Here is a 55,609-nt window from a genome sequence, read left to right on the forward strand (position 1 = left end):
AATCCCATATGCCTTTCAAGACCTCGGCATAGGAACTGGTCTCCATGGAATTGTCCAGATAGCGGAAGGGCGCGAAATCATTGTCGACCAGCCAGTAAACGTGCGGCGAGATCACCACGGCGAACACCGCCAGCGCCTGCAGCACTCCGCGCCGCACGCCCGGGTCGCGCCAATGGCCAAGCGCCACGATGAAGATGAAGAACACGCCGAACTGTATGACGGCACTGTATTTGGTCAGGACGGACGCCCCGGCCACCGCCCCCAGCCAGAGCCACGAGCTGGCGCGCCCGTGCCGCAAAGCGCGGTAGAAGAGCCATGTGCAGGCCGCGATGGACCACAGCTGCGCGGTATTGTGGTTGTAGATGGTGCCCCGCAGCGAGAAGTACAGCGTCGTGGACACCATCAGCGTCGCAATCAACGCCCGGCGCGGGGAGGTGAACTCGCAGCCGAGCCGCCACACGAACCACAGGCCCAGGGCGGACACCAGCTGGCCGGCGAAGAAGGCCAGCCAGACAGGCTTGCCGAACAGGCCGCTCAACGCATACATGAACCACGACGGCAGAGGCGGGTGCTTGGTATAGCCGAACTCGAAGCTCGAGGCCCACACCAGTTCCTCCATGCCGTCCAGGTCGGGCGCACGATGGCTGACCGCGCACAAGAGGGTCCACAAGGCCACCATGCCCGCCAGGAACGCAAGGACCACCAGATTTTGCGCCGGCGACGGTCCGGCGCCGCGCGTGCCCGCCCTGTTCTCGTCCGCCCTGTTATTGATATTGTCGTCCCGCATGCCTTGTCGCCCTCGAGTGGATTCGGTCCGCGCAACGCCGCGCCGGATGTCCGGGGTGGCCGCGCAGCGTGATTGTAGCCCCGGTATACTAGGGCGCTTGCGTCGCGCGAGCACGACGCAAGCGTCGCCATACAGACAGCGCCCGGAGCCCTCATGACCGATAGCAAATTGCACTATCGCACCTTCATCATCCTGCTACTGATCGTCACGCTCGCGTTCGGCCGGCTGCTGCTGCCCTATTATGGCGCGGTCTTCTGGGGCGCCATCCTGGCCATCAGCTTCATGCCCCTGCATCGCCGGCTCTTGTCGCGCCTGCCGGGCCGGCCCAATCTTTCGGCCTTGCTGACCGTGCTGCTCGTCCTGCTGCTGGTCATACTGCCTCTTACCCTGCTCACCGGCTCGCTGCTGCAGGAAGGCTCCAACCTGTACCGGCGCGTCGAAAGCGGCGAACTCAACCTGGGCTCGTACTTCGAGCAGATCGTCGGCGCCCTGCCTCCTTCCATTCACGGGGCGCTGGAGCAATTCGGCCTGACCGATCTGTTCAGCATCCAGGAGAAGCTGTCGGCCGGCGCGCTGCAAGGCAGCAAGTTCCTGGCCTCGCAAGCCGTCAACATCGGACAAAACACCTTCCAGTTCCTGATCGGGCTGGGCATCATGCTGTACCTGCTGTTCTTCCTGCTGCGCGACGGCGCAAAGCTGGCCCGCAAGATCATGGCGGTCATTCCCCTCAGCGCCGAGCACAAGCAACTGCTCATTCACAAGTTCATCACCGTGGTGCGCGCCACCCTCAAAGGAAACATCGTGGTGGCCGCCACTCAGGGCGCCCTGGGCGGGCTCATCTTCTGGATACTGGGCATCGAAGGCCCGCTGCTGTGGGGCGTGATCATGGCGCTGCTGTCGCTGCTGCCGGCCGTAGGAGCCGCCATCATCTGGCTGCCGGTGGCCATCTACTTCCTGGTCACGGGCGAATACTGGGTGGGCAGCATCCTCATACTCTATGGCGTCCTGGTCATCGGCCTTGTGGACAACATCCTGCGCCCGCTGCTGGTGGGGAAGGACACCAAGATGCCCGACTACGTGGTGCTCATTTCCACCATCGGCGGCCTCACCACCTTCGGGCTCAACGGCTTCGTCATCGGCCCCCTCATCGCCGCGCTCTTTATGGCGGTATGGGACCTCTTCCCTTCCGCGGCGCAGCAGCAGGGCGACGCCTGACATCCGCCGATATGGCCGCCCGGTCTTCGCAAACGATGAATTTTCAAGGACACTTCATCCACGCTATGGCCTGGCCGGCGCGACTTTGTTGTAATAACGCTTTTGCCGACCAGCCGCTTTGCTCATTACCGTGACATCAAACGCTTCGCCCTCTTCCAGCGCCTACGCCCTGACCACCGAATTCGAGATTCTGGGAGTGTTGCGCTCTCTGGCCGCCGACCAGCGCCTGATCCACCTGCGCGCGCCCGCCGGCAACGCGTCCGTGGTGACCACCCTTCTCCATATCGATCCGGAAAAGTCCGCGCTGACCTTCGACGGCACCGCCGACCCCGGCGTGCTGAGGCCCATCCTCGCCGCAGAGCGGCTGCACTTTGAAGCTTCGCAAAACGGCGTGCATGTCAGCTTCAAGTGCGGGCCGGCCGAATCGTTGCTGTTCGAAGAGCGCCCCGCCCTGCGCCTGCCGTTTCCGGCCGAGCTGATCCGCGTGCAGCGCAGGGATGCGTTCCGCGTCGCGACTCCCGTCAACAGCCCCGTGCTCTGCACCATTCCCCTCGAGGACGGCCCGGTGACGCTGCCCCTGGAAGACCTCAGCACCGGCGGGCTCGGCGCCTCCGATGCCGCGCACGCGGTGCCGGAGACCATCGGACAGGTCTTCAACGGCTGCCGGCTCGACCTGCCCGACACGGATCCGCTCGAAGTCACCCTCAGGCTGGTGCATATCCGCGAATTCGAACGCGCCGGCAAGCAGCTGCGCAGCCTCGGCTTTGCTTTCGAAGGCCTGCGCGGCGCCGCCTCGGCGCGCGTACAGCGCTACATCACCGCGCTGGAGCGCGAAGCGCTGGCCCGCAACCGCGGCTTCAGGTAAAGAAAGCGAGCAGGCGGCTTGGAAAAAGTGGTACAATTTTGGGCTTAGCCGATGTAGCTCAGTTGGTAGAGCAGCTCATTCGTAATGAGAAGGTCGAGGGTTCGACTCCTTTCATCGGCACCAGTATTCATGCGGCTTTGCAAGAACCTTGCAAAGCCGCATTTTGTTTGCCCGGCGCCAGGCGGTTTTTTGCCGCCGGGCGGCCGCAAGGCCAGGCACTCCAAGCAGCCAGGCATGAGCCCGCACGGCGCGTAGGCACTTTTTTCGGACTCTAGCCGCGCCGCTGCCTCAAGGCCAGGCCCAGCAACAGCGTCGACCAGCCCTGGAACAGCAGGTCGATGGACAGGATCAGGCCCAGCAGCCACAGGCTGTTGCCCGGCCACAAGGCGGCGATGAGGATGCCGGTCGCCAGGGTGATGGCTCCTGAAAGCGCCAGCCACAGCCAACCCCGCTGGCCCCGGTTGTTGAACCAGATCCATAGGCGCAGGGCGCCCACGGCGATCAAGGTGGCGCCCAGCAGCAGGGTCAGGACCGATGCCCCCGCCACGGGGTTGACCAGCGCCAGGACGCCGGCGCCCGCATAGAGCAGGCCGCTGGCGGTCCAGAACAGGAAGCCCGCCAGATGCTTGACGCGCCAGGCATGGATCAGCTGGCCCACGCCGCCGATCAGCATCAGGGTGCCGATGAAAATGACGCTGACCAGCGTGGCCGCGAAAACGTAGGCGAAGCCGATGAAGCCCAGGGCGAGCAGCACCGCTCCCAGGGCGATGAACCACCCCCAGTGCGCGCCCAGTTCATTCAGCGCCTGCGCAAGCCCGTCGGAAGCCGGACCGGTGTTGGAATCGCTATTTCTCATGATTAGCCCCTCATGGTGAGTCGACATTCTCAATGTATCAGCCAGGACATGCTTCGCCCTTGACTTTGATCATGCTCAATCAAGACTGGCCTTGATGCGCTCGGCCATGGCCTTCAGGCCTTCTTCGTCGGCCCGCTGGGCGGCATGCACACGCAGCACACCGCCGGCCGCATGCGGGATCACGTGAAAGTGGATGTGGGGCACCGTCTGGCCCGCCGCCGCGCCGTTCAGCTGCATCACGTGCAGGCCCTCTACGCCCAGGGCCTTCTTGACCGCGATGGCGATGCGCCGCGTGGTGCGCATGGCCGCCATGGCGCCCGCTTCGGACAGTTCCAGCAAGGTCTCTGCCGGCTCCTTCGGCACGATGAGCACATGGCCGTCGGCCTGGGGCATGAGGTCCATGAAGGCCAGAGTCTGGTCGTCTTCGTAGACCTTGATGCAGGGCGCCTCGCCGCGCAGGATCTTGGCAAAAATATTGTTGCTGTCGTAAGCCATGAATATCTCCTGAGATCAGTTTGCTGCCGGCGACGATAGCAGCCGCCAATTCCGGCAATAGTAAAGCATCCGGAAAGCGGGCGCTGCGCCGCCGCGCGCACTGCCGCTGCGGCCACGCCGGGTATGTGGCTTGCTGCGACATCGGCGGCCCGGCATTTCGCCCGCCGATCCCGTTTTCTTGAGAGAGGCTTATGGACACCGCTTCGTTCGAGCCGGCGCGCGCATTGCGCATTCTGACCTGGCACGTTCATGGCAATTACCTGTACGCGCTGACGCAGGTGCCGCACGAATTCTTCATCCCGGTGCAGGCCGACGGCCGCGCGGGCTATGCGCCGCTCGGCACCAAGATACCGTGGGGCGCCAATGTGCATGAAATCAGCGTCGAGGACATCGCGCGCGAGCAATTCGATTGCATCGTCTACCAGTCGCAAGCCGCCTACGAACAGGATGCGCCCGAGCTGCTGACGGCGGCGCAGCGCGCGTTGCCAAGCATCTACATCGAACATGACCCTCCGCGGCCCTATCCCGTGGACACCCCCCACCCCTTCAAGCACGATCACGGCATCCTGGTGCACGTCACTCACTACAATGCGCTCAATTGGGATGCGGGCGACCAGCCCGCGCAGGTGATAGAGCACGGCGTGCCCTTCAACCCTTCGCTGCGCCATACGGGCGAGAAAGCCGCCGGCATCACCGCCATCAACGGCCTGAAGAAGCGCGGCCGCCGCATGGGGGCCGATCTCTTCGAATGGAGCCGCGAGCAGGTGCCGCTCGATCTCATCGGCATGCAAAGCGAGGAAATGGGCGGTCTGGGCGAAGTCCCCAACCTCGATGTGGCAGCCGCCATGGCCCCTTACCGGTTTTTCTATACGCCCATCCGCTATACCAGCCTGGGCCTGGCGTTGATCGAGGCCATGCTGCTGGGCATGCCGGTGGTGGGCGTGGCGGCCACGGAACTTCCCACCGTCATCGAGAACGGCAAGAACGGCTTCGTGCATACGGACAAGCACAGAATCATCGACGTCATGCGCCAGCTCATCGATGAGCCCGAACTGGCCCGCCGATGGGGCGAGCAGGCGCGCCGGACGGCAATGGCCCGCTTCAACATGGAGCGCTTCGTGAACGACTGGCTGGAAGTACTGGCCCGCGTCACGGAGACCCGGGCACCGCATGCCCGGTCCGGCGTCCAGCCGGCCCGTGCATCGGGCTAGGGCCTGCGCGGGCTAAGCCGATGCCGCGCGCAAGGGAGGCTCGTCGTTGCTCAGCCAATCGATGCCTCCCACGCCCTCGGCTTCCAGCCACCGATTGGCCATGGCGAAATGCCCGCAGCCGATGAAGGGCCGAGGCGGCCGAAGCGCCGACAAGGGCGAGGGATGGTTGGCCTTCAACACATGGACCGGCCCCTGCGGCGGGTGCTCTTTCAGCAGCGCTTCGCGCGCCTGGGCGTGCGAGCCCCACAACATGAGGACCTTGGGCTGCGCCTCTTGCAGCACCCTCGTCAGAATGGCGTCGGTCACGGTCGTCCAGCCGCAACGGGCATGTGAACCGGCCTGGTGCGCTTCGACAGTAAGAGCGGTGTTGAGCAGCAGCACTCCCTGCGTGGCCCAGCGCACCAGGCTGTTGCGCTGGGCCTGATACTGATCGGCGTACTCGCGCTTCAGTTCGGTGAACATATTGCGCAGGCTCGGGGGCGCGCGGCAATCGTCCGGCACGGAGAACGCCAGGCCCTGCGCCTGCCCGGGCCCATGGTAAGGATCCTGGCCGAGAAGAACCACTTTCACGTCCCGCGGGGCGACCTCGTGCAAGGCGCGAAAGGGCCTGGCCGGGAAAATCACCGTCCCGGCATCGAGCCTGTCCTGCAGAAAACGGTCGAGTTCGTGCAGGGTCTGACGCACAGGCTCCGCTTCGAAGGCCGAGCGCCATGCGGGATCCAGTGCTTTGACGTGGGCCATCAGCTTGCCCTGAAAGAGATTGTCCGCCATTAGTGCGTCTCCTTGCTGGTCGGCGCTTGTTCTCGGCTCCAGGCAAGCAATTGAGCCGTCAGTTCGTCGACGGCGAAGCCGAAGGCCTGGACGACTTCGGGCACTTCCTTGCCCTGCACGGCCCGCTCGGCATGAAAGCGCCGCGACGCCAGGATGCGTGACGAGGCCGGCTCGACGAGTGTGGCGTCCAGCGCCACCACCGCCACCGGCGAACCGGAGCGATAGATCACATGGAACTGGGACAGGTCGCTCGACAGTTCGAGATCGGCGCCCAGGTTGCCGCTGTCGGCCACGACCGAGCGAAAGACCCCGGCGTCGCGGAACGACTGGATCAGACGATCGCGCAGCAGCACCGGCGCGGTGTCGCTCCATCTGGCCCCCTTGTAGGCGCTGACTCGATCGGCTTCGGGAACGACCAGGATGCGGGTGCTGTCGACCGCGCGATTGCCATAGGGGGTGGCCACCCGCAGCACCGCCGGCAGGCGGGGGCGCGGCGCAGCGGCGTCCGCCGCCTCGACCGCATCGGGCAAGCGATAGAAAGTCAGGGTTTCAGACGCGGGCAGCATCGCGCAGCCGGACAATGCCAGCAGGACGGCGGGCACGCATGCCTTGAGCATCTTTGCAATGTGGCGCGCAAGCGCGGGGGAATGCCTCATGGTTCGAACTCCTCGATCTTCGTGCGTCCAAGCAGGAAATTGGTCGGGCTGTCGCCGAGCTTGCGCACGACCTCCTGCAAGCTGGCCAGGGTGCCGCGCAGCTCGTGCAGGGCCGGTCCCAACTGACGCAATCCGTCGACGCCGGAATTCAAGCCCGAGCGGTTCTCGCCGATCAACTGGTCGAGGCTGTTGCCGGTGCTTTCGAGCGACGCCATGGCGCGCTGAACGCTTTGCAGGGTGGCCGTACCCTGCTTGTCGAGCAGAGTGTCCGCATGGTCCATCAACACCGTCGCCTGCGCCAGCGCATCATTCGCCTGCCGGCTTGCCTGGGTCACCGCCTCGACCAGCTGGTTCATATTGCCGGACTGCCCCGATAGCGCGGCGGTGAGCTGCTCCAGGTTGTCCAGCGAGCGGCTGATCCGCTCGGCATTTTCGGGCGACAGGACTTGCTGGGCGCTCATGATCAGCGAAGTCAGATTGGTCATGAGGTTGTCGCTGTTGGCCAGCAGTTGCGTAATCGGCGAAGGCGTAGCGATGATAACGGGATCGCCGGATTCGGGTTCGGGCAGTTCAGCGCTGTCGGGCGACCCGCCGCTCAGGCCGATGACCGAAGCGCCTGTGATGCCGGTCAGCACCAGTCTTGCGCGGGTGTCCTGCTTGATGGGGATGTCGTCCTGCACCTCGATGCGCGCCCTCACCACCGCGGGATCGTTCGGATCCAGCGAAAGGCCCTGCACTTCGCCCACCTTGATCCCGTTGTACTGGACCGCGCTGCCCACGGTCAGGCCGCGCACGGCTTCGTTGAAAATCACGACGTAATGCCTGTCGCCCGCGTTCTGTCCCGCCTTGCCGAGCCATAGCGAGAACAGCACGGCCAAGACGGCGACCACCACGGTGAAGGCTCCGATCATTACATGATGCGCCCTGGGTTCCATTATTTCGCACTCCGCGATTCTGCCGCGCGGTAAGCCGCGCGGCCTCTGGGTCCATGAAAATATTCGCGTATCCATGGGTCGTCGATGGCTTCGACACGCTCGAGCGTATCGGCCGCCAACACCTTTTTTCGGGACAGCACCGCCACCCTGTCGCAGCTGGCGTACAAGGTGTCCAGGTCGTGTGTGACCAGGAACACCGTCAGGCCCAGGGCATCGCGCAAGGTCATGATCAGGCGATCGAAGGCTCCTGCGCCGATGGGGTCCAGGCCTGCGGTGGGCTCGTCCAGAAACAGGATGTCCGGATCCAGGGCCAGCGCCCGCGCCAGCGCGGCGCGCTTGACCATGCCGCCCGAAAGTGAACTGGGATACTGGCTGCCGGCTTCGGCGGGCAGGCCCGCCAGGCCTATCTTGCTGCGGGCCAGCGCTTCGGCCTGGGGTCGCGCCAGGCCTGCCTGCTCCATCAGCGGCACCGCTACATTCTCGATCACGGTCAGGGACGAGAACAAGGCGCCGCTCTGAAACATCACGCCGAAGCGGCGCTCGATATGGGTACGCCGCTCTGGCGGCAGCGCGAGCAGGTCCTGCCCGAATATGAATATGCTGCCGGCCGCCGGAGGCTGCAGGCCGACGATGGAACGCAACAGCACCGACTTGCCCGTGCCCGAGCCGCCGACCACGCCCAGGATCTCGCCTTTGCGGATGTCAAGATCCAGGCCGTCATGCACGACATGGCTGCCGAAGCGATTGACCAGGCCCCGCACCTGGACGATGGGAGTCTGCGTGCCGGCCTCTACCATCCCATCTCCATGTAGAAAAGCGCGGCCAGCGCATCGATGAGAATCACCACGAATATGGACTGCACGACCGCCGAGGTGGTGTGCTCGCCGACCGACTGCGCGCTGCCGCGCACCTTGAAGCCCTCGAGGCAGCCGATGATGGCGATGAGGTAGGCGAAGATGGGCGCCTTGGCCATGCCCAGGAAGAAATGCCGCAGGGCGATGTCGCGCTGGAAGATCGTCAGGAACATGCTGGGCGAAATGTCGAGCGCCACCGCGCAGACCAGCATGCCGCCGACGATTCCGGACACCATGCCCACGAAAGTAAGGGCCGGCATGGCGATCAGCAGCGCGATGATGCGCGGCACCACCAGCAGGTCGATCGGACTCAGGCCCATCATGCGGATGGCGTCGATCTCCTGGTTGGCTTTCATGGAGCCCAGTTGCGCGGTATAGGCGCTGGCGGTGCGGCCGGCAATGAGGATGGCGGTGAGCAGCACGGCGAACTCGCGCAGAAACGAAAAGCCCACCAGCGTGACGGTGTAGATGGTGGCGCCGAAGTCGGCCAGCACCGTGGCGCCCAAGAAGGCAATGACCGCGCCCACCATGAACGTGAGCAGGGCCACGATGGGCACCGCATTGAGTCCGGACTGCTCGACCTGGGCCACTACCGCGGTGATGCGCCAGCGGTCCGGCCGGAACAGGTTGCGGCCCAAGGCTTCGAGGGTCAGTCCCATGAAGCCCAGCAGCGCGACGATCAGTTGCCAGATGTGTTCCACCGACATGCCGATGCGGCCCAGCAACTCGCGCCAGGCCGGGATGGGCGCCCCGGGCGGTTCCGCCTCGGGCTCGGCGGCCGCCACCGCGGCAAGCAGGGCCAGGCGCTCTGCCGGAAGCCCGTCTTGCTGCGAAAGCAGTTCGCTGAGGTGCGCGGGGCCGATCAGCCGCGCCAATTGAGCCGCGCCCGCGGTGTCCACCGCGGCCAGGCCGCTCAGGTCGATTCCGCTGACCTGCAGCGCGGAAGGCAAGCGGCGCTGCTTCGCGCTCGATGCATGGCCGGCCTGCGCCAGGAACGCGTGGATGGCGCGCTCGATCGCCTGATAATTGGCCAGGACCCATTCGCCCCGCACGATAAGCCGTGCCGAACCGTCAATGGAATCCAGGCTCAGGTATTGCGCGCCGTCCCGCATCGGCGCGTCAATCCAGCCAGACCGTGAAGTCTTCCGGCGGCACGCGGGGAGTGCGGAAGGTGTTGACCAGTTCGTCGGGGGCGGCATGGCCCAGCGCCATGCCGCATACGAGCATTTCGTCATCGCCGGCGCCGATGTGAGGCAGGATGATGCTGGCGTATGAGTTCCAGGCGGCCTGCGGGCAGGTGTCGAGCCCGCGCGCCCTGGCCGCGATCATGATGTTCTGCATGAAGGCGCCGCAGTCGAGCAGCGCGCCCTGTCCCATGATGGTATTGACGGTAAAGAACAGCCCCACCGGCGCATCGAAAAAGCGGAAATTGCGCTGATGCTGGGCGTGCATGCGGTCCTTCTCGCCCTTGGCGATGCCGAGCAGGCCGTACAAGCCCCAGCCGTTCTCGCGCCGGCGCTCGAGATAGGGACTGATCCATTTCTGGGGGTAATAGGCGTAGGCCTCTTTATAGCGGGCGGCCTCTTCGGGGTTGGCATACACCGCATCGTGGGCAGCGCATACTTTTTCGACCAGCGTATCGCGGGCCCGGCCTTGCAGCACGTAGGTTTTCCAGGGTTGAGCGTTGGCGCCCGAGGGCGCCCGGCTGGCCACGGCCAGTATGCCGTTCAGGACTTCCCTTTCGACAGGCCGGCTCGTAAAGGCACGGATCGATTGGCGCGACTCGATCGCCGCATCGACGTATTCGGCGCTTTCAGGGCAAAGAGATGGATCCAGTACAGAAGAGGACATGCGCGGCAAAGCTCCTGCAGGCAAACGAAAGATAGGAAAGTTTAAAGGGGGGCGGACAAAACGGCCAGGGCTGCGGCCAAGAGTCGTTTCGATTCTACCGGCCTGCGGAGCCGGATTTGCGGTTTCATCCAGTTGCATTTACAAATAGCTCGCCATATTATCCTTATATTATGAATGAAAAAGCAGTCATTACAGGCCCTTATGCGTCGCAGCCACAGAGGCTCATGAGGTAGCGGCACTTAAAACATACCCTTACTACCATCATGAATCTGCCGGACGACCCTTCCTCTCCTCCCAGCGGCCCGCCGTCCAAAGAATGCTGCGCCGTGGCCAAAACCAGCCGCCGCGGCGATTCCGGAGCCGGCCGCAGCGCATTGCGCCGTCGGCGCCTGCAAATGGTCCGCTACCTGCAGATCATCGCCTGCCTACGCGACGAGACCAGCGAACTGCGCTCCGAGATCGCCAGCCTGGAGTCCATCATCGGCGCTCAGGCCGACGCCATCGATGCGCTGCGCCGTCACCGGGACGAGCCGGAAGAATGACGCGAAAGACGCTGCCCTTGCCGCGCGCGCTCTCGACCTCCACGCGTCCGCCATGGCGCTGCACGACGGCGCGCACCAATGCCAGTCCCAGGCCGCTGCCCTCGGGATTGCCCGGCGAGTCCACGTCGAAACGCCGAAAAGGCTCGAAAAGCTGCGCCTGCTGATCGGCCGTCATGCCGCGGCCCTTGTCCTTGATCGACACGGCCCAATTGCTTCCTTGAGCGTATAGGCGGCACATCACGTGCGCCCCGTCGGGGCTGTAGTGGATGGCATTGTCCACCAGATTGCCGAACGCCCGACCCAGCATCTCGCCATCGGCCGCCACGATGGCCTGCCCCATGGACGCATCCACGGCGACGACGATCCGGCGCCGGCGCGCCATGGGCCAGCGCTCGTCGCACACCGAATGCAGCAGCTCGCCCAGATCGATGTCCTGGAAGTCCAGGGCCGTCGACTCGGCGCGGGCCAATCGCACAAAACCATCCACCAGGCCCAGAGTACGGGAAGCGCACCGGTCGACGCGCTCGAGCAGTTCAGGTTGGGCCAGGGGGTTTTTGCCGTAACGCTGCAATTGGGTCAGCGCCAATATGGCGTTCTGGGGCGAACGCATGTCATGGGAAAGAAAACGCAAGGCCTCTTCGCGCTGGCCGATCGCCTGGCGCAACAGGCCCATGGCGCGGTGCAATCTGACCATGCGGGCCGGCAGCGATGCGCCCCCAGGCGTATCTTCGGAATCGGGAAGCGCCTGGGTATGCATCAGGTTCTGTTCATAGAGCTGATCGAGCTCGGCGTCCACCTGCCGCAAGGTCGCCTCCTGGATGCGCCAGTTCCATACCGGATAAGCCAGCACGATGCCGATCAATGCCGCGGAAGGCCCCACCCAGACATCGGCGTGGCGCATCATCAGCCAGACGGCGGTGAAGATCAGGGCGACGATGATCAATATGACGAAGAACGATTTGCGGGGCGACAGCCTGCGCAAGGCCACGCATACCAGCAGCACGGGCAGCATGCACAGCAGGGCCGACTGCAAGCGGTCCGGGGTATGGATCCAGTAGTTTCCCAGCGCGTTCTGCAGGCCGTTGGCCAGTATTTCCACCCCGGCCATCGGCTCGCCCGCCTTGGACAAGGGCACGGACATGGTGTCGCCCAAGGCCGCCGCCCAGGCCCCGACCAGCACGTACTTGCCTTCGAGCGCGGCGGGCGGGACCGACCCGTCGAGCACGCGGGCATAGGGATACATCGCGAAGCTGCCCGGATCGCCGGCGTACGAGATCAGCCGGGCGCTGCCGTCGGAACCGCGCAAAGGCGCAAGCCGCTCTCTTTCTCCCCCCGCCTCCAGCATGGCCAGCACGAAGTGCTCGACGTTGATGTCGTCCACCTGCTCATGCAGCCGCATGGACCTCACCACGCTGTCCGGATCGAGGAGGACGTTGATGTAGCCCATGGCGGCGGCCGCATCGGCCAGCACCGGCAGCGGCTCTTGAACCCGATTCTGGTCGATAACCAACGGCAGCGCCACCCGGCCGTGCTCGCGCATGGCGCCGGCCAGGGTTTCATCGTCGTCCGGGTAGGCGGGATTGGGATCGCTCAAGACCAGGTCGAGGCCCACCGCCCTTGCTCCCCGCAGGCGCTCCAGCAGTTGCGCATGGACGGCCCTGCGCCAGGGCCAATAGCCCATTTCCCGGATGCTGGCGTCGTCCAGCGCCACGATGACGATCTCGTCCGACGGTTCGTGCGTCGTCAGCGCCATCGTTCGTCCGTACAGGACATGGTCCAGCCGATGCATGCCCAGATGCTGGCCAAAGTAGCTCAGCAGAAAGGTCAACGCCATCAGAGCCGGCACGGTGCATAGCCATTCGATGCGAAGCCGCCGCTCGAGCCCGTCCCGCTTCCCGCGCGCCGACCTGCGTGATTTCAGCATGGCTGCCCTTTTCAGTGTCAACAGGCCTTGGTGCCGCGCCCTCTAGTAGTCAGCGACGATGATCAGGCTGCCGTCGCCCGCGAGAACGGGGGTTCCGGATTGGTCCGACAACACGAAGGCGCCCTCGAATGCTTCATGGGCGTCCAGTCCGCCTATGCCCGCTGCGTCCAAAGCACGCACGAATACATAATGAGTGCCGGGCCCCGAGGCCGCGAAGCGGGCCGGCGGCGCATCGATGCGCTGGCGCGACACCAACCGGCCGCCTTGCGGGTCTCGGGCCACGCTTACCAGGTAGGATGCGGCCCCGTCGACGGGTTCGAATTGCGCCGACCACCCGCCGGGCCCGCGAACCGGAGGCGAAAGCCGTGGAGCGGCCAACAGCTTGCGGACTCCCAGGCTCTTGCCCAGGGAGTCCACCGCCACGCCCTGCTGCTGGCGCAGGACCACCTCGGATGCAGCCGAGCCATCGACGCCCGCCATGCCGGTGACCACTTCGCTGCGCGACCCTTCGGGCGTCGCATGCACGCGCAGGCGCGTGCCGCGCACACCGGTGACGCTCACGGGCGTGCGCACTTCGAAGCGGCCCACCCCGGTGTCGTTCGGCGCGACCTGCGTCTCGATCGTGCCCGCCTTCATGTCGAACACCGAATCCGTGAGCCCGACGCTCGTGAATTCGCGCAAGCGCCTCACCACCAGGGAAGTAGACGGCGGGATGCTGACGATGCTCTCGTCGGACAGTTGCAAGGTGACGAACCCGTTCGGCCCGGTCTCGACCGTCTGGCCCTCTTGGACGCTGGAGCCGGAGGATAGGGCCCGGCCGTCCGCCGACGCCTGTCCCGTCAGATGAAGCACGCGGGCCGCCGACTCGCGCAGTGGAATCATCGAGAACGGGATGCGGAGCAGCTTGGCGATAGGCAGGCGATAGGGATCGTCGATGCCATTGATCCGCTGCAGCGCCGACCAGTTGGAAAAGCTCATGGTGTAGCGCTGCGCCAGGTCGCCCAGCGTGTCGCCCTGGACCACCCGGTAGAGGAAATCGTCTCCTTTGGCGCCGGCAGGCTGGGCGTTTGCCGACATGGGCAGCAACAGGCCGCAAAGAAAAGTCACGGTGCAGAGTATGCGAAACGGATGCATGGGAGCTCTTTGATTTTTGGTTGTAGCCGAATGTGGAACGAATGAGTGCGAACAGGGCCCGCGTCAAGCGTTGCCGTCGTCCGCCTCGCTGATGATTTCGAGCCGGTAGCCCAGGGCATATGACGATGCCAGTCGAACCCCGTTTTCCGGCCGCAGGCGCAGCTTCTGCCGTATGTTGGACAAATGCGTGTCCAGGGTGCGAGAGGTGGCGGGAATCTCGCGGTTCCAGACCGCCGCGCTGAGCACGTCGCGCGAAAACAGGCGGCCCGGGTTGCGGAAGAACAGCATCGCCAGCTCGAACTCTTTGGGGGCCAGCACGATGTTCTCGTCGTCCAGGCGGGCCGTATAGTTGGTCTCGTCGAACGTGTAGCGGCCGACCTGGATCGCCGACTGCTCTTTGATGGCCTCGACCGCGCGCCGCCGCAGCAAGGCATCGACGCGCGCGATGAGCTCGCCGATGCGAATGGGCTTGGTGACGTAGTCGTCGGCGCCGGCCTGCAGACCGGCGACCAGATCCTTTTCGAGCGTGCGGCTGGTCACGAACATGAGGGGCAGGTCATAGCCAACGTGCGTCCTGACCCACCGCACGACCTCGATGCCCGTGATGTCCGGGATCTCCCAGTCGATCAGCATCAGGTCAAAAGGCTGGCGTTTCCGCAATACATCGAGCAGCGCCTTGCCCGTGGCGAACGAAGTGCAGTCGTGCCCTGCCTCGGCCAGTATGTGGCGGATCAGCTCTGCCTGATCCACGTCATCTTCTAGGGAAGCGATGTTCATGGAAATAACCGGGAAATAATTGGGTGTCGCGGCGCGGCCGCGATGGGCGCGCAATACTCGTAGATTCGTCTATGGTACCCGATTCAGGCATGAAACTTGCACCGAGCCCGCCACCGATGCATGTCCGCCGGCCTTCGGCGCCCAACAGGAGAACCCAACATGCTCCTATACGATCCACGCTCGATACGATTCGCCCACGTGCCGGAAGTGCCTCCGGACCAGCCCCCGCGCACCCCGCCGCAGCGCCCGCCCGAGACCGAACCGCCCGGACCCGACGAGATCCCGCCGGACGATCCGAATGAAATCCCGCCTCCGCCGGACGAGCCCGAGCCGGACATCGACCTGCCGCCCCGCGAAGCGCCCCCCGGCGTGCGCGAACCGCCTCAAGTACCGCCCGGAAACCCGCCCGAGCGCGTATGAAGGACCACTCCATGCGGCCAAGGGACTATTACGACCTGACGCGCAACTCCATCCGGGCCTGGCAGGACGATTACGCCTCCAGCCTCGGGGCCGCCATTGCCTTCTACACCGCGTTTTCCATCGCCCCGCTGATGATCATCATCATTGCCGTCGCCGGCTTCGTCTGGGGCGAGGAAGCCGTGCGCGGCCAACTCATCCATCAGCTTGGCGACATTGTCGGCAACGACGCCGCCGCCGGCATCCAGGCCCTCATACGCGACGCCGACCGGCCCAGCCAGGGGCTGACCGCCACTTTGATCAGCGCCGGCGTGCTGATCTGGGGCTCGACCCGCGTCTTTGCCGAGCTGCAAACCGCGCTGGACCGGATATGGGAAGTCCCCAAGACCCAGCGCGTCCAGGGCATCTGGCGCACCATACGGGCACGGCTGCTGTCGTTCGGGCTGGTCCTGGGGCTGGCATTCCTGCTGCTCGTGTCGCTGGTGGTCACTACCGGGCTGGCCGCCCTGGGCGCTTGGGCGGGCAGTTTCTTTCCGGGCATGGAGACTGTGCTGCAACTGGCCAATACCGTCATCACCTTCGCCATCACCACCGTGCTGTTCGCCATGATCTTCAAATTCATGCCCCAGGCCAGGATCGCCTGGCGCGACGTCTGGATCGGCGCTTTGGTGACCGCGGTGCTCTTCGAGATCGGCAAGCTGCTGATCGGAATGTACGTCGGCAAAAGCACCTCGATCTCGGTGCTGGCCGCGGCGGGCTCGCTCATCATCCTGCTGATCTGGGTCTATTACGCCGCGCAGGTGTTCCTGCTGGGCGCGGAATTCACATGGATCTATGCGCGCCACTACGGCTCGCATCGCGGGCGCCTTTCCGACGAATCCAGCGCCGCGCCCCCCGCCGAAAACGCGGTTGCCGGCACGTCCGCCGCCATGGGCATGAAACGCGACATACCTTATGGAAATGATTCCATCCGGTAACAAGCCTGTCCAGTTCTGCCCCATATCACAAGGCCGCAAGGGAACCGTAACCTAAGGTTTCCCCTCGACAATGCCCCTCACAGCGAAAACCTTGTGCTGGCCGCCAGAGTTGGCACCATAGAGATGTACTCACCCGCAACTGAATAGGAGTCTGCATGAATAAATGGATCACTACCGCATGCTCGGCCGCGCTGCTCGCCATGGGCGCCGCCGCTGCCCCCTCGATGGCGCAACAAGCACAGGCGCCCGCCGCGCAGCAGGCCCCTGTGAACTACTCTGATGCGCAACTCGAGAAGTTCGTCAGTGCATCCAAGAAGGTCGCCGTCATTTCGCAGGAATACACGCCCAAGCTGCAATCGTCCACCGACGAAGCCACGCGCCAGGAGGTGTACCGCGAGGCTGACGAGAAAATGGTCGACGTGGTTCGCAAGGAAGGCATGACCGTGGAGGAGTTCAACGGCATCAACCAGGCCATCCAGCAAGACCCGGCCCTGATGGAGCGCGTACAGAATATCGCCAGGTAAAGGCCGCGCCGCAACCGGCCTATTGGGCGAAGGCGCAAATCCCTACTGACGGGGATTTGCGCCTTTTTTTACACTGGCGTTCTACATCAGCAGCGCCAGCAGCGCGCGCTGCATGAACTCGGCCACCGGCATCTGCCTGCCGTTGGCGTCGATCCGGCCATCGCGATACACGATTTTCGCGGTGGCGGCTTGCTCGGCGAAAGCGACCAGTCCGGCGGCCTGCAAACGGTTTGCATACTCGTCATACAAAGATCCTGCCAAGGCGGTGATCTCGGGATCGTCGGCCGCGCCCTGCAACTGGGCCATTGCCCGGACGAACATGGCTTTCTCGATGCGCAGGTTCAGCTCGAGCCCGCGCACGGCCTGTTGCAGCAGCGCGTCGATCGACGCCGCCTCAGCGGACCCGGCCGGCCGGGTCAGTTCCACCGTAAGGCCGGCGCTGCTCTCGCCCTGATCGTTCTTCCAGACGAGCGGATCGAAGATCAGTACCGGATTGCTGGCCAGCAGCGCAAGGAATTTTTCCTGCAGCAGCGCCGCCTCGTCCGGCGAAAGCTGCCACTCCTCTTCGCGCGGACCGTGACGAGCGCTCAGCTCGTCGTAGACCTGCGCCAGCTCCGACAGGGCGGGCATGCTCAGGTCCCGGCCCCGCGCGCCCATCGACATCTGGCCCAGGTTCCTGGTGCCCAATTGGACTTGGCCAAAATCGTAGCGTATGGCGCCGCTGGCCAGATCGCCGCTTTGTTCGCTGGAAACGTCCATCACCGCGTCGCGCAGCGAGACCGTGTCTTCGTCGGGCACTTCCAGATCGAGTCGCGCCGCCCGGGTGGTCGAATGCATGCGCGTCCCTTCGCCGCCGGAGGCTTCATACTCGAAGCGCACGCCGTCGATGGCGATGCGCTCGGCTTCGGCTCCCATCGAGTAATCGAGCAGATCGAATTCCCCCGATACCCGGCTGTCGGAAAAGTCGTTGTCGAACGACGCCTGCATGGTCCCGCCCGAGAACTTCAGCACCTCGCCGCCCTGGGCGACATTCAAGGGCTTGAACGTCCATTCGGACACAGCCTTGCCGCCGAACCTCACTTCGGTGCGTCCGGTGACCGGCGTGTCGCCATCCAGGCTGTCGAACCACGCCTGGGTCGCAGCCGACGGCAGCAGCCGCGCCTGGCTCAGCGCCAGCATGGGGGCCAAGCGCCCCGTCCGGATCGCGTCCAGCGGAAACGGCCCGTGCTGAAGATGGTCGCTCAGCAGGAATTCCTGCTTCTGGCCAGATTCGTCCTGCAACTGCAGCGAATAGACGACGTCGGATGAAAAGACGCGGCGGCGGTACTCGGCCACGGCCAGCTTTGCCTTGCCCGCGCCCGGCTGGGCGACCATGGCCTGCGCCATGCGCTCGTTCGCCTGGGCCACGGCCTGCTCGATGGTCGCATGGGCCTGCTTGCCCACATACCATGTCGTCGCTACATACGCGACCGCCACCACCGCGAGGGCGGCCAGAATACCTGCAGTTTTTCTCATTGTGGATCCCGTGGTTGATCGAGTCCGTCAACGCCGGCGCACCCCTGCTTCGCCGGCGCCGTGCGGACCTATGGCCTGTTGATACTACACGGCGCGTTTGCGGGAAAGCTCGCGCGGCAGTGGAAAAGCGATGTTTTCTTCGGTTCCGGGCAGCGTGCGCACCGACACCGCCCCCAGCTGCTTGAGCCGCTCGATGACCTGCTCGACCAGTATCTCGGGCGCCGACGCCCCCGCGGTGACGCCGACCCGGCGCGTTTCGTCGAGCCATGCGGGATCGATCATGTCGGGATCGTCGATGAGATGGGCGCGGGCGCCGCGGCGCTCGGCCACTTCGCGCAGGCGGTTTGAGTTCGAGCTGTTGACGCTGCCCACCACCAGCACCAGATCGCAATCGGGCGCCATGATCTTGACCGCGTCCTGGCGGTTCTGCGTGGCATAGCAGATATCGCTCTTTTTGGGTTCGACGATGTTGGGAAAGCGCTTGCGCAGCGCGTCGGCCACCTGCGCCGCGTCGTCCACCGACAGCGTGGTCTGGGTGACGAACGCCAGGTTGTCCGGCGAGGCGACCTCGAGCTCGGCGACGTCCTGCGGCGTTTCGACCAGATACATGCCTTCGCGGGCCTGGCCGAGGGTGCCTTCCACCTCGGGGTGGCCGCGGTGCCCGATCATGACGATTTCCTTGCCCGCCGCGCGCATCCGCGCCACCTCGACGTGCACTTTGGTGACCAGCGGGCACGTGGCGTCGAACACCCGCAAGCCCATGCTCTCGGCCTGCGCCCGCACGTCCTTGGAAACTCCGTGGGCCGAAAACACCACGATGGCGCCGCTGGGCGCCTGATCCAGCTCGTCGATGAAAATCGCGCCCTTGGCGCGAAGATCCTGCACCACGTAACGGTTGTGCACGATTTCGTGCCGCACGTAGATCGGCGCGCCATGCAGCTCGATCGCCCGCTCGACGATGTCGATCGCGCGATCGACCCCCGCACAAAAGCCGCGCGGCTGCGCCAGCACGACCTCGGGCCCCATGCCGCTCGCCGCGGCCGTGTTGTCAGTCATTACAGTACTCCAAGCAGCGACACGTCGATGCGCAGGTCCGCGCCGGCCAGCGGATGATTGAAATCGAACAGCGCCCAGCCATCGCCTTGCTCTTTGAAGACCCCCGAGTACCGTCCCCCATTGGGCGCCGCGAACTCGACGATGTCGCCCGGCTGAAACACCGTGCCGGGTTCGGTGTTGGCATCGAGCATGGCCTGCGTCACGCACTGCAGGAGGTCCGGATTGCGGTCGCCGTAGGCCTGCGAGGCCGGCAGGTCGACGGAAAAGCGGCTGCCCTCCTCGCGCCCGATCAGCGCCTCTTCCATGCCGGGCGCCCATTGGCCGACGCCCATCTGCAGCGTGGCCGGCCGATCGCTGAACGTGTCCGCGAAGACCGAGCCCGCGGCCGGGCCGCTGGTGATCTCGATGCGGTAGTGCAAAGTAAGGTAGGAATCCGGGCGGACAAAAACGTTCACCGGATGGGCTTGCGAGGTCAAAATCTGTCACCGTACGAAAGTCTGATATTTCTCTATTTTAGAGCCTTTATGCCTTTCGATCGCCCTCCACTCCAAGCCGAGCGCCCCCGCGAACGCCTGCTCGCCCACGGCGCCCGGGTGCTCACCACGCCCGAACTGCTGGCCATCGTCCTGCGCACCGGCCCGCGCGGCAGCGACGCGGTCGATCTTGCCCGCGGTCTCATCAGCCGTTTCAAGGGCTTGCGCGGGCTGCTCTCGGCCGATGCCCAGGCGCTGCTCAAGGTGCCGGGCCTGGGCCCAGCCAAAACCTGCGAACTGCTCGCCATCAACGAACTGAACCGGCGCGCCCTGGCCGAAACCCTGCAAGCCGGCATCGACCTCGACCAGCCCCAGCGGGTCAAGCACTATTGCATCGCCATGCTGGGCCACCTGCGCGTCGAGCACTGCATGGCGCTGTACCTCGACAGCCAGTACCGCCTCGTCGCCGCCGAAGAGCTGGCCCGCGGCACGCTTAGCCAGGCATCGATATATCCGCGCGAAGTCGTGCGCGCCGGCCTGCGCCACCACGCCGCCGCCCTCATCCTGGCCCACAATCACCCATCCGGCGTCTCGGAACCCAGCCAGGCCGACCTCGCCCTCACCCGCCACCTCAAGCACGCCCTGGCCCTGGTCGACATCCGCCTGCTGGACCACCTCATCGTCACCGCGCAGGGCGCGGTATCGCTGGCCGAGCGAGGACAGGTCTAGGTTTCCTGGCCTGGGCTTCACTTCACTGTAGGCGGCGGGTTATTCAATGCAGTCGGAGCTGCATCCCGTATCCGTTCAAGGCCCGTTTTTGGTCCTTTAGCGCTGTCGGGGGCGATGCGGTTCGCCATGCGAGATACCGACACTGCGCGCCTATGCTTCGAGAAGCCGGCCTGCCGGCTTGCATGGCTTGCCTCAAATGTGAGCCGCTGGAGGAGGGTCTATCTGAACCGGGCGTTGGAGGGCGCTGCCTCGGACCGCCCGACCGCCCGGTTCAGATAGACCCTCCTCCGGCGGCGCTCAAGAACCCAAAAACAGCAACACTTCAAGTCACAGCATCACCGCCAGAACGCCGGCAGTTGCTAGCCCGCATAGAGCACTTGAGCAAACCCAGCGACACATGATAAACTTACGAGTTACTTTGGATACGTGGCTGAGCTGCCTAGTGACTTTAAAGCTTAAAGAGAAGCAAAAGCACATAGAAAAAGCGCAAGCTTACAGACCGGCGACCCCCAACAAGCATAGGCGAAAGCCCACAGGAAATTACCATGAAAGAAGGCATCCACCCCGAATACCGCGAAGTCGCATTTCTCGACCAGCAAACCGGCAACACGTTCATCTCGCGTTCCACCCTGAACAGCCGCGAAACCACCGAGATCGACGGCAAGACCTATCCGCTCTTCAAGTGCGAAGTCACCTCGGAGTCGCATCCCTTCTACACCGGCGCGCAAACGCGCATCGTCGAGACGGGCCGCGTCGAGAAGTTCCGCGCCCGTTTTGCCCGCACCGCCGGCACCGTCAAAAAAGCTTCCTGATTCCAGCGGCGCCTCGCCTTCGCGCAAGGCGCCCTCCCATGGATGCTTGCCGCCGCAACGGCCGTCCGTCGCGGCAACATCGGCCTCATTGAACGGTCTCGAAAAGGCAGCCTCAGGGCTGCCTTTTTACTTTAAGATGGCCCTGTCCCGTCACTTTCGTCCCTAATTGCTCTGTGGCTCTGCAAGACTCTCGTTCCACGCCGGCGCGGCTGACCGCAACGGCCACCACCAAGCTTCCCCGGCTGCTTCTATTGGCCCTGGGGCTGGTGTACATACTGGCGGGGCTGTTCTTCCGGGACCCCTGGAAAACCGACGACGTAGCTGGCCTGGCCACCATGATGACCGCGCTCGAAGGCTCATGGCAAACCTGGCTGCTGCCCCAGATCGGCAATATGGCCTATGCCCAGAACGGCCCTCTCATCACCTGGGTGGGCGCCTTCAGCATATGGCTCTTCGGGCCGCTGTTCGAACTCTTCACCTCGCCGCTCGATGCGGCCCTCATCGCCTCGCGCCTGCCCAACCTGCTCTGGTTCGGCCTGATCACCGGCTCCGTCTGGTACGGCACTTATCTGCTGGGGCGCCGGCCCGAACCTCAGCCCCTCGCTCTGCCCTTCGGCGGCGAGCCCACCGTGCGCGACTACGGCCGCATGATCGCCGACGCCGCCCTGCTGCTCATTCTCGCCACGGTCGGCATCATGTGGCGCCTGCACGAAACCTCCGAAGTGCCGGCCCTGATCGCCTTCCAGGCCCTCGCCTTCTACGCCGTCGCGCGCATGCTCGACCATCCGCTCTCCGGCGCCATCACGCTGGGCGTCGCGCTGGCCGCCGCCTTCCTGACCCGCGGCTGGATCGGCTCCCTGCCCATCATTCTGGCCGTGCCCTGCGCCTTCATTCCGCGCAGCGCGCTCTGGCCCATGAAGCACTGGCTGATCATCAGCGCCGTGCTGGCGGTATTCCTGTGCCTGCTCTGGTGGATACCCGCCAACCATTTCAGCACCTACTGGATCCATAACTGGTGGCTCTGGAACGTCACCTCCTTCGGCCCGCCCCGCTACCAGGAGATCCTCAGCGTCCTGCGCGACCTGCCCTGGTTCCTGTGGCCCACCTGGCCCTTCGCCCTGCTCGCCCTGTGGCGCTGGCGCGCCTGGCTGTTCGCCCCGCACATCTGGATACCCCTGATGTTCGTGCTGTGGCCTTTCGTCATCATGCTGTTCCTGGCCGATCCGTTCGAACCCGAATACAGCCTCATGGCCGTGCCGGCGGCGGTGCTGGCCGCCTTCGCCCTGCCCACGCTGCGCCGCGGCGTGGTCAATTCGCTGGACTGGTTCGCCGTCATGTGCTTTTCGCTCACCTGCGCGACCGTCTGGCTGGGCTGGATCGCCCTGCAGGCCGGCTGGCCCGAGCAGATCTCGCACAACATCGCGCGCCAGACCCGCGGCTACGAAGCCTTCGTCTACTGGCCGGCCGTCGTGATCGCCCTGCTGGGCACCCTGGCCTGGATCGCCATAGTCTATTGGCGGCTGCACACCAAGCCCTCCGCCTTGTGGCGCGGAACCGTGCTGTCGGCCTGCGGCATCGTGCTCACCTGGCTGCTGCTGGTCACGCTCTGGCTGCCGGCCCTCGACTACGTGCGCAGCTACCGCGAAGTATCCGGACAACTAGCCCAGGCCTTGCAGACCCACCAGCGCCCGGGAGAATGCGTACGCGGTCTGGCCCTGGGAACCGGTCAGCGGGCCTCCTTCCTCGTGTTCAATGAGTTGCGGTTCAGCTACAGCGCCGACTGCTCCCTGGTGCTGCAGCAGACCTCGCCCGAGGCCGTGCAGTCCGGCGCCGCCGACTACACGCCGCAGGCCCGGGTGCTCTGGGAAGGCAAGCGCGGCGCCGACCGGCGCGAAATGTTCCGCCTGCTGCGCATCACGCCTCAATGAGCCCGCCTGCCACGCGGTCCTTCCTTCAACACGTCGGCGAAACGCTGCGGCAAGCCTGGCCGGTGCTCATCAGCGCCTGGGCCAGCATGGCCTTCGGCGTCATGGACACCGCCATGGCGGGCCACGCCAGCGCCGCCGACCTGCAGGCCATGTCCTTGGCCGTCTCCATCTACATCACGATCTTCGTCGGCCTGATGGGCGTGATCCATGCCCTCATTCCCATCATCGGCCAGCATTATGGCGGCAAGCGCCTGCTCGAGGTTGGCCGCGCCTGGGGCCAGGGGGTCTGGCTGGCCCTGGGCCTGTCCGCCATCGGCGCGGTCGCCATGCTGTTTCCGAACGTCTGGCTGACACTGTCCGGCGACGTCGACCCGGCGGTGCGCAGCGGCGTCACCTGGTATCTGCGCGCCCTCATCCTGGCGCTGCCGGCGGCGCTCGTGTTCCGCTCCATCTATTCGTTCGGCACGGCCGTGTCCCGACCCAAGATCGTCATGGCCATCAATCTGGCCAGCATCGGGGTCAAGGCCTTGTTCAACTGGGTGTTCATCTTCGGCAAGCTGGGCATCCCCGCCATGGGCGCCGCCGGCGCCGGACTGTCCACCGCCCTCACCAGCTGGTTCAGCCTGGCCGCCGGCCTTTGGATCATCCACCACGACGAGTTCTTCAGGCAGTTCCAGCCGCGCCTGGACAGGCCGCGCTGGACGGATCTCAAGGAGTTGCTGCGCCTGGGCATCCCCATGGGCGGCTCTTATCTGGTGGAAGTATGCGCCTTCAGCTTCATGGCGCTGCTGATTGCGCGCGAAGGCATGTATGTCACCGGCGGCCATCAGATCACCGCCAACCTCGTCGCCCTGTGCTACATGCTGCCCATGTCGGTGGGCATCGCCTCGGCGTCCCTGACGGCGCAGGCCATCGGCGCGCGCGATATGCTGCGTGCGCGCCAGACGGGTCTGGCCGGACTGACCATCACCCTGGCGGGCGCGATCGTGGCCATCTCGCTGGTCGTGGGCGGCCGGCCGGCCATTCTCGCCGCCTATACCGACGACCTGAAGGTCGCGGCCATGGCGGCCACCCTGCTGCAAATCGTCCCCTACTTCCATCTGTGCGACGCCATGCAGTGCATCAACTCTTACCTGCTGCGCGCCTACAAGGTGGCCGTCGTGCCGCTGCTGATGCAGATCATCGCGCTGACCGGCATAGGCCTGATCGGAGGCTGGTGGCTGGGTTTCGGCCCCCTTGCCGGAAGCCTGAAACCCGTGCTGGACGTCGTCATGCCCGGCGCGCCGACAGGCGCCTCGTCGATGTGGCTGATGGCCGTCGTCGGCCTGGCGCTGTCGGCCCTGCTGCAGCACCTGTGGTACTGGCGCGTGGTGCGGCAACACGCCCGCGCGCAGTGATCAGCGGTAGATGTAGTCGCGCCGCCAGGGGTAGGAGAGATCGGCCGGGTGATCCAGCTCGTCGCGGCGGCCCGCCACGGGCTTGTGCTGCAGCAGCACCTGATGCAGCGCTATCCAGGCATGCTCGAACCCCATCGCGCAGCCGGCCAGGTAGATGCGATAGGCGCGCAGCGAACGCTCGCCGTTCTCGCCCTTGAGCGTCTTGCGCGCCTCGTCCAGCTGCGCCTCGAGCGCATCGCTCCATGCCCACAGCGTGCGGGCATAGTGCGGGCGCAGGTTCTCGACGTCGACGTCCTCGAGTCCGGCGTCGGCGATCTGGGCCAGCTCGTTGCTGATGTGGGTCAGCTCCCCGCCCGGGAAGATGTATTTTTCGATGAACTCGCCCATGCCGGCGCCCACTTCGGCGTTGTAGACCCCGCCCGCCGTGATGCCGTGGTTCATGATCAGGCCGCCGGGCCTGAGCAGGCGGCGCAGCTTGGAAAAATACTCGAACAGCTGGGCGCGGCCCACGTGCTCGAACATGCCCACCGAGGCGATCTTGTCGTAGGGCTTGGCCTCGTCCAGTTCGCGGTAGTCCAGCAAAGTCATACGCACCCGTCCCGACAGGCCTTTTTCTTCGATCAGGCGGTTGACATGGGCGTGCTGGTTCTTGGACAGCGTGATGCCGGTCGCGTCCACACCGTAGTTCTCGGCCGCCCACAACAGCAGGCCGCCCCAGCCCGCGCCGATGTCCAGGAAGCGCTCGCCCTCATGCAGGCGCAGCTTGCGGCAGATGTGGTCGAGCTTGGCTTCCTGCGCCTGGGCCAGCGTCATGTCGGGCTCGCGGAAATAGGCGCATGAATAGACCCGCCGCGGATCGAGCCAAAGCTGGTAGAACTCGTCGGACAGGTCGTAGTGGAACTGGATCTGGCGGGCGTCGCGCGCCTGCGAATGCCGCCGGATGGAGACCCAGTGCCGCTTCATGCTGGTGAACCAGCTGCCCTTGGCCGTTTCGATGGGCGAGTCGGGCAGGATCGACGACGCCAGCAGCATCAGATCGCGCATCGAGCCTTCGAAATCGAATTTTCCCTCGACGTAGTCTTCGCCCAATGTACCCGCCTCGCCGGAGGCCAGATGGCGCAGCGTCGAATTATCCTTGACCTTCATGCGGATGCGGGCGTTGGCCGGCCCCGCCGTTTCTCCACTGGGCAGCACCACCTGCACCGGCAGCGGCAATGAGGCAAGTTTTTTTTCTACCAAAGACAAGACAGCACTCACGTTCTCAACTCCCTTTACTTAGCTGAAATCGAATCCTCAATCGGGACAGCGAAGCCCTCGTGTTTTATGTTCTGGTCACTGTTATTCGTCGGCAAATCGGCCTCCGGCCTTCTTGCATGCGTCCGGATGGGTTGCTCGCCCGTCAATTTATCACCAAATGCGACCCGCGGCATATGCCGTCGCCCAAGGCGCCCCCGCCGGCCAAAGCGCTCGGCCGGCGCCCGTAATCGCTGTTAGACTACTTGCTTCTTTCTTCCGGGGCTCGCGGGCCCACGTCTCTTTGATGCCTTCCAGACAATTGACTCGCACCGTGCCGGGCTGGCTGCTGCTCATGGGCGCCCTGACCGCGCTGGGGCCTCTGGCCATCGACATGTATCTGCCGTCGTTCCCCGCCATCGTCGAGGGCCTGGGCGCCACCCAGGGACAGGTCGAGCGCACGCTGGCCAGCTACCTGCTGGGGCTGGCGATGGCGCAAATCGTCTACGGGCCGCTGGCCGACCGCTACGGCCGCAAGAGGCCCCTGATGGCGGGACTGGTCATCTTCACCATTGCCTCGGTCGGCTGCGCATTTACCAGCGATATCGAGCATCTGACGCTCTGGCGCGTCGTGCAGGCCCTGGGGGGCGCGGCGGGCATGGTGGTTCCCCGGGCCGTCGTGCGCGACAACCTCGACACCCGCGATGCCGCCAAGGCGCTGTCGCTGCTGCTGCTCATCATGGGCGTGACGCCCATATTGGGCCCCATCATCGGCGGCCAGGTGCTGTTCATCGCAGGCTGGCGCGGCATCTTCGGCATCATGGCCCTGGTGGGAGCGACATTGCTGTTCATGACGGCGCGCCACATGCGGGAGACCCTTCCCGCTGAAAAAATCGTCCCGCTGCGCGTCGCCACCATAGCGCGCAACTACTGGGGCCTGCTGCGCAATCGCCAGTTCATCTGCTATTCGCTGGCGGGCGGGCTGGGCAGCGCGGGCATCTTCACCTACATATCGGGCTCGCCGCGCGTCCTGATCAACATCTACGGCGTCGAGCCCCAGTACTTCGGCTTTCTGTTCGGCCTGTGCGCGGCTTCGCTGATTTTTTCTTCACAGCTCAGCGCCCGGCTGCTGGACCGCCATCCGCCGGAGCGGCTGCTCAAGCGGGCGCAGATCTGCGTCGTGCTGGTCACCCTGACCGGCCTGGCGCTGACGCTTGCGGGCTGGCTGACGCTGCCCCTGCTGATACTGTGCCTGATGGGCTTCATGGCCAGCCAGGGCTTCGTCAACCCCAACGCGGCGGCCCTGGCCCTGTCGCGCCAGGGTCATCGCCTGGGGGTTGCATCGGCCATGATGGGCGGGGTGCAGATGGTCAGCGGCACCCTGGCGGGCATCGGCATCAGCCACTGGCAGTCCGATAGCGCCCTGCCTTTGACCGGCATTCTGGCGACCTGCATGGTGCTATCGTGGCTTTTTGGGTTCCTCGCCCGCCGAGCTGCTTGATAAGGACGTGCTTTTCGTTATAGAATACATGGCTTTACAGATGCCGGGTTTGGTGTAGTGTAGCAACCTGGGGTGATTAACCCGGGGTGTAGCAACCCGCCCAGGCCCGCAAGCAAGTTCTGCAAACGAACCCGCAACGTAAACAAACCCGCAAACAAACCCGGGCAGTCTCGCAGGCGGCAGAACATGCAGGGCGAAATCGCGGCAGAGCAAATTTTTTAAGGGGTATGATCATGGCACGCGTATGCCAAGTTACCGGCAAGGGCCCGCGCACGGGCAACAATGTTTCGCACGCTAACAACAAGACCAAGCGTCGCTTTTTGCCCAACCTGCAATCGCGCCGGTTCTGGGTCGAAAGCGAAAACCGCTGGGTTCGCCTGCGTGTTTCGGCCAGCGCCATCCGCACCATCGACAAGAACGGCATCGAATCCGTTCTGGCCGACCTGCGTGCCCGCGGTCAAGCGGTTTAATCCGCAGCACCGGTAAACCCATACTAGGAGCACATCATGGCTAAAGGCATCCGCGAGAAAATCAAACTCGAATCCACGGCTGGTACCGGTCATTTCTACACGACCACCAAGAACAAGCGCAACATGCCCGAGAAAATGCTGATCAAGAAGTTCGATCCCGTTGCTCGCAAGCACGTCGACTACAAAGAGACCAAGCTCAAGTAATCGACTCGGCGCCGTACCCCACGAATGCCCCGCCCACAGCGGGGCATTTTGGTTTTGCGCGTCCTATAATGTGACGTTTGCCCTAACCCGAAACCAAAGAATCCGAACCCATGCAGGAACGCTACAATCCCGCCGAAGTCGAAGCGGCCGCCCGGCAAGACTGGCAAGCCCGCGATGCCTATCGCGTCACCGAGCACGCCGTCGGCGCCGACGGCCAACCCAAGCCGAAGTTCTACGCCTGCTCGATGCTGCCCTATCCCAGCGGCAAGCTGCACATGGGCCACGTGCGCAACTACACCATCAATGACATGATGGCGCGGCAGCTGCGCATGCGCGGGTACAACGTCCTGATGCCCATGGGCTGGGACGCCTTCGGCATGCCGGCCGAAAACGCCGCCATCAAGTCCAAGGTGCCGCCCGCCAAATGGACCTACGACAACATCGCCTACATGAAGAAGCAGATGCAGGCGATGGGGCTGGCCATCGACTGGTCGCGCGAAATGTGCGCCTGCGATCCCGGCTACTACAAGTGGAACCAATGGCTGTTCCTGAAGATGCTCGAAAAAGGCATCGCCTACCGCAAGACCCAGGTCGTCAACTGGGACCCGGTCGACCAGACGGTGCTGGCCAACGAGCAGGTCATCGACGGGCGCGGCTGGCGTTCCGGCGCGCCGGTCGAAAAACGCGAGATTCCAGGCTACTACCTGCGCATCACCGACTACGCCGAAGGGCTGCTCGAACAGGTGCAGAACGGCCTGCCGGGCTGGCCCGAGCGCGTGCGCCTCATGCAGGAAAACTGGATAGGCAAGAGCGAGGGCGTGCGCTTCGCGTTCACGCACGACATCCACGGTGACGACGGCCGGCTCATCCAGGACGGCCGCATGTACGTCTTCACCACACGCGCCGACACCATCATGGGCGTCACCTTCTGCGCCGTCGCGCCCGAGCATCCCCTGGCCGCGCACGCGGCCCGCGGCGACGCCGAGCTGGCCGCCTTCATCGAAGCCTGCAAGCAGGGCGGCACGACCGAAGCCGAGCTGGCCACGCGCGAGAAAGAAGGCATGCGCACCGGCCTCACGGTCACTCACCCTCTTACCGGCCAGCAGATCGAGGTCTGGGTCGGCAACTATGTACTCATGAGCTACGGCGACGGCGCCGTCATGGGCGTGCCGGCCCACGACGAACGCGACTTCGCCTTCGCCAGAAAATACGGCCTGCCCATCAAGGACGTCATCGCCGTCGAAGGCAAGGCCTTCTCGACCGACGCATGGCAGGAATGGTACGGCGACAAGCAGCAGGGCCGCACCGTCAACTCGGGCAAGTACGACGGCCTGGACCACCAGGCCACCGTCGACGCCGTGGCCGCCGACCTCGCGGCCAAGGGCCTGGGCGAAAAACAGACCACCTGGCGGCTGCGCGACTGGGGCATCTCGCGCCAGCGCTACTGGGGCACCCCCATTCCCATCATCCACTGCGAGCACTGCGGCCCCGTGCCGGTGCCCGAGAAAGACCTGCCCGTGGTGCTGCCCGACGACCTCATCCCCGACGGCAGCGGCAACCCCCTCGCCAAGCACGAGGCCTTTCTGTCCTGCACCTGCCCGAGCTGCGGCAAACCCGCCCGGCGCGAAACCGACACCATGGACACCTTTGTCGATTCGTCCTGGTATTTCATGCGCTACACCTCGCCGGGCAACGATCAGGCCATGGTCGACAGCCGCAACGATTACTGGATGCCCATGGACCAGTACATCGGCGGCATCGAGCATGCCGTGCTGCACCTGCTGTATGCCCGGTTCTGGACACGGGTCATGCGCGACCTGGGCCTGGTGGATTTCGACGAGCCCTTCACCCGCCTGCTTTGCCAGGGCATGGTGCTGAACCACATCTATTCGCGCAAGAACGAACAGGGCGGCATCGAGTACTTCTGGCCCGAAGAGGTCGAGGACATCCATGACGCCAAGGGCGTCATCGTGGGTGCGCGCCTGCGTTCCGACGGCTCGGCCGTGCAGTACGGCGGCATCGGCACGATGTCCAAGTCCAAGAACAACGGCGTCGATCCCCAATCGCTGATCGACTCCATGGGCGCCGACACGGCGCGGCTCTTCGTGATGTTCGCCAGCCCGCCCGAGCAGACCCTCGAGTGGTCCGACTCGGGCGTCGAGGGCGCGCACCGCTTCCTGCGCCGGCTGTGGGCCTTCTGCCATGCCCAGCAGGCCGCCGTCCGCGACATCGGCACGGAACAGCCCGACTGGTCCGCGGCCGACGCGGCCACCAAGACGCTACGCCGCGAAGTGCATGGCCAGCTCAAGCAGGCCGACTACGACTACCAGCGCATCCAGTACAACACCGTCGTCTCGGCATGCATGAAAATGCTCAATACGCTCGAGTCGGCCTCGCTGCCCGATACGTCCATCGCCCGCCAGGGCATGGCCGACGCACTGGGCGTGCTGCTTCGCGTGCTCTATCCCGTCGTGCCGCACGTCACCTGGCAATTGTGGCGCGAGCTGGGTTACCACGATCGCCACGGCGACATCCTGGATGCGCCCTGGCCCCAGGTCGACGAATCGGCCCTCGTCGCCGACGAGGTCGAACTCATGCTGCAGGTCAACGGCAAGCTGCGCGGCTCCATTCTGGTGGCCAACGGCACGCCCAAGCCCCAGATCGAGCAGCAGGCCGCCGAGCACGAAGCCGTGGCCCGTTTCCTGGAAGGCCGTCCCGTCAAGCGGGTCATCGTGGTCCCCGGTAAACTCGTCAATGTCGTCGGATAAAGTCGGATAAATCATGCACCTCACCGCGTACCGCCCCACCTTGACTGCATCCCGCCTGGGGCTGCGCGGGCTCGCCTGCGTGCTGCTTCTGGCCTTGCTCGCCGCCTGCGGGTTCCGGATGAAGGGCACTTCGCCCCTGCCCTTCAACACGCTCTATACCAACATCAACGAAAACTCGGCGTTCGGCGCCGACCTGCGCCGCCTGATCGTCGCTACCTCGCCCAACACCCGCTTCGTGGACGATGTCACCGAGGCCGAGGCCCGCCTCACCCAGATCTCGATGCGCCGCTCGATGCGCGAAATCTCCATCAGCCCGGAAGGCCGCGTCGAAGAATACGAGCTCAACCTCATCTTCGTCTTCCAGCTTACCGACGCCCAGGGCCGGGTGCTGCTGCCACCCACCACCCTGAGCTCCACCCGCGAAGTCCCCTACGATCCGGATGCGCTGCAGGCCAAGCAGGGCGAAATCGGCTCGCTGTTCCAGGAGATGCAGCGTAGCTTGATAGACCGCATCGTCCGCCGCATCACCTCGCCGGAGGTCGCCGAAGCCTACAGCAATCGCGAGGCCATTACGCCGGAAACCCAAGACATCGCGCCGGAGTCCCCCGAAATACCTTCCGACGACATGATGCCCTCGCCCGACCGCACTCCGCTGCCCGGGCCGGGCATGCTCCCGTCGTACTAGCATGGCGCGCGGGCTCGGGATCGATGGCCTCTTGCGGCAGCTCGACCAGGCGAGCCAGTCGGGCCGCAGCCTGGACGGCCTGTACGTAATTTCCGGCGACGAGCCCCTGCTGGTCACCGAGGCGCTCGATGGCTTGCGCTCGCTGGCCGCCAAGGCCGGATACCTGGAACGCACCAGCCTGGTCATGGACGCGCGCAGCGACTGGTCGGCCGTCATGGGCGCAACACAGAATGTCTCGCTGTTCGGCGACCGGCGCCTGATCGAGCTCAAGATTCCGGGCGGCAAGCCGGGCAAGGCCGGCGGCGACACCCTGGTCAATCTCGCCGGGCTTGCGGGCGGCGCCGGGCTGCCCGACACGGTTATGCTGATCAGCCTGCCCCGGCTCGACCGCGCCACGCGCTCCAGCAAATGGGCCGCCGCCCTGCAGCAGGCGAGCGCCTTCGTCGAAGTGCCCACCATCGAGCGCCAGAACCTGCCCGATTGGATCCGCCAGCGCCTTGCGCGCCAAGGCCAGAGCCTTCAGCCCGAGAGCCTGGAATGGATGGCCGACAAGGTCGAAGGCAATCTCCTGGCCGCCCATCAAGAAATCCAGAAACTCGGCCTGTTGCACCCTGAGGGTCCCATCAGCCCCAAGGAGGTCGAACAGGCCGTCCTTGACGTCGCGCGCTACGACGTCTTCGGCCTGCGCGACGCCATGCTGTCCGGACAAGCCAACCGGGCGCTGCGCATCCTGGCCGGCCTGAAGGCCGAAGGCGAAGGCCTGCCCCTGGTTCTCTGGGCGGTCGGCGATGAAATCCGGCTGCTGGCCAGGCTTGCCGCGGCCCAGGCGGCGGGACAGGACATCGGCGGCGCCATGCGGCAGCAGCGCGTGTTCGGCCCTCGAGAACAACTGCTGCGCCAGACCTTGCGCCGCCTGCCGGCCGGCTTGTGGCCGGTGGCCGTGCAGCATGCGCATGACGTCGACCGGCTGATCAAGGGACTGAAGGCGCCGGGCCGCCTCGACGATCCCTGGGAAGAGCTTGCCAGGCTGGTGCTGCGCGTGGCCGCAACGCGCGCGGCGCGAGCCGGCTGACACCCATTACAATAGAGGTTTCGGCGCCGCTGCGCCCAGTCTCTTCTTTTGCAGAGCCCAGCATGAACAGCCTTGGTTCCAACGACACCCAAGCCATCGAACAAGCCACCCGCGCCACGGCGCTCGAACTCGGGCAGCGCGCCCGCGCCGCCTCGCGCCTGATGATGTCCGCCCCCGACTCGGCCAAGGCGGCGGCCTTGCGCGCCATGGCCGAACGCCTTCAGCACAGCAAGCAGGCCCTGCAAGAAGCCAACGCCAAAGATCTCGAAGCGGCACGCCGCAACCAACTGCCCGCCGCGCTGGTCGACCGCCTTACCCTGTCGGACAAGGCGCTGGCCACCATGGGCGCCGGCCTGCAGCAGATCGCCGCCATGCCCGACCCAGTCGGCATCCAGACGACGTCCGTCGTCCGGCCCAACGGCATGCGGGTCGGCCAGATGCGCGTGCCCCTGGGCGTCATCGGCATCATCTACGAATCGCGGCCCAACGTCACCATCGACGCCGCCGCGCTGTGCCTGAAATCAGGCAACGCCACCATACTGCGCGGCGGCAGCGAGGCCTTCCACTCCAACCAGGCCCTGGGCGAAGTCATTCGCGCCGGCCTCGACGATGCCGGCCTGCCCCAGGACGCCGTGCAGGTCGCCGGCACCACCGACCGCGGCCTGGTGGGCGAGCTCGTCACCCTCACGGACTATATCGACGTCATCATCCCGCGCGGCGGCAAGGGCCTCATCGCCCGCCTGGCCGCCGAGGCCAAGGTGCCTCTGCTCAAGCACCTGGACGGCAATTGCCACGTCTACCTCGATGCGGCGGCCGACCTGGACAAGGCCCACGACATCGCCGTCAATGCCAAGACCTATCGCTACGGCATCTGCGGCACCATGGAAACCCTGCTGGTCCATTGCGACGTCGCCGGCGCCATCCTGCCCCGGCTGGCGGCCACCCTGCGCGAAAAAGGCGTAGAGCTGCGCGGCTGCGAACGCACCCAGGCGCTGGTGTCCGACGTCATACCCGCCACCGACGAAGACTGGGCGACCGAATACCTGGAACCCATTCTTGCCATCCGGGTCGTCGACGACCTGCAGCAAGCCATCGAGCACATCGCCCGCTGGAGCTCCGGCCATACCGAGGCCATCGTCACCGAAAGCCTTTCGGCCGCCACCCGCTTCCAGCGCGAGGTCGACTCCAGTTCCGTCTACATCAATCTTCCCACCTGCTTCGCGGACGGTTTCGAGTACGGCCTGGGCGCCGAGATCGGCATCTCGACCAACCGGCTGCATGCGCGCGGGCCGGTCGGCCTCGAAGGCCTGACCACCTATAAATGGGTATTGACCGGCGACGGGCAACTGCGCGGCTGACCCATGCTCTGGATCAAGTCGTTTCATCTGCTTTTCGTCATTTCATGGTTTGCGGCCCTGTTCTACCTGCCCCGCATCTATGTGAACCTGGCGCAAAGCACCGAGCCGGCGGTGCAGCGGCAGCTGCTGGGCATGGCGCGGCGGCTGTACCGCTTCATGACCATCCTGGCCGTTCCGGCGCTGCTGCTGGGCCTGTGGCTCTTCCTGGGCTACGGCTTGGGCATGGGGCAGGGCTGGATGCACGCCAAATTGCTCTGCGTGGTGCTGCTGCTGGGCTACCATCATGCCTGCGGCCGCCTGCTCAAGAAATTCGAGGCTGGCCGCAACACGCGCAGCCATCGCTTCTACCGCTGGTTCAACGAGATTCCGGTACTTTTGTTGCTGGCCGTCCTCATCCTCGTCATCGTACGGCCCTTCTGACACCGCGTCGCTGCGCTTGGCGCCGCCGCCTATTTCCATGACCGACTCCAACAAACCCGGCAAGACGCTGACCCTGAAGAAAAAACCCTCGGCGCCGTCCGGGCCGGCAGACGACAAGCGCAAGCGCTCCGGCGCCCGGGCGCGCCAGGTCGCCCTGCTTCAGCGCGAGCGCCAGCAGGACGCCGCGCCCGCGGAGACCGTCCGGCCGGCGCCAAAGAAGGCGCCCGAGGTCCATGCCGGCGGCACGGAACCCCCACGCATAGCCACGCGCCGCCGTGCCGAACGCCCGCAGCAAGGGCGCTCCCGGCGATCCGCCGAGATATTTCCGGTATTCGCTCCCTGTCCGCATGGCCTGGAGGAAGCCCTGGCGCTCGAGCTGCAGGCCCTGGGTTTCGAAGACGCCAGCGCGGATCGCGCCGGCTGCCGCCTGAACACCGACTGGACCGGCATCCAGCGCATCAATCTCTATTCGCGCCTGGCCACGCGCGTATTGGTGCAGGTATCGCACGGGCCGGTCCAGCACGAGGACGACATCCTGGAACTGGCCCGCAGCACCGAGTGGGAGCGCTGGTTCGGGGCGGAGCAGACCCTCAGGGTGGACACCTCGGCCATACGCAGTCCCATGAAAAGCCTGCAGTACTGCAATCTGCGCGCCAAGGACGGCATCTGCGACCGCCTGCGCGATCGCGAAGGCAGCCGTCCCGACATCGATACCGTGCGGCCCGACGCCCGGGTCCATCTTTTCCTGACCGAAGACACGGCCACCCTGTATCTCGATACCACCGGCGAATCGCTTTTCAAGCGCGGCTGGCGCCTCGACAAGGGCGAAGCCCCCATACGCGAGAACCTCGCCGCGGGCCTGCTGGCACTGGCCGACTGGGATCCGGGCCAGGCCCTGCTCGACCCGTTCTGCGGCAGCGGCACCATACTCATCGAAGCCGCCTGGATCGCCCTGGGGGTGCCGCCGGGCATCTGGCGACCATTCGGCTTCGAGCGGCTGCGCAACCACGATGCGCGCCACTGGCGCGACCTGAAGGACGACGCCCGCAGCCGCATCGCCACCCGCCTGGAGGCGCCGCTGGTCGGCGTGGACCTCGATCCGGCCGTCATCGAGGCGGCGCGGCAGAACGTCGAGCGGGCCTGGCTTACTCCCGACACCATACGGTTCGAGGTGGGCGACGCACGCACGACGCCGCCACCCGCGGAACGCGGCTGGATCGTCACCAATCCTCCCTACGGAGAGCGCCTGCCCGGCGATGAGCCGGAACTGTGGCGCGAATGGTCGCAAAACCTCAAGAGGCACTACAGCGGCTGGCAGATCCATGTCATTTCCAGCGACCTGGACCTGCCCCAGCGCATGCGGCTCAAGCCTCTGCGTCGCCGGCCGCTGCACAACGGCCCCCTGGATTGCCGCCTCTTCAGTTTTGAAATGGTCCAGGCCGGCTATCGCCGCCCCTCCCGCGACAGCGGCGTGGACTAAAAAGCAACACCCCTGTCGCAGCGCAGCATATTGGCTTGCTTTTCATAGGGGTTAACCCTATAATAGGGTTAACCCTGAACGAAACGTTCATTTCATGTAGAGAGGCCAATCATGATCCACCTGAACAGCGAAATCCGTCTGACCGATGAACTCGAACGCCAACTGATGCAAGAGGCGATCGAGGAGCAGGCGCGCTTCAAGCCCGGCAAGGCCCTCAAGAATCTGTTCGTCAAGCTGAACGGTTCTTCGAAGCAAGCCGCCGGCGTCAAGGTCGCGCCGCGCAATGTCGAATCGGCCGCCTAAGCGGTCCATCGCATTCGGCCGCCTTGGCGGCTATGCCGGACACGCTCCGGCCACTAAAAAAAAGCCGCGCAAGCGGCTTTTTTGCCGTCTGGAGATACGCCGCGCATCTGGGTGCTTTTTCAGAAGCAGGCGGCATTATGCGGGATAATAGAAAAATTCGTCCGTATTTTGCGGCCTCTTCTTTATTAGCGACTCTTTTGCAATGCAATATTCGATCACCTTCGGCTCGGGCCATACGGCGACCGTGCCCAGCCGCTGGCGCCGCTTTGCCAGCATGATGTATGAAGGCGTCCTGCTGTTTGCCGTGGTTTTCCTGGCCGGTTACCTCTTCGACACCCTGACCCAGAGCCGCAGCGGACTGACCCTGCGCACCCTGCGCCAAGTCGCGCTCTTTGTGGCCATAGGCGTCTATTTCGTCATGTGCTGGCGCTACAGCGGCCAGACCTTGCCCATGAAGACCTGGAACATCCGCCTCGTCGACCGGGACGGCCGCACACCCGTCCTGAGCCGCCTGATCCTGCGCTACATACTGCTGTGGCCCATTCCCCTTCTTGCCGCGCTGCTGGTCCAGGGCGCATCCCATCTCACCGGCTATCGCTCGACGGACATGCTGATCGTGTTCGCCCCTTTCACTGTCTTCCTCTGGACCTGGCTCGACCCTCAAGGCCAGTTCCTCCACGATCGCCTGCTGGGCACGCGGCTGATCCACATCGACGCGGCAAAGTCGACAAAGGCGGTATAAACCCTAGGACTGACACTTTCTGAAACGTGGGGGATTGCACAGAACCCGCTTGTCGTTCATGCTTGCGGGGTATCGGAAGCCCACGCCCTCACCTGCCAAGCTGATTCTCCACAGAAATGAACGATCAATACGCGGAGCTGTACTCTTCTTATCAGTGGCTAGTCCCTTCTCAGTTCAATATCGCCCAAGCGTGCCTGCATCGCTGGGCCGAAAACTCCCATGAAGGGCGGCGCACCGCCATCTACACAGAAGACGAGCTCGGCCACGTAGACAGCTGGTCCTATACGCGTCTGTCGGAAACCTGCAATCAGTTGGCCAACGGCCTGCTGCGCATGGGCGTGCAGCCGGGCGACCGGGTAGGCATCGCCATGGGGCAGCGGCCCGAAGCCGTTGCCAGCTACATGGCCATATTCAGCGTAGGCGCCGTGGCGGTGCCCCTTCCCGGCTCGCTCGAGGCGGGCGGCATCGAAGCCTGCCTGCGGCATGCCCAGGCGCGCGTCGCGCTGGTCGACACGCTGTCGGGGCCCGACCTGCTGCAGGCCCATATGAACTACCCGGAGCTTTCACAGATTGTCGGCCTGGGCTTCCAGCACGACAACATCATTCCCTGGCGCACCTTGCTGGCCCGCCAGCCGGCCTCTTTCAAGCCGGCCGCGGTCAATGCCTCCCGCCCTGCGCTGCTGGTATACGAGAACCCGGGCCGCAAGCCGCTCAAGGGCATACTCGTCCCGCATGGCGCGCTCATCGGCAGCCTGCCGGGCTTTGTAGCGTCGCAAAACTGGTTCCCCCACATGGCCGGGCCTTTCTGGAGCCCGGCCGACTGGATGTCGGCGGCGGGCCTGCTGGCGTCCTTGCTGCCCGCCCTGTACTTCGGCCGCTCGGTCGTGGCGGCGCTGGGACGCTTTTCGGGCGCGCGCGCCATCGAGATCCTCGATCGCTACGGCGTCAGCCACGCGTATTTTTCCGCCGTCCAGATCGAGCAGATGGCCGCCGAAACAGACCTCGTCGCACGCGATGCGCAACTGGCCCTGCGCGCCGTGGCCATCGACGGCGCAAGCGACCGCAACGAAGCCATGTACCAGTGGTGCGAGCGCAATCTGGGCCTTGCGCCCAACATCGTGCTGGGCGCGGCCGAAGTCCCGCTTTTCATCGGCAACAGCCAGCATAAATGGCCGGCTGTGCCGGGCAGCATAGGCCGCCCTTATCCCGGCCACCTGGTCACTGTGCTCGATGCCCAGGGCCTGCCTTGCCCCGCGGACGTCGTCGGCGAGCTGGCCGTGAACCGATACGACGTCAACGGACATCCCGACCCGGCCATGTTCCAGAACTACTGGAACGATCCCGACGGCACGCAGGCCCGCTTCATCGGCGACTGGTGGCTCAGCGGCGCGCAGGCCAAGGTCGATCGCCATGGCAACTTCTGGTACATGGGTTCCGCCGCGGCCGCTATACAATCCCCTTGAGCAAACTCAACACGACACGGGATTTCCATGGCCATATACGAGTTCGACGGGCTCGCCCCCATCATAGATAAAGATACTTTCATTTTCGACAGCGCCGACATCATCGGGCATGTCGTGCTCGAGGCCGGCGTCAGCATCTGGTCCAACGCCAGCGTCCGCGGCGACAACGCCGTCATCAAGATAGGCCGCAACAGCAACATCCAGGAAAGCAGCGTCCTGCACGTGGACACCGGCGTTCCCCTCACCATCGGCGCCAACGTCACGGTCGGCCATCAGGCCATGCTGCACGGCTGCACCGTCGAAGACGGCTCGCTCATCGGCATCCAGGCCATCGTGCTCAACAACGCCCACATCGGCCGCAACTGTCTCATCGGCGCCGGCGCCATCATCCCCGAGGGCCGGCAGATTCCCGACAACTCGCTGGTGGTGGGCGTCGGCAAGATCGTGCGCCAGTTGTCCGAAAACGAGATCCGGTTCATGCACGAAAACACCGAAAGCTACGTGTTGCGCGCGCGTGAATACCGCCAAAGCCTGAAGCGCATTTAGAGCGCCGCCCGGCGTCCCTGGGCTAAAATCGCGCTATGACCGATCTACTCAAAAAATACCTGTTCCAGGACCACAGCGTGCGCGTGCAGGCCGTCAAGCTCGATGAAGCATGGCGCACCGGCCTGGCCCATCAAAGCTATCCGCCGTGCGTGCAAAGGCTGCTGGGCGAGCTTACCGCGGCGGCCGTGCTGCTGGCCGCCAATATCAAGTTCGACGGCTCGCTGGTGCTGCAGCTGCAGGGCGACGGGCCGGTCGCGCTCATCGTCGTCGAATGCACTTCCGACCTGACCATACGCGCCACGGCCAGCCTGCGCGAAGGGCTTTCCGTGCCCCGCGACGGCAATTTCCAAAGCCTGCTCAACAGCCAGGGCCAGGGCCGCTTCATCGTCGTACTCGATCCGCAGCGCAAGAATGCCGCCATGCAGCCCTACCAGGGCATCGTGCCGCTCGAAGGCGATAGCGTCGCCCAGGTGCTCGAGCATTACATGCGCAACTCCGAACAACTGGACACGCGGCTCTGGCTGGCCGCGGACGCCGGCCAGACCGCCGGCCTGCTGCTGCAGCGCATGCCCGATCAGGGCGGGACCGAGGCGCCCGGGCCGGCGCACGACACCTGGGAAAGAGCCGTCGCCCTGGCGTCGACGATCGAATCAGGCGAATTGCTGGGCCTTGATACCGATACCCTGATACACCGGCTGTTCTGGGAAGAAACGCTGATAGCCTTCGAGCCCCAGAACGTGAGCTGGCACTGTCCCTGCACCCGCGAGCGTGTGGCCAACATGCTGCGCATGCTGGGCCAGGAAGAGGTCGAGGACATACTCTCGCAGCGCGACCAGATCGATGTGTCGTGCAATTTTTGCGGCAAGCCCTATCGATTCGATCCCATCGATTGCGCACGGCTGTTCACCAGCCCTCAGGACACGCCCCCCTCCGGCGCGGGATCCATCCACTGAACAAATTCGTCCAGGGCATTTTCCACAATCGACGCAAGGCCGTGAGCCGAGCACACTCCACGAATGCCCATTCGTTCGCGCCCTTCAATGTCCGGCCGCCAGCGCGGCTCGAGCTCGGTCGAATTCATTCTGGCCGGCATACCCATCCTGCTGGTCGGGCTGGGCGCCGTCGAACTTAGCCGATGGTTCTTCATCAAGCAAGCCATCAGCCTGGCCCTGCTCGAAGCCGGGCGCGCGGGCATCGTCGACCACGCCCGCCCCGCATCCATCGAAGCGGCCTTCGAGCGCGCGCTGCTGCCGCTGTTTCCACCCACGTCCGCCCAAAGCGCAGAACAACGCCTGCATCAGGCGTTCGACCGGCGGCAAGCCGCCACGGGCGCGCCGCCCTGGCGGATCAGAGTCATCGCGCCCGATGCGGCGATGTTCCATGATTTTGCCTCTTCCGGCCTGACGCTTCCGGGGGCGGCCGGCTTGGCCGCCATCGACAACGACTACCAGGCCGAACAGCACCAACGCTACGAGAAGCAAGGCCGGGCCGGCGGGCGCGGCCCGCTGTCCGGCGCCACCATCTTCGAAGCCAACGATCTGGCGTTGCGACTGACCTATATGCACGAACCCCTGGTCCCCGGCATCGGGGCGCTGCTGCGCCTGCTGTCGGCGGGCTCCTCCGGCTACACACGGCAGGCGCTGGCCGGCGGCTATCTGCCGCTGCGCCAGACTCTGCGTTTGACCATGCAGTCCCACCCTGTGTCCTGGAGATATTCGAACTACAAGGTTGTGGGTCCCGACGCCGTGTTTACGGCTACCCCGCCCGACGGACAACGCCCGGCCTGCCACGGCATATGGTGCGGCCACGCGTTCCATCCCCTGGCCGGTCCCGCACCGCCGGTCGAGCCGCCCCCGGCGCCGTCTCCACCGCCGGCCGGCCTTCCGGGCGCTCCGCCGCCAACGACAAAGCCGCCCGAAAACCCGCCAACGGCCCCCGAAGGCCCCGGTCCGCCCACTGCGGACGACATCGCCTGCGGAACCGTGGTGTGCTGTCTTGAAGGATAAAGGGAAGGGGCCGGCGTATTGCGCACCGGCATCCCGAAGGAAACCGGCGAGCCTGGGGCGGAAGTGGTTTAGCGGCTGCCCTGGCGCGCGGGCGCCCGGGGCTTGGACACCACGGGCTGTTTTTCGTTGGGCGCCAGCAGCTGGACGAAGACCTCGCCCTGCTTGACCATGCCCATCTCGCCCCGCGCGCGCTCTTCGACCGCCTGGGTGCCGGACTTCAGGTCTTGCACTTCGGCGGCCAGGGCATTGTTGCGGGCCACCAGGGCTTCGTTGGTTTCGTTCTGCGCCGCGATCTGCAGTTCCAGCTCGTGGACACGCATCCAGCCCCCCTTTCCGAGCCACAGAGGGTATTGGATGAACGCCGTCAGCAGGACCAGAACTATCAGTAGCAGTCGCATGGTCGGCAGCGGACCCGGCTTTTAACGCAGGTTATAGAAAGCGTCGCGGCCGGGATAGGTGGCGACGTCGGCCAGTTCTTCTTCGATGCGCAGCAGCTGGTTGTACTTGGCCATGCGGTCGGAGCGCGACAGCGAACCGGTCTTGATCTGCATGGCATTGGTGGCCACGGCGATATCGGCGATGGTGGAGTCTTCGGTCTCGCCGGAGCGATGCGAGATGACCGCCGTGTAGCCTGCACGCTTTGCCATTTCGATGGCCGCGAAGGTTTCGGTCAGGGTGCCGATCTGGTTGATCTTGATCAGGATGGAGTTGGCGATGCCCTGCTCGATGCCCTGCTTGAGGATGCGCGTGTTGGTGACGAAAAGGTCGTCGCCCACCAGCTGCGCCTTCCTGCCCAGTTGGTCGGACAGGATCTTCCAGCCTTCCCAGTCGTTCTCGGCCATGCCGTCTTCGATGGTGATGATGGGATATTTGTCGCACCAGGTGGCTAGCAGATTGGAGAAGTCCTGCGAGGTCAGCGCCACGCCGCCTTCGCCGGCCAGGTGATAGCGTCCATCGCGATAGAACTCCGAACTGGCGCAATCGAGGCCCAGCGCGATCTGCGAGCCCGCCTCGTAGCCGGCCTCGGCAATGGCCTGCAGGATCAGCTGGATGGCCGCCTCGTGGTTGGCGACATTGGGCGCGAAACCGCCTTCGTCGCCTACGGCGGTGGACATGCCCTGGTCGTGAATGAGCTTCTTGAGGGCATGGAAGACTTCGGCGCCCATGCGCAGCGACTCGCGGAAGCTGGCGGCGCCGACGGGCAGGATCATGAACTCCTGCATATCCAGCGTATTGTTGGCATGCGCGCCGCCATTGATGACGTTCATCATGGGCACGGGCATCTGCATGGGGCCGCTGCCGCCGAAATAACGGTACAGCGACAGGCCGGAATCGTCGGCCGCAGCGCGGGCCACCGCCATGCTGGCGGCCAGCATGGCGTTGGCGCCCAGGCGCTCTTTGTTCTCGGTGCCGTCGAGGTCGATCAGAGTGCGATCGACGAAGGTCTGCTCTTGGGCGTCCAGCCCCATCAGCGCTTCGGAAATCTCGGTATTGACGTTCTCGACCGCGCGCAATACGCCTTTGCCCAGATAGCGCGCCTTGTCGCCGTCGCGCAGCTCGATCGCCTCGCGGGAGCCCGTGGATGCGCCTGAAGGCACCGCCGCGCGCCCCATGGCGCCCGACTCGAGCAAGACGTCGCACTCGACCGTGGGGTTGCCGCGTGAGTCAAGGATTTCGCGTCCGATGATGTCTACGATTGCACTCATAGTATTGATTATCCTGCCTGATGGATTGGGACTCGACGTTCACCGCGGCGCTGCGCGCCGGGCAGCCGCAAAAATTCGATTGTACTGTGCAATGGCCCGGGCTTGACCAGCCTGTTGCAGGCCCTTGCATAAATTCATAGCCCTTGCGCGAGCACACCACCCTGCTTGACGATGCGGTCGATGGCCACGAGGGACTCGAGCAGCGCCGCCATGCGGTCCAGCGGCACGGCATTGGGTCCGTCGGACAAGGCCTTGGCCGGTTCGGGATGCGTTTCCATGAACAGGCCTGAAATGCCTACGGCCACCGCGGCGCGCGCCAGGACGGGAACAAACTCGCTTTGTCCGCCCGAACTGGCGCCCTGCCCTCCGGGAAGCTGTACCGAATGCGTGGCGTCGAACACCACGGGGCAGTTCGTTTCGCGCATGATGGCCAGCGAGCGCATGTCGGAAACCAGGTTGTTGTAGCCGAAGGAGGCGCCGCGCTCGCACACCATGATGTTGCCGCCGTCGCCGCCGGCCTCGATGGCCGCCGCACGCGCCTTGTTGACCACCTGCACCATGTCGTGCGGGGCCAGGAACTGGCCCTTCTTGATGTTGACCGGCTTGAGCGAGGCCGCGCATGCGCGGATGAAATCGGTCTGGCGGCACAGGAAGGCCGGCGTCTGCAGGACGTCGACCACGGCGGCCACCTCGGCCACCTGCTCGGTGGTGTGCACGTCGGTCAGGACGGGCACGCCGAAATGCTCGCGCACGTCGGCCAGGATCTGCAAGCCCTCTTGCATGCCCGGGCCGCGAAACGACTCGCCCGAACTGCGGTTGGCCTTGTCGAAGGAGCTTTTGTAGATGAAGGGAATGCCCAGCTCGCGCGTGATCTCCTGCAGCCGGCCGGCCGTATCGAAAGCCAGCTGCCGCGACTCGATGACGCAGGGGCCGGCGATCAGAAAGAAGGGTTGATCCAGCCCCACCTGATACGGGCCGAGCTTCATGGGGCGACCTTTTCCTTTGGGGCCGCCTGCGCCTGGCGCTGAAGCGCGGCATTGATGAAACTGCTGAAAAGCGGATGGCCGTCGCGCGGCGTGGAGGTGAACTCGGGGTGGAACTGCACGCCCATGAACCACGGATGCTGCGGCAGCTCCATGATCTCGGGCAATTGCTCGGTGGGGGTGCGCGCGCTGATCACCATGCCCGCCTCTTCGAGGCGCGGCACGTAGGCGTTGTTGACCTCGTAGCGGTGGCGATGCCGTTCGTAGACCTCGTTGCCATAAATGGTTTGCGCCCGGGTGTCGGCCTTGACCGGACAGCGCTGCGCGCCCTTGCGCATGGTGCCGCCCAGGTCGGACGCGGCGTCGCGCCGCTCGATCTGGCCCTCGCGGTCTTGCCATTCGGTGATGAGCGCCACCACGGGATGGGGCGTGGACGGATTGAACTCGGTGCTGTTGGCGTCCTGCAGTCCGGCCACGTTGCGCGCGAACTCGATTACCGCCAGTTGCATGCCCAGGCAGATGCCCAGATAGGGCACGCCGTTTTCGCGGGCGTAGCGGATCGCGGCGATCTTGCCTTCGGTGCCCCGCTTGCCGAAGCCGCCCGGCACTAGAATGGCGTCGAGGTGGGCGAGGCATTCGGTGCCTTCGGACTCGATGCTTTCGGAATCGATGTATTCGATGCAGACGTGCGAATGCGTATGGATGCCTGCATGCACCAGCGCCTCGGTGAGCGACTTGTACGACTCGGTGAGATCGACGTACTTGCCGACCATGCCGATTCGCACCTGATGGCGGGGATGCTCGATGGCATCGACCAGGCGGTCCCAGACGGTAAGATCGGCCGGCGGCGGCGACAGGGCCAGCGCATCGCACACCAGATTGTCCAGGCCCTGCTTGTGCAGCATGGACGGGATCTGATAGATGGAGTCGGCGTCCCAGACCGAAATGACGGCGTCCAGCGGCACGTTCGAGAACAAGGAGATCTTGGCCCGCTCGTCGTCCGGCACGGGACGGTCGGCGCGGCACAGCAGCGCATTGGGATAGATGCCGATCTCGCGCAGCTTTTGCACCGAATGCTGGGTGGGCTTGGTCTTGAGCTCGCCCGCCGAAGCGATGAAGGGCACCAGGGTCAGGTGCACGAAGGCCGCGTTGTTGCGTCCCAGGCGCAGGCTCATCTGGCGCGCCGCCTCGAGGAAAGGCAGGGACTCGATGTCGCCCACCGTGCCGCCGATCTCGACGATGGCCACGTCGGTGTCGCCGTTCCAGGCGGCATTGGCGCCGCGCGCGATGAATTCCTGGATTTCGTTGGTAATGTGCGGGATGACCTGGACGGTCTTGCCCAGATAGTCGCCGCGGCGCTCTTTGCGCAGGACGGATTCGTAGATCTGGCCGGTGGTGAAGTTGTTGAACTTGCGCATCCGGGCCGAGATGAAGCGTTCGTAATGGCCCAGATCGAGGTCGGTTTCAGCGCCGTCTTCGGTGACGAAGACTTCGCCATGCTGAAAGGGACTCATGGTGCCCGGATCGACGTTGATGTACGGATCGAGCTTCAACATGGTGACGCGTAGGCCGCGAGACTCGAGAATCGCGGCAAGAGAAGCAGCAGCAATGCCCTTTCCTAGGGAGGACACTACCCCACCCGTGACAAATACATATTTAGTCATCGTAATTGGCGCCCGGGGCGGCCGGGCATGAGCGGGAAATTGGAATTATAGCCGAGAGCCGGCGCAGGCCCGGAGCCTGTTTCGCCAAAAACGGCAATCAAGCGTCAACAGGCCCTAGCGGCTCGGTGCGGGCCATGAGCCAGGCAAGGGCCGCCCCCTCGACCAGCGGCGCGAGCCGTTCGCGCACATGCCCGTGATAGGCATCGAGCCAGTCGCGCTCGCCCTTGGTCAGCAGCCCGGGCAGGACACAGCGCGTGTCGATCGGACACAGGGTCAGGGTTTCGAACTGCAGGAAGCGGCCGAACTCCGAGGTGCCCGCCGGCCGGTTGGCCACCAGATTCTCGATGCGTATGCCCCACTTCCCGGGCCGGTACAGCCCCGGCTCGTTGGAAGTGATCATGCCCTCTTGCATGCCCATCGAGGGCCTGGGCGGCGTGCGATAGGAAATCGACTGGGGTCCTTCGTGCACGTTCAGGAAGTACCCCACTCCGTGGCCCGTGCCATGGCCGAAGTCGGCCAGGGCCTGCCAGATGGGCTGACGCGCAATGGCATCGAGCACCGGCGCGGCGACGCCCACGGGAAACACCGCCTGCGACAGCGCGATCATGCCTTTGAGCACCAGGGTGTAGTCGCGCTTTTGCTCGGCATCGACGCTGCCCACCGGCACCACCCGGGTGATGTCGGTCGTGCCGCCCAGATACTGGCCGCCCGAGTCGATGAGCAACAGCCCGTCGCCCTCGATCACCGCGTGCGATTGCGGCGTGGCGTGATAGTGCGGCATGGCGCCATTGGCCTGGTAGGCGGCAATCGTCGAGAAGCTGGGAGACACGAAATGCTCGCGGCGCGCGCGCGCCTGGGTGATCTTCTCGTCGATGGTCAGTTCAGTGATGCGCTCATTGCCCTGGGCGGCCTCGAACCATGCAAAGAATTCGCACAAGGCTGCGCCGTCCTGCTCCATCGCCCGTCGCACGTGGGCGATCTCGGCATCCGTTTTACGCGATTTGAGCAGTTGGGACGGGTTCAAGGCATGGACGAGCCCGGCCGCGGCGTGCGCGGTGATGCCCACCGTGGTGCGCGCCGGATCGATCAGCACCGCGTCTTGTGTCGGCACCTCGGCCAGCGCCCGGCCGGCATCCTCGTAGGGCAGCAGGCGGACGCCGTCATGTTCCAGCGCCCGGCGCAATGCGTCATCGACGCGCGACTCGTCGACGAACAGCTGGACTTCGTCTTTGCCCACCAGCGCATGAGCCAGAAATACCGGGTTGTACGAGACGTCGCTGCCGCGCAGATTGAGCAGCCACGCGATGTCGTCCAGAGAGGAGATCCAATGCCAGGACACCTCTTCGCGCGCCATGGCTTCGCGCACGGCGGCCAGGTTGTCGGCGCGGCTGCGGCAGGCAAAGGGCGGGCGGTGTTCGTACAGAGGCGAGGCCGGCAAGGCGGGCCGGTCGGGCCAGATGCCGCCGGGCAGGTCGAGGTCGGTCACCCATTGAATGTGCCTGGCTTCGAGGGCGCCGCGCCATTCCTGGTATGTCTGCACGCTGAGCGTCAGGCCGTGCACGGCCACGCGGGCCCCTTCAGCCAGATGAGCGCCCAGCCAGGCCACGATGCCGGGCACATCGTCGGCGCCCGCCCTCATGGTCTCGATGCCGCTGCCGGCCAGGTCGCCCGCCGCCTGCTCCCAGTAGCGGGAGTCGGTCCACAGGCCCGCAAAAGCGGCGCTGACCACCAGCGTGCCGGCCGACCCCTCGAAGCCGCTCAGCCACGCGCGTGCCTGCCAATGGTCGGGAAGGTATTCCGACAGATGCGGATCGGATGAAAGCACGACGCAGGCGTCGATATTGTGCCGCGCCATGGCGGCGCGCAGGGCTTCGATGCGATCGGCGTGGACGGTGGGAGCCATGATGAAACAGACCTCGATGCAAACGAAAACAGCGCCCGATACGGGCAACGGGCGCTGTGGAGAAGAAAGGATTCCGCGCCGCAGGGGCGCGGAAACACCGGCTAGCGAACCGCCGACACGTCCAGCTTGGCCTTGGTCTTGGCCTGGATTTCCTCGATCGTGACGCCGGGCGCAAGCTCGATCAGCTTCAGCCCGTCGTCGCCGACCTCCATCACGCCCAGGTCGGTGATGATCAGGTCGACCACGCCCACGCCCGTCAAGGGCAGCGTGCATTCCGGCAGCAGCTTGATGTCTTCGGTGCCGTCCTTCTTGCGCGCCACGTGGTCCATCAGGATGACGACTCGGCCCACGCCGGCGACCAGATCCATGGCGCCGCCCATGCCCTTGATCATCTTGCCGGGGATCATCCAGTTGGCCAGGTCGCCTTTCTCGGACACCTGCATCGCCCCAAGGATGGCCAGATTGATCTTCCCGCCGCGTATCATCGCGAACGAATCCGCCGACGAGAAAAAGGACGACCCCGGCAGCGTGGTGACCGTCTGCTTGCCCGCATTGATGAGGTCGGCGTCGATTTCCTCTTCGGTGGGAAAGGGACCGATGCCCAGCAGCCCGTTTTCGGACTGCAGCCATACTTCGACGCCCGGCGGCACGTGGTTGGCCACCAGGGTGGGCATGCCGATGCCCAGGTTCACGTAAAAACCGTCCTGCAGCTCGCGCGCCGCGCGCGCCGCCATTTCGTCTCGATTCCAAGCCATTTGCGTTGTCTCCTTAGGCGTTGCGCACTGTGCGGTGTTCGATGTGCTTCACGGGGTTCTCGGCCAGCACGATGCGGTGCACGAAGATGCCGGGCAGATGGATCGAATCGGGCTCGAGCTGGCCGACGTCGACCAGCTTCTCGACTTCGACCACGGTGATCTTGCCCGCCATGGCGACGTTGGGGTTGAAGTTCCGGGCCGTCTTGCGAAAGATCAGATTGCCGCTGCGGTCGGCCATATAGGCCTTGACCAGCGACACATCGGGAACCAGAGACCGCTCGAGCACGTACTGCTCGCCATCGAACTCGCGCACCTCTTTGCCGTCGGCCACCATGGTGCCCACGCCCGTGCGCGTGAAGAACGCGGGAATGCCCGCGCCGCCTGCGCGCAGCTTCTCGGCCAGCGTGCCCTGGGGCGTGAATTCGAGCTCGAGTTCGCCGGCCAGATACTGGCGCTCGAACTCTTTGTTCTCGCCCACGTAGGACGAGATCATTTTCTTGATCTGCCGCGTTGCAAGAAGCTGCCCCAGCCCCAGGCCGTCGACGCCGGCGTTGTTGCTGATGCAGGTGAGGTCCTGAACGCCGGAATCGCGCAGCGCCTCGATCAGCACCTCGGGGATTCCACATAAGCCAAAGCCCCCCACGGCAATGGTCTGCCCGCTGGCAACAACGCCTTTCAACGCTTCTGCGGCGTTTGCATAGACTTTATCCATCACTCCATCCCAAAAATTTCGCCCGGTACATGCACACTAGCATGTGCTTGGGCGGTTAAAAAAAAGCCCCCACGCTGCGCAGGCTAACGCCTGCTTGCTGCCCCCCGAGGGGGCGTTTTTTGCCTTGGGGCGGCCCGGCGGCAAAAAAAGCCCCCACGCTGCGCACTCTCACGCCGGCGCAACGAAACAGCGTCCATACGCGGCGAGCTCCTGCTCGGACCATGCGCACGATTTGCCGGTCGCGGCATCGGTATTGACGGTCACGTTCTTGCCCCGCGCATACATTACACCGGGCTCGTCCTGGCGCTCGACGATGAAGTCGTAATCCATGCTCGAGCGCCCCAGCCTCGTGAACTCGAGCCTGACCACCACGGTCGCCGGATAAGTAAGCGGCTTGAGAAAATCGCATGCGGCATGGGCCAGCACGACCTCGCGCTCGCCCGGCACCGGATGCCCGGCCTTGGCGTACAGCTGGGCGCGCGCCTCTTCGCAGTAGCGAAAATATACCGTGTTGTTGACATGATTGAGCAGGTCCTGGTCGCCCCAGCGGACCGGGATCACACATTCGAATACATGGCCGATCTGGGGCGCGGCGGAGGCGGCGTCTTGCAACATGGCGGTATATCTATAGGGCGGCAAGAAACAAAGAACGTTAAGTATAACGGCAAGCATGCGGTTTCCCGGCCGCTGCGGCCGCCCAACGCCCGCCCGGTCTGCAATACAATCGTCCTTGACCATTTCTATACAATGCATAAAAAACCGCGGCACGAGGCGCGCCGGGCGTTGCCGCCGCAAGACAATACATCGATACGGGAGATCCATACTCATGGCCGAGCGCGAATCAATGGAATACGACGTCGTCATCGTCGGAGCCGGACCAGCGGGGCTGGCAAGCGCCATCCGCCTCAAGCAGCTCGCCGCCCAGCGGCAAAGCGAAATCAGCGTCTGTGTGCTCGAAAAAGGGGCCGAGGTCGGCGCACACATCCTGTCGGGCGCGGTCATGGACCCCAAGGCCCTCACCGAGCTCATTCCCGACTGGAAGGAAAAAGGCGCGCCGCTGAACGTGCCCGTCACCGAGGACAAATTCCTTTTCCTCACCGACAAGGGCGCGCGCCAGACCCCCAACTGGCTGCTGCCCGAATGCTTCCAGAACCACGGCAATTATGTGGTGCGCCTGGGCGATGTCACCCGGTGGCTGGGCGAACAGGCCGAAGCGCTGGGCGTCGAGATATTTCCCGGCTTCGCCGCCGCCGAAGTCCTGTACACCGACAGCGGCGCGGTCAAGGGCGTGGCCACGGGCGACATGGGCGTGGCCCGCGACGGCTCGCATACGGCCAATTACCAGCCCGGCATGGAACTGCATGCCCGCTACACCCTCTTTGCCGAAGGCTCGCGCGGCCAGCTGGGCCGCGAGCTGATCTCGCGCTACAAGCTCGACGAAGGCCGCGATCCGCAAAGCTACGCCATCGGCATCAAAGAAATGTGGGAAGTCGACCCGGCGCAATCGCAACCCGGCCTGGTGCTGCACACTTCCGGCTGGCCGCTCGACGCCGACACCTACGGCGGCTCTTTCCTGTACCACCTTGCCGACAACCTCGTGGTGGTGGGCCTGGTGGTCGGCCTGGACTACGCCAATCCCTGGCTGTCGCCCTTCGAGGAATTCCAGCGCTACAAGACCCACCCGGCCATCCGCCCCACCTTCGAGGGCGGCAAGCGCATCGCCTACGGCGCGCGCTCGCTGACCGCCGGCGGCCTGCTGTCGCTGCCCAAGCTCGTTTTCCCGGGCGGCGCAATGGTGGGTTGCGAGGCGGGTTTTCTGAATGCCTCGCGCATCAAGGGCAGCCATGCGGCGATCAAGAGCGGCTCGCTGGCGGCCGAGGCGGCCTTCGAGGCCCTGACGGCCGAGCGCAGCCACGACGAACTCACCGCCTTCCCGCAGGCTTTCGAGAAGTCCTGGCTGCATGCCGAACTGAACAAGTCGCGCAATTTCAAGCAGTGGTTCAAGAAGGGCCGCACGGTCGGCACGCTGATGACCGGCATCGAGCAATGGCTGTTCAAGGGCAAGATGCCCTGGACGATCCGCCACAGCAAGCCCGACCACGCCTGTCTGCAGCCGGCTTCCGAATGTACGCGCATCGAGTACCCCAAGCCCGATGGCAAGCTCACCTTCGATCGGCTCAGCTCGGTGTTCATTTCCAATACCAACCACGACGAAAACGAGCCCGTCCACCTGACGCTCAAGGATCCGTCCGTGCCGGTGGCCGTGAACCTGGCCAAATACGCGGGCCCCGAGGCGCGATACTGCCCCGCCGGCGTCTATGAATTCGTCAAGGACGACGGCGGCGAAGACCGCCTGCAGATCAATGCGCAGAACTGCGTGCACTGCAAGACCTGCGACATCAAGGACCCCACCCAGAACATCGTGTGGGTGGCCCCTCAAGGGGGCGAGGGCCCGGTCTACAACGGGATGTAAAGCTTCGTCTCGAAGGGGGTGGCCATGGCGGTACGGCGAATCGTATCCAACATCGGCACATCGTCGATGGCAGAAGTGCGGCGGTTCTACGAAACGCTGTTCGACCTGCATCCCGTCATGGACCATGGCTGGCTCGTCACCCTGGCGTCGGGCGAACATGCCTTGACGCAGGTGGGCATCGCCACCGAAGGCGGTTCCGGCACGCCCGTGCCGGACCTTTCCATCGAGGTCGACGACGTCGACGAAGTATATCGGCGCGCCAAGAGCCAGGGCCTCGACATCGTCTACGAGCTTACCGACGAGCCCTGGGGAGTGCGGCGCTTCTACCTGACCGACCCCACCGGAAAACTGCTGAACGTCCTGTCTCACCGCCCGGACGCAAGACAGGCCCTGTCGGGCTGAAGACCTGGTTTTCCGCGCCGGGCGGCGCGTCGGCCCCAACGAGCCGATAAGATCGAACTCCAGGCCGGGGGCAACGCCGTCCGGCCTGGAGCGCGGCCCTTGCCTACACCGATTGCGACAACTGGCTCAGAATCGCGGGATTCTCGAGCGTGGAGACGTCCTGAGTCACTTCTTCGCCCTTGGCGACCACGCGCAGCAGGCGGCGCATGATCTTGCCCGAGCGCGTCTTGGGAAGGTTCTCGCCGAAGCGGATGTCCCTTGGCTTGGCGATGGGACCGATCTCTTGCGCCACCCAGTCGCGCAGCTGCTTGGCAATGGCGGCCGCCTCGTCGCCTTGCGGCAGGTCGCGATTGAGCACGACGAAAGCCACCACGGCCTCGCCGGTGGTGCTGTCGGGGCGGCCCACCACCGCGGCTTCGGCCACCATGGGGTGGGACACCAGCGCCGACTCGACCTCCATGGTGCCCAGGCGGTGTCCGGACACGTTCAACACATCGTCGACGCGGCCCATGATCCAGAAGTAGCCGTCGGTATCGCGCTGCGCGCCGTCGCCCGCCAGATAATAGCCCTTGAGCTCGGGCGGGAAATAGCTGCTTTTGAAGCGCTCGGGGTCGCCCCACACCGCGCGTATCATGCCCGGCCAGGGACGCTTCACCGCCAGGAAGCCGCCCGTGCCCGGCGCGACGTCATTGCCCGCCTCATCGACGATGGCGGCCGCGATGCCGGGCAGCGGCAGCGTGCACGAACCCGGCTTGAGCGGCGTGACGCCCGGCAGCGGCGTGATCATATGGGCGCCGGTCTCGGTCTGCCACCAGGTGTCGAGCACCGGGCAGCGTTCGCCGCCCACATTGGTGTAGTACCACATCCAGGCCTCGGGATTGATGGGCTCGCCCACCGACCCGATGATGCGCAGGCTGCTCAGGTCGTAGCGGCGCGGATGGACGTCGGCATTGCTCTCGGCCGCCTTGGTAAGCGAACGGATCGCCGTGGGCGCCGTGTAGAACACCGTGACTTTGTGGCGCTGGATCATCTGCCAGAATCGGCCCGCATCCGGATAGGTGGGCACACCCTCGAACACGATCTGCGTCAGGCCCGCGGCCAGCGGGCCGTAGGTGATATAGGTGTGGCCCGTGACCCAGCCCACGTCCGCCGTGCACCAATAGACGTCGCTGTCCTTGGCGTCGAAGGTCCATTTCGTCGTCAGCAGCGCCCACAGCAGATAGCCGCCCGAGGCGTGCTGGACGCCCTTGGGCTTTCCCGTGGAGCCCGAGGTATAGAGAATGAAGAGGGGATGCTCGGCGTTGACGGGAGTCGGCTCGCACGTGGAAGGCTGATCGGCGCAGACATCGTGCATCCACAGATCGCGGCCTTCGGACCAGTCAATGGCGCCGCCCGTGCGGCGATAGACGACGACCTGGCGGACGGCATCGCAGCCGCCCATGCCGAGGGCCTCGTCCACGGCCGGCTTGAGCGGTATGCTTCGGCCGCCCCGCATCTGCTCGTCGGCCGTAATGATCAGCGTGGCGCCCACGTCGACGATGCGCTCGTTCAGGCTCTTGGCCGAAAAACCGCCAAACACCACGGAGTGGATGATGCCCAGGCGGGCGCAGGCCTGCATGGCCACCACGGCCTCGATCGACATGGGCAGATAGATGATGGCCCGCTCGCCGGCCTTGTAACCCAGCGACTTGATGCCGTTGGCGAACTCGCATACGCGCGCGTGCAGCTCGCGGTACGTCACCTTGGTCACCTTGCCGTCGTCGGACTCGAAGATGATGGCGGTCTTGTCGGCCGTCGGCGTATCCAGGTGCTTGTCCAGGCAATTGGCGGATACGTTCAGCTCGCCGTCCGCAAACCATTTGTGGAAAGGCGCGTCCGAACTGTCCAGCACCTGCGAGAAGGGCTTGCTCCAGAGCAGATTTTCGCGCGCCAGCCGGCCCCAGAATGCGTCGGGAGATTTATCGGCCTCGTCGCACAAGGCCCGGTATGCGTCCATGCCCGATATATTGGCCTGCTCGACAAGCGCCTCGGGAGGCGGAAACACGCGTTTCTCGACCAGGACTGATTCGATCGCACTAGACATGATTGACTCCTGTAATGGTTGTTGTCCCCATATATTTAATAACCGCCTACTCTGACTGGACGCTTACATCGATACAGTATCGCGCACCCGGGCGCCGCGCGCAAAATCCAGGCGCGCCAGCACCACCAGGCCGCCGACGAAGAACAGCCCGGTGATCAGCAGCGCCAGCCGGTGATTGCCGTCGGTCACCCAGGTGACCAGCCCATAGCACAGCGGCCCCACCACGGCCGCCAATTGCGTGGCGAAGGTCCACAGGGAATAGAATTCGGCCAGACGCCGGCTGGGAGCCAGTCCGCCCACCATGGCCCTGCCCGCGCTTTGGCTGGTGCCCATGCACAGGCCCGCCAGCGTGGCGGCGATCCAGAACACCCACACCTGTACGGCCGAATACGCGACCAGCACCATGGCAATCCAGCCCCACAGGGTGATCGTCAGTGCGCGCTTATGTCCCACCCTGTCCTGGAAGTGGCCGAACGTCAACGCTCCGGCGGCGGCGGCGATATTGACCGTAAAGACCAATACCATGGTCTGCGCCATGGTGAATCCCATCGCCTGGTTGGCATAGACGGCGGCCAGCGTCACCACTACGGAAATGCCTGCATGGTAGAAGGCGCCGCACACGAGCAGCAGCCGGAAGTCGGTGAAGTGTTCGCCGGTTTCGCGCCAGGCGCCCGCCAGCCTCTTGAGCCATCCCTGGGCCGGTCGATTGCTCGGCGCGCTGCGTTCGCGCAGAAACAGGAAAGACGGTATGGCCGATAGCGAGAACATGAAGGCGGTCAGCAGCATGACGTAGGGCACATACTGATGCGCCTCCGCCCCCCGGTTCGAGGCCCAGCCCACCAAGCCGAGGGACAAGCCCAGGGTCAGCATGCCGCCGAAATAACCGAAACCCCATCCCCACCCCGACACACGCCCCAGGGCATCGGGGCGCGCGATTTCAGGCAGGAAGGCGGCCACGACGGACTCGCCCACGCAGTAGCAATAGTTGGACAGCGCCAGCAGCACCAGCGCCAGCGCGATGTCGCTGGGCCCGACCAGCGCAAGCAGCGCCGTGGCGGCCACGCAGCCCACGGTGCTGCTGAACAGCAGCCGGCGCTTGCCCGCGCGCGCATCGGCGCGCGCGCCCAGCGCGGGCATGCTGAGCATGATGGCCAGATACGAAAGGGACAAGGCCATGGTGAAGGCCAGTGTGCCCCAAGGCCTGCCGGCCGCCACGACACCGACGAAGTAAGTGCTGAAGACGGTCGTGATGACGACCGTCGTATAGCCCGAATTGGCGAAGTCGTACATGGCCCATGCCCAGACTTCGCGCCGGCGCACGCCCGGCTTCAGGGCGCTGCGGAACAATCCGCCGCCATGGTCGTCGGGCGGGCCCGATTCAGCCGCCGGCTCGTTCGGAGCCGATGCGCTCATGACGCAGCGGCGCCGGCCCCCGCCCGGGCGATGGCGGCGTCTTCCGGCGACTTGACGCCCGATACGCCCACCGCTCCCACCACCTGGCCGTCGACCACGATAGGCACCCCGCCCTCCATCAACCCTTCGATGCCGGGCGCCGACAGGAAGGCATAGCGTCCCTGATTGATCATGTCTTCGAACGCCTTGGTTTCACGCCGGCTGACCGCCGCCGTGCGCGCCTTGGCCAAGGCGATGTCCGCCGACATGGGCGCCGCGCCGTCCAGGCGGACCAGTCCCAGCGCATGTCCCCCGTCGTCGACGACCGCAATGGTGACCGCCCAGGAATTGTCCTTCGCGTGGCGTTCGGCGGCGTCGAGAACGGCCTGGACGTCTGCGCGGGCCAATGTCTTCTTGGTATTCATAGAGTCTCCTGATGTCGTGTGAAAGGCATGCGATGTTCGCGCCCGACATGATGCCATACTCGATGCGGCGGCAGCTTTTCAGCGGCGGCTTCCCTTCGGAGCAAAAAAAGCGCTTTCTACGGAAAAAGCAAGTTCCAGGGGTAACGCGCCCCATCTATT

The 55,609-nt window shown here is 65.0% G+C and carries 55 protein-coding genes and 1 tRNA gene (1 of these 56 cut by a window edge); 29 read left to right on the forward strand and 27 right to left on the reverse strand.

Annotated features, from left to right (window positions below):
• Positions 1 to 787, reverse strand: partial view of a glycosyltransferase family 39 protein gene (locus CSC67_RS10670; protein WP_118994513.1) — the 5' portion only. The gene continues 773 nt to the left of window position 1, outside the view; only the first 787 of its 1,560 coding nucleotides appear in the window; its start codon is at positions 785 to 787; its stop codon lies beyond the left edge, outside the window.
• A 153-nt stretch (positions 788 to 940) separates the two neighbouring features.
• Between CSC67_RS10670 and CSC67_RS10675 the strand changes: the two genes are divergently transcribed.
• The 3 genes from CSC67_RS10675 (at position 941) to CSC67_RS10685 (ending at position 2,990) form a co-directional block, all read left to right on the forward strand.
• A complete protein-coding gene (locus tag CSC67_RS10675; protein ID WP_118994514.1) occupies positions 941 to 2,002 on the forward strand; it encodes an AI-2E family transporter in 1,062 nt (353 codons plus the stop codon).
• A gap of 130 nt (positions 2,003 to 2,132) precedes the next feature.
• On the forward strand, positions 2,133 to 2,867 hold the full coding sequence (locus CSC67_RS10680; RefSeq protein WP_167752849.1) for a flagellar brake protein: 735 nt from the start codon (positions 2,133 to 2,135) through the stop codon (positions 2,865 to 2,867).
• A gap of 47 nt (positions 2,868 to 2,914) precedes the next feature.
• Positions 2,915 to 2,990, forward strand: a tRNA-Thr gene (locus tag CSC67_RS10685).
• A gap of 148 nt (positions 2,991 to 3,138) precedes the next feature.
• On the opposite strand, the gene CSC67_RS10690 is transcribed toward CSC67_RS10685, so the two are convergent.
• Both CSC67_RS10690 and CSC67_RS10695 read right to left on the reverse strand, forming a co-directional pair.
• Positions 3,139 to 3,723, reverse strand: a complete 585-nt coding sequence (locus CSC67_RS10690; protein ID WP_118994516.1) for an HdeD family acid-resistance protein — start codon at positions 3,721 to 3,723, stop codon at positions 3,139 to 3,141.
• 75 nt (positions 3,724 to 3,798) lie between these two features.
• The gene (locus CSC67_RS10695) at positions 3,799 to 4,218 is read right to left on the reverse strand and encodes an HIT family protein (RefSeq protein ID WP_118994517.1); all 420 of its coding nucleotides are present in this window, start codon (positions 4,216 to 4,218) and stop codon (positions 3,799 to 3,801) included.
• Positions 4,219 to 4,409: 191 nt separating this feature from the next.
• On the opposite strand from CSC67_RS10695, the gene CSC67_RS10700 reads away from it, so the two are divergent.
• A complete protein-coding gene (locus tag CSC67_RS10700) occupies positions 4,410 to 5,429 on the forward strand; it encodes a glycosyltransferase (RefSeq protein ID WP_118994518.1) in 1,020 nt (339 codons plus the stop codon).
• Between the two features lie 12 nt (positions 5,430 to 5,441).
• On the opposite strand, the gene CSC67_RS10705 is transcribed toward CSC67_RS10700, so the two are convergent.
• From CSC67_RS10705 to CSC67_RS10730, 6 genes are read right to left on the reverse strand one after another with little or no spacing between them, the layout of a single operon-like run.
• Positions 5,442 to 6,200, reverse strand: a complete 759-nt coding sequence (locus tag CSC67_RS10705; RefSeq protein ID WP_118994519.1) for a uracil-DNA glycosylase — start codon at positions 6,198 to 6,200, stop codon at positions 5,442 to 5,444.
• Positions 6,200 to 6,856 (reverse strand): ABC-type transport auxiliary lipoprotein family protein, encoded by a 657-nt coding sequence (locus CSC67_RS10710; RefSeq protein WP_118994520.1) that lies wholly within the window; start codon positions 6,854 to 6,856, stop codon positions 6,200 to 6,202. The genes CSC67_RS10705 and CSC67_RS10710 overlap by 1 nt, the downstream gene beginning before the upstream one ends.
• Positions 6,853 to 7,791: an MlaD family protein gene (locus CSC67_RS10715; protein WP_118994521.1), complete on the reverse strand. Its 939-nt coding sequence runs from the start codon at positions 7,789 to 7,791 to the stop codon at positions 6,853 to 6,855. Before CSC67_RS10715 ends, CSC67_RS10710 begins: the two co-directional genes overlap by 4 nt.
• Positions 7,791 to 8,588, reverse strand: coding sequence for an ABC transporter ATP-binding protein (locus CSC67_RS10720; protein ID WP_118994522.1), 798 nt, complete (start codon positions 8,586 to 8,588; stop codon positions 7,791 to 7,793). Before CSC67_RS10720 ends, CSC67_RS10715 begins: the two co-directional genes overlap by 1 nt.
• Complete coding sequence (locus CSC67_RS10725; protein ID WP_118994523.1) at positions 8,582 to 9,757, reverse strand: MlaE family ABC transporter permease; 1,176 nt, start codon at positions 9,755 to 9,757, stop codon at positions 8,582 to 8,584. The genes CSC67_RS10720 and CSC67_RS10725 overlap by 7 nt, the downstream gene beginning before the upstream one ends.
• A 7-nt stretch (positions 9,758 to 9,764) precedes the next feature.
• Positions 9,765 to 10,496 (reverse strand): nitroreductase, encoded by a 732-nt coding sequence (locus CSC67_RS10730; RefSeq protein ID WP_118994524.1) that lies wholly within the window; start codon positions 10,494 to 10,496, stop codon positions 9,765 to 9,767.
• Between the two features lie 263 nt (positions 10,497 to 10,759).
• Here CSC67_RS10730 and CSC67_RS10735 point away from each other — a divergent pair, with 263 nt between their 5' ends.
• Entirely contained in the window at positions 10,760 to 11,038 is a 279-nt protein-coding gene (locus CSC67_RS10735; RefSeq protein ID WP_118994525.1) for a hypothetical protein, read from the forward strand.
• Here CSC67_RS10735 and CSC67_RS10740 read toward each other — a convergent pair.
• From CSC67_RS10740 to CSC67_RS10750, 3 genes are all read right to left on the reverse strand, one after another.
• Positions 10,974 to 12,962, reverse strand: a complete 1,989-nt coding sequence (locus CSC67_RS10740) for a CHASE2 domain-containing protein (RefSeq protein WP_118994526.1) — start codon at positions 12,960 to 12,962, stop codon at positions 10,974 to 10,976. The genes CSC67_RS10735 and CSC67_RS10740 overlap by 65 nt on opposite strands.
• Positions 12,963 to 13,004: 42 nt before the next feature.
• A complete protein-coding gene (locus tag CSC67_RS10745) occupies positions 13,005 to 14,096 on the reverse strand; it encodes a FecR family protein (protein WP_245220200.1) in 1,092 nt (363 codons plus the stop codon).
• A gap of 63 nt (positions 14,097 to 14,159) precedes the next feature.
• Positions 14,160 to 14,873 carry a response regulator transcription factor gene (locus CSC67_RS10750; RefSeq protein WP_118994730.1) on the reverse strand — a complete coding sequence of 238 codons (714 nt, stop codon included), beginning with the start codon at positions 14,871 to 14,873 and terminating at the stop codon, positions 14,160 to 14,162.
• A gap of 159 nt (positions 14,874 to 15,032) precedes the next feature.
• Here CSC67_RS10750 and CSC67_RS10755 point away from each other — a divergent pair, with 159 nt between their 5' ends.
• From CSC67_RS10755 to CSC67_RS10765, 3 genes are all read left to right on the forward strand, one after another.
• Positions 15,033 to 15,293 (forward strand): hypothetical protein, encoded by a 261-nt coding sequence (locus CSC67_RS10755; RefSeq protein WP_118994527.1) that lies wholly within the window; start codon positions 15,033 to 15,035, stop codon positions 15,291 to 15,293.
• Positions 15,290 to 16,267, forward strand: a complete 978-nt coding sequence (locus tag CSC67_RS10760) for a YihY/virulence factor BrkB family protein (protein WP_245220201.1) — start codon at positions 15,290 to 15,292, stop codon at positions 16,265 to 16,267. The genes CSC67_RS10755 and CSC67_RS10760 overlap by 4 nt, the downstream gene beginning before the upstream one ends.
• Before the next feature lie 155 nt (positions 16,268 to 16,422).
• Complete coding sequence (locus CSC67_RS10765) at positions 16,423 to 16,791, forward strand: DUF4168 domain-containing protein (protein ID WP_118994528.1); 369 nt, start codon at positions 16,423 to 16,425, stop codon at positions 16,789 to 16,791.
• A gap of 81 nt (positions 16,792 to 16,872) precedes the next feature.
• On the opposite strand, the gene CSC67_RS10770 is transcribed toward CSC67_RS10765, so the two are convergent.
• The 3 genes from CSC67_RS10770 to CSC67_RS10780 all read right to left on the reverse strand — a co-directional run bounded on the left by CSC67_RS10770 (position 16,873) and on the right by CSC67_RS10780 (position 19,838).
• Positions 16,873 to 18,306: a YdgA family protein gene (locus CSC67_RS10770; RefSeq protein WP_118994529.1), complete on the reverse strand. Its 1,434-nt coding sequence runs from the start codon at positions 18,304 to 18,306 to the stop codon at positions 16,873 to 16,875.
• 84 nt (positions 18,307 to 18,390) lie between these two features.
• Positions 18,391 to 19,362 carry a 4-hydroxy-3-methylbut-2-enyl diphosphate reductase gene (gene ispH / locus CSC67_RS10775; protein WP_209304311.1) on the reverse strand — a complete coding sequence of 324 codons (972 nt, stop codon included), beginning with the start codon at positions 19,360 to 19,362 and terminating at the stop codon, positions 18,391 to 18,393.
• Positions 19,362 to 19,838, reverse strand: a complete 477-nt coding sequence (locus CSC67_RS10780; protein ID WP_118994530.1) for an FKBP-type peptidyl-prolyl cis-trans isomerase — start codon at positions 19,836 to 19,838, stop codon at positions 19,362 to 19,364. The genes ispH and CSC67_RS10780 overlap by 1 nt, the downstream gene beginning before the upstream one ends.
• A gap of 48 nt (positions 19,839 to 19,886) precedes the next feature.
• Between CSC67_RS10780 and radC the strand changes: the two genes are divergently transcribed.
• The 4 genes from radC (at position 19,887) to CSC67_RS10800 (ending at position 24,701) form a co-directional block, all read left to right on the forward strand.
• Positions 19,887 to 20,564: a RadC family protein gene (gene radC, locus CSC67_RS10785; RefSeq protein ID WP_118994531.1), complete on the forward strand. Its 678-nt coding sequence runs from the start codon at positions 19,887 to 19,889 to the stop codon at positions 20,562 to 20,564.
• A gap of 545 nt (positions 20,565 to 21,109) precedes the next feature.
• The gene (locus CSC67_RS10790) at positions 21,110 to 21,376 is read left to right on the forward strand and encodes a type B 50S ribosomal protein L31 (RefSeq protein WP_118994532.1); all 267 of its coding nucleotides are present in this window, start codon (positions 21,110 to 21,112) and stop codon (positions 21,374 to 21,376) included.
• 173 nt (positions 21,377 to 21,549) lie between these two features.
• Positions 21,550 to 23,304: an ArnT family glycosyltransferase gene (locus CSC67_RS10795; protein ID WP_167752850.1), complete on the forward strand. Its 1,755-nt coding sequence runs from the start codon at positions 21,550 to 21,552 to the stop codon at positions 23,302 to 23,304.
• The gene (locus CSC67_RS10800) at positions 23,301 to 24,701 is read left to right on the forward strand and encodes an MATE family efflux transporter (RefSeq protein WP_118994533.1); all 1,401 of its coding nucleotides are present in this window, start codon (positions 23,301 to 23,303) and stop codon (positions 24,699 to 24,701) included. Before CSC67_RS10795 ends, CSC67_RS10800 begins: the two co-directional genes overlap by 4 nt.
• Here CSC67_RS10800 and CSC67_RS10805 read toward each other — a convergent pair whose 3' ends face one another.
• The gene (locus tag CSC67_RS10805) at positions 24,702 to 25,958 is read right to left on the reverse strand and encodes a class I SAM-dependent methyltransferase (RefSeq protein ID WP_118994534.1); all 1,257 of its coding nucleotides are present in this window, start codon (positions 25,956 to 25,958) and stop codon (positions 24,702 to 24,704) included. It lies immediately after the preceding gene.
• A gap of 283 nt (positions 25,959 to 26,241) precedes the next feature.
• Here CSC67_RS10805 and CSC67_RS10810 point away from each other — a divergent pair, with 283 nt between their 5' ends.
• From CSC67_RS10810 to CSC67_RS10880, 15 genes are all read left to right on the forward strand, one after another.
• Entirely contained in the window at positions 26,242 to 27,435 is a 1,194-nt protein-coding gene (locus CSC67_RS10810; RefSeq protein ID WP_118994535.1) for a multidrug effflux MFS transporter, read from the forward strand.
• A gap of 233 nt (positions 27,436 to 27,668) precedes the next feature.
• Entirely contained in the window at positions 27,669 to 27,905 is a 237-nt protein-coding gene (rpmB, locus tag CSC67_RS10815) for a 50S ribosomal protein L28 (RefSeq protein WP_026068229.1), read from the forward strand.
• 36 nt (positions 27,906 to 27,941) lie between these two features.
• Entirely contained in the window at positions 27,942 to 28,109 is a 168-nt protein-coding gene (rpmG, locus tag CSC67_RS10820; protein ID WP_003810296.1) for a 50S ribosomal protein L33, read from the forward strand.
• A 110-nt stretch (positions 28,110 to 28,219) separates the two neighbouring features.
• The gene (gene leuS, locus CSC67_RS10825) at positions 28,220 to 30,877 is read left to right on the forward strand and encodes a leucine--tRNA ligase (protein ID WP_118994536.1); all 2,658 of its coding nucleotides are present in this window, start codon (positions 28,220 to 28,222) and stop codon (positions 30,875 to 30,877) included.
• Positions 30,878 to 30,890: 13 nt separating this feature from the next.
• Entirely contained in the window at positions 30,891 to 31,562 is a 672-nt protein-coding gene (locus tag CSC67_RS10830; protein ID WP_118994537.1) for an LPS-assembly lipoprotein LptE, read from the forward strand.
• A 1-nt stretch (position 31,563) separates the two neighbouring features.
• Positions 31,564 to 32,634: a DNA polymerase III subunit delta gene (holA, locus tag CSC67_RS10835; RefSeq protein ID WP_118994538.1), complete on the forward strand. Its 1,071-nt coding sequence runs from the start codon at positions 31,564 to 31,566 to the stop codon at positions 32,632 to 32,634.
• A gap of 62 nt (positions 32,635 to 32,696) precedes the next feature.
• The gene (locus CSC67_RS10840; RefSeq protein ID WP_118994539.1) at positions 32,697 to 33,992 is read left to right on the forward strand and encodes a glutamate-5-semialdehyde dehydrogenase; all 1,296 of its coding nucleotides are present in this window, start codon (positions 32,697 to 32,699) and stop codon (positions 33,990 to 33,992) included.
• A 3-nt stretch (positions 33,993 to 33,995) separates the two neighbouring features.
• A complete protein-coding gene (locus CSC67_RS10845; protein WP_118994540.1) occupies positions 33,996 to 34,412 on the forward strand; it encodes a CopD family protein in 417 nt (138 codons plus the stop codon).
• 31 nt (positions 34,413 to 34,443) lie between these two features.
• On the forward strand, positions 34,444 to 35,892 hold the full coding sequence (locus CSC67_RS10850) for a THUMP domain-containing class I SAM-dependent RNA methyltransferase (RefSeq protein WP_425337647.1): 1,449 nt from the start codon (positions 34,444 to 34,446) through the stop codon (positions 35,890 to 35,892).
• Between the two features lie 111 nt (positions 35,893 to 36,003).
• Positions 36,004 to 36,195, forward strand: a complete 192-nt coding sequence (locus CSC67_RS10855; RefSeq protein ID WP_118994542.1) for a hypothetical protein — start codon at positions 36,004 to 36,006, stop codon at positions 36,193 to 36,195.
• A 202-nt stretch (positions 36,196 to 36,397) separates the two neighbouring features.
• Complete coding sequence (locus CSC67_RS10860) at positions 36,398 to 36,937, forward strand: RDD family protein (protein ID WP_118994543.1); 540 nt, start codon at positions 36,398 to 36,400, stop codon at positions 36,935 to 36,937.
• A gap of 116 nt (positions 36,938 to 37,053) precedes the next feature.
• A complete protein-coding gene (locus CSC67_RS10865) occupies positions 37,054 to 38,400 on the forward strand; it encodes an AMP-binding protein (protein WP_118994544.1) in 1,347 nt (448 codons plus the stop codon).
• A gap of 27 nt (positions 38,401 to 38,427) precedes the next feature.
• Entirely contained in the window at positions 38,428 to 38,946 is a 519-nt protein-coding gene (locus tag CSC67_RS10870) for a gamma carbonic anhydrase family protein (protein ID WP_118994545.1), read from the forward strand.
• Positions 38,947 to 38,981: 35 nt separating this feature from the next.
• Positions 38,982 to 39,899: an Hsp33 family molecular chaperone HslO gene (gene hslO / locus CSC67_RS10875; protein ID WP_118994546.1), complete on the forward strand. Its 918-nt coding sequence runs from the start codon at positions 38,982 to 38,984 to the stop codon at positions 39,897 to 39,899.
• An 87-nt stretch (positions 39,900 to 39,986) separates the two neighbouring features.
• Complete coding sequence (locus CSC67_RS10880) at positions 39,987 to 40,952, forward strand: TadE/TadG family type IV pilus assembly protein (RefSeq protein ID WP_167752851.1); 966 nt, start codon at positions 39,987 to 39,989, stop codon at positions 40,950 to 40,952.
• 68 nt (positions 40,953 to 41,020) lie between these two features.
• Here CSC67_RS10880 and ftsB read toward each other — a convergent pair whose 3' ends face one another.
• The 8 genes from ftsB to CSC67_RS10920 form a co-directional block, all read right to left on the reverse strand.
• Entirely contained in the window at positions 41,021 to 41,350 is a 330-nt protein-coding gene (ftsB, locus tag CSC67_RS10885) for a cell division protein FtsB (protein WP_118994548.1), read from the reverse strand.
• Positions 41,351 to 41,371: 21 nt separating this feature from the next.
• A complete protein-coding gene (eno, locus tag CSC67_RS10890) occupies positions 41,372 to 42,658 on the reverse strand; it encodes a phosphopyruvate hydratase (protein WP_118994549.1) in 1,287 nt (428 codons plus the stop codon).
• A 134-nt stretch (positions 42,659 to 42,792) separates the two neighbouring features.
• The gene (gene kdsA, locus CSC67_RS10895) at positions 42,793 to 43,644 is read right to left on the reverse strand and encodes a 3-deoxy-8-phosphooctulonate synthase (protein WP_118994550.1); all 852 of its coding nucleotides are present in this window, start codon (positions 43,642 to 43,644) and stop codon (positions 42,793 to 42,795) included.
• Positions 43,641 to 45,305, reverse strand: coding sequence for a CTP synthase (locus CSC67_RS10900; RefSeq protein WP_118994551.1), 1,665 nt, complete (start codon positions 45,303 to 45,305; stop codon positions 43,641 to 43,643). Before CSC67_RS10900 ends, kdsA begins: the two co-directional genes overlap by 4 nt.
• A 97-nt stretch (positions 45,306 to 45,402) precedes the next feature.
• The gene (locus tag CSC67_RS10905; protein WP_118994733.1) at positions 45,403 to 47,208 is read right to left on the reverse strand and encodes an aminopeptidase P family protein; all 1,806 of its coding nucleotides are present in this window, start codon (positions 47,206 to 47,208) and stop codon (positions 45,403 to 45,405) included.
• 101 nt (positions 47,209 to 47,309) lie between these two features.
• Complete coding sequence (locus tag CSC67_RS10910) at positions 47,310 to 47,963, reverse strand: 3-oxoacid CoA-transferase subunit B (protein WP_118994552.1); 654 nt, start codon at positions 47,961 to 47,963, stop codon at positions 47,310 to 47,312.
• Positions 47,964 to 47,976: 13 nt separating this feature from the next.
• Complete coding sequence (locus CSC67_RS10915) at positions 47,977 to 48,675, reverse strand: CoA transferase subunit A (RefSeq protein ID WP_118994553.1); 699 nt, start codon at positions 48,673 to 48,675, stop codon at positions 47,977 to 47,979.
• A 168-nt stretch (positions 48,676 to 48,843) separates the two neighbouring features.
• On the reverse strand, positions 48,844 to 49,290 hold the full coding sequence (locus tag CSC67_RS10920) for an acyl-CoA thioesterase (protein ID WP_118994554.1): 447 nt from the start codon (positions 49,288 to 49,290) through the stop codon (positions 48,844 to 48,846).
• Between the two features lie 211 nt (positions 49,291 to 49,501).
• On the opposite strand from CSC67_RS10920, the gene CSC67_RS10925 reads away from it, so the two are divergent.
• Together CSC67_RS10925 and CSC67_RS10930 are read left to right on the forward strand one after the other, a co-directional pair.
• Positions 49,502 to 51,148, forward strand: coding sequence for an electron transfer flavoprotein-ubiquinone oxidoreductase (locus CSC67_RS10925; RefSeq protein WP_167752852.1), 1,647 nt, complete (start codon positions 49,502 to 49,504; stop codon positions 51,146 to 51,148).
• A 24-nt stretch (positions 51,149 to 51,172) separates the two neighbouring features.
• The gene (locus CSC67_RS10930) at positions 51,173 to 51,550 is read left to right on the forward strand and encodes a VOC family protein (protein WP_118994555.1); all 378 of its coding nucleotides are present in this window, start codon (positions 51,173 to 51,175) and stop codon (positions 51,548 to 51,550) included.
• Positions 51,551 to 51,653: 103 nt separating this feature from the next.
• Here CSC67_RS10930 and acs read toward each other — a convergent pair whose 3' ends face one another.
• The 3 genes from acs to CSC67_RS10945 all read right to left on the reverse strand — a co-directional run bounded on the left by acs (position 51,654) and on the right by CSC67_RS10945 (position 55,450).
• Complete coding sequence (gene acs, locus CSC67_RS10935; protein ID WP_118994556.1) at positions 51,654 to 53,633, reverse strand: acetate--CoA ligase; 1,980 nt, start codon at positions 53,631 to 53,633, stop codon at positions 51,654 to 51,656.
• Positions 53,634 to 53,696: 63 nt separating this feature from the next.
• Positions 53,697 to 55,046, reverse strand: a complete 1,350-nt coding sequence (locus CSC67_RS10940) for an MFS transporter (RefSeq protein ID WP_167752853.1) — start codon at positions 55,044 to 55,046, stop codon at positions 53,697 to 53,699.
• Positions 55,043 to 55,450, reverse strand: a complete 408-nt coding sequence (locus CSC67_RS10945) for a GlcG/HbpS family heme-binding protein (protein WP_118994557.1) — start codon at positions 55,448 to 55,450, stop codon at positions 55,043 to 55,045. The genes CSC67_RS10940 and CSC67_RS10945 overlap by 4 nt, the downstream gene beginning before the upstream one ends.
• Positions 55,451 to 55,609: the final 159 nt, after the last annotated feature.

It is taken from the genome of Pusillimonas caeni, assembly GCF_003545815.1.
GTDB classification, from domain to species: domain Bacteria; phylum Pseudomonadota; class Gammaproteobacteria; order Burkholderiales; family Burkholderiaceae_B; genus Pusillimonas; species Pusillimonas caeni.

What these genes read in the sequence shown, in the direction of transcription:
- CSC67_RS10755 (WP_118994527.1), top strand. Translation starts at nt 15,033, where the DNA reads ATGCTCCTATACGATCCACGCTCGATACGATTCGCCCACGTGCCGGAA.
- CSC67_RS10740 (WP_118994526.1), bottom strand. Translation starts at nt 12,962, where the DNA reads ATGCTGAAATCACGCAGGTCGGCGCGCGGGAAGCGGGACGGGCTCGAG.
- CSC67_RS10855 (WP_118994542.1), top strand. Translation starts at nt 36,004, where the DNA reads ATGATCCACCTGAACAGCGAAATCCGTCTGACCGATGAACTCGAACGC.
- CSC67_RS10905 (WP_118994733.1), bottom strand. Translation starts at nt 47,208, where the DNA reads ATGGCTCCCACCGTCCACGCCGATCGCATCGAAGCCCTGCGCGCCGCC.
- CSC67_RS10860 (WP_118994543.1), top strand. Translation starts at nt 36,398, where the DNA reads ATGCAATATTCGATCACCTTCGGCTCGGGCCATACGGCGACCGTGCCC.
- rpmG (WP_003810296.1), top strand. Translation starts at nt 27,942, where the DNA reads ATGGCTAAAGGCATCCGCGAGAAAATCAAACTCGAATCCACGGCTGGT.
- CSC67_RS10765 (WP_118994528.1), top strand. Translation starts at nt 16,423, where the DNA reads ATGAATAAATGGATCACTACCGCATGCTCGGCCGCGCTGCTCGCCATG.
- CSC67_RS10720 (WP_118994522.1), bottom strand. Translation starts at nt 8,588, where the DNA reads ATGGTAGAGGCCGGCACGCAGACTCCCATCGTCCAGGTGCGGGGCCTG.
- CSC67_RS10925 (WP_167752852.1), top strand. Translation starts at nt 49,502, where the DNA reads ATGGCCGAGCGCGAATCAATGGAATACGACGTCGTCATCGTCGGAGCC.
- CSC67_RS10790 (WP_118994532.1), top strand. Translation starts at nt 21,110, where the DNA reads ATGAAAGAAGGCATCCACCCCGAATACCGCGAAGTCGCATTTCTCGAC.
- CSC67_RS10710 (WP_118994520.1), bottom strand. Translation starts at nt 6,856, where the DNA reads ATGAGGCATTCCCCCGCGCTTGCGCGCCACATTGCAAAGATGCTCAAG.
- CSC67_RS10865 (WP_118994544.1), top strand. Translation starts at nt 37,054, where the DNA reads ATGAACGATCAATACGCGGAGCTGTACTCTTCTTATCAGTGGCTAGTC.
- CSC67_RS10750 (WP_118994730.1), bottom strand. Translation starts at nt 14,873, where the DNA reads ATGAACATCGCTTCCCTAGAAGATGACGTGGATCAGGCAGAGCTGATC.
- CSC67_RS10700 (WP_118994518.1), top strand. Translation starts at nt 4,410, where the DNA reads ATGGACACCGCTTCGTTCGAGCCGGCGCGCGCATTGCGCATTCTGACC.
- CSC67_RS10735 (WP_118994525.1), top strand. Translation starts at nt 10,760, where the DNA reads ATGAATCTGCCGGACGACCCTTCCTCTCCTCCCAGCGGCCCGCCGTCC.
- rpmB (WP_026068229.1), top strand. Translation starts at nt 27,669, where the DNA reads ATGGCACGCGTATGCCAAGTTACCGGCAAGGGCCCGCGCACGGGCAAC.
- radC (WP_118994531.1), top strand. Translation starts at nt 19,887, where the DNA reads ATGCCTTTCGATCGCCCTCCACTCCAAGCCGAGCGCCCCCGCGAACGC.
- CSC67_RS10910 (WP_118994552.1), bottom strand. Translation starts at nt 47,963, where the DNA reads ATGGCTTGGAATCGAGACGAAATGGCGGCGCGCGCGGCGCGCGAGCTG.
- leuS (WP_118994536.1), top strand. Translation starts at nt 28,220, where the DNA reads ATGCAGGAACGCTACAATCCCGCCGAAGTCGAAGCGGCCGCCCGGCAA.
- CSC67_RS10695 (WP_118994517.1), bottom strand. Translation starts at nt 4,218, where the DNA reads ATGGCTTACGACAGCAACAATATTTTTGCCAAGATCCTGCGCGGCGAG.
- CSC67_RS10945 (WP_118994557.1), bottom strand. Translation starts at nt 55,450, where the DNA reads ATGAATACCAAGAAGACATTGGCCCGCGCAGACGTCCAGGCCGTTCTC.
- kdsA (WP_118994550.1), bottom strand. Translation starts at nt 43,644, where the DNA reads ATGAAGCTCGGCCCGTATCAGGTGGGGCTGGATCAACCCTTCTTTCTG.
- CSC67_RS10900 (WP_118994551.1), bottom strand. Translation starts at nt 45,305, where the DNA reads ATGACTAAATATGTATTTGTCACGGGTGGGGTAGTGTCCTCCCTAGGA.
- ftsB (WP_118994548.1), bottom strand. Translation starts at nt 41,350, where the DNA reads ATGCGACTGCTACTGATAGTTCTGGTCCTGCTGACGGCGTTCATCCAA.
- CSC67_RS10915 (WP_118994553.1), bottom strand. Translation starts at nt 48,675, where the DNA reads ATGGATAAAGTCTATGCAAACGCCGCAGAAGCGTTGAAAGGCGTTGTT.
- ispH (WP_209304311.1), bottom strand. Translation starts at nt 19,362, where the DNA reads ATGACTGACAACACGGCCGCGGCGAGCGGCATGGGGCCCGAGGTCGTG.
- CSC67_RS10920 (WP_118994554.1), bottom strand. Translation starts at nt 49,290, where the DNA reads ATGTTGCAAGACGCCGCCTCCGCCGCGCCCCAGATCGGCCATGTATTC.
- CSC67_RS10880 (WP_167752851.1), top strand. Translation starts at nt 39,987, where the DNA reads ATGTCCGGCCGCCAGCGCGGCTCGAGCTCGGTCGAATTCATTCTGGCC.
- eno (WP_118994549.1), bottom strand. Translation starts at nt 42,658, where the DNA reads ATGAGTGCAATCGTAGACATCATCGGACGCGAAATCCTTGACTCACGC.
- hslO (WP_118994546.1), top strand. Translation starts at nt 38,982, where the DNA reads ATGACCGATCTACTCAAAAAATACCTGTTCCAGGACCACAGCGTGCGC.
- CSC67_RS10705 (WP_118994519.1), bottom strand. Translation starts at nt 6,200, where the DNA reads ATGGCGGACAATCTCTTTCAGGGCAAGCTGATGGCCCACGTCAAAGCA.
- CSC67_RS10840 (WP_118994539.1), top strand. Translation starts at nt 32,697, where the DNA reads ATGAACAGCCTTGGTTCCAACGACACCCAAGCCATCGAACAAGCCACC.
- holA (WP_118994538.1), top strand. Translation starts at nt 31,564, where the DNA reads ATGGCGCGCGGGCTCGGGATCGATGGCCTCTTGCGGCAGCTCGACCAG.
- CSC67_RS10745 (WP_245220200.1), bottom strand. Translation starts at nt 14,096, where the DNA reads ATGCATCCGTTTCGCATACTCTGCACCGTGACTTTTCTTTGCGGCCTG.
- CSC67_RS10810 (WP_118994535.1), top strand. Translation starts at nt 26,242, where the DNA reads ATGCCTTCCAGACAATTGACTCGCACCGTGCCGGGCTGGCTGCTGCTC.
- acs (WP_118994556.1), bottom strand. Translation starts at nt 53,633, where the DNA reads ATGTCTAGTGCGATCGAATCAGTCCTGGTCGAGAAACGCGTGTTTCCG.
- CSC67_RS10725 (WP_118994523.1), bottom strand. Translation starts at nt 9,757, where the DNA reads ATGCGGGACGGCGCGCAATACCTGAGCCTGGATTCCATTGACGGTTCG.
- CSC67_RS10845 (WP_118994540.1), top strand. Translation starts at nt 33,996, where the DNA reads ATGCTCTGGATCAAGTCGTTTCATCTGCTTTTCGTCATTTCATGGTTT.
- CSC67_RS10760 (WP_245220201.1), top strand. Translation starts at nt 15,290, where the DNA reads ATGAAGGACCACTCCATGCGGCCAAGGGACTATTACGACCTGACGCGC.
- CSC67_RS10715 (WP_118994521.1), bottom strand. Translation starts at nt 7,791, where the DNA reads ATGGAACCCAGGGCGCATCATGTAATGATCGGAGCCTTCACCGTGGTG.
- CSC67_RS10675 (WP_118994514.1), top strand. Translation starts at nt 941, where the DNA reads ATGACCGATAGCAAATTGCACTATCGCACCTTCATCATCCTGCTACTG.
- CSC67_RS10690 (WP_118994516.1), bottom strand. Translation starts at nt 3,723, where the DNA reads ATGAGAAATAGCGATTCCAACACCGGTCCGGCTTCCGACGGGCTTGCG.
- CSC67_RS10800 (WP_118994533.1), top strand. Translation starts at nt 23,301, where the DNA reads ATGAGCCCGCCTGCCACGCGGTCCTTCCTTCAACACGTCGGCGAAACG.
- CSC67_RS10770 (WP_118994529.1), bottom strand. Translation starts at nt 18,306, where the DNA reads ATGAGAAAAACTGCAGGTATTCTGGCCGCCCTCGCGGTGGTGGCGGTC.
- CSC67_RS10870 (WP_118994545.1), top strand. Translation starts at nt 38,428, where the DNA reads ATGGCCATATACGAGTTCGACGGGCTCGCCCCCATCATAGATAAAGAT.
- CSC67_RS10830 (WP_118994537.1), top strand. Translation starts at nt 30,891, where the DNA reads ATGCACCTCACCGCGTACCGCCCCACCTTGACTGCATCCCGCCTGGGG.
- CSC67_RS10940 (WP_167752853.1), bottom strand. Translation starts at nt 55,046, where the DNA reads ATGAGCGCATCGGCTCCGAACGAGCCGGCGGCTGAATCGGGCCCGCCC.
- CSC67_RS10730 (WP_118994524.1), bottom strand. Translation starts at nt 10,496, where the DNA reads ATGTCCTCTTCTGTACTGGATCCATCTCTTTGCCCTGAAAGCGCCGAA.
- CSC67_RS10930 (WP_118994555.1), top strand. Translation starts at nt 51,173, where the DNA reads ATGGCGGTACGGCGAATCGTATCCAACATCGGCACATCGTCGATGGCA.